The 57,671-nt window shown below is 52.7% G+C and carries 51 protein-coding genes and 2 pseudogenes (1 of these 53 running past the window's edge); 19 read left to right on the plus strand and 34 right to left on the minus strand.

The window, feature by feature from the left end:
- Positions 1-108: 108 nt before the first annotated feature.
- Positions 109-1,179: an IS30 family transposase gene (locus tag BQ7382_RS00625; RefSeq protein ID WP_077389887.1), complete on the plus strand. Its 1,071-nt coding sequence runs from the start codon at positions 109-111 to the stop codon at positions 1,177-1,179.
- A 153-nt stretch (positions 1,180-1,332) separates the two neighbouring features.
- Positions 1,333-2,190, plus strand: a complete 858-nt coding sequence (locus tag BQ7382_RS00630; RefSeq protein WP_159437174.1) for a CPBP family intramembrane glutamic endopeptidase — start codon at positions 1,333-1,335, stop codon at positions 2,188-2,190.
- Between the two features lie 34 nt (positions 2,191-2,224).
- On the opposite strand, the gene BQ7382_RS00635 is transcribed toward BQ7382_RS00630, so the two are convergent.
- The 3 genes from BQ7382_RS00635 to BQ7382_RS00645 form a co-directional block, all read right to left on the minus strand.
- The gene (locus tag BQ7382_RS00635) at positions 2,225-2,470 is read right to left on the minus strand and encodes a hypothetical protein (RefSeq protein ID WP_077389893.1); all 246 of its coding nucleotides are present in this window, start codon (positions 2,468-2,470) and stop codon (positions 2,225-2,227) included.
- Positions 2,471-2,840: 370 nt separating this feature from the next.
- Positions 2,841-3,032, minus strand: a complete 192-nt coding sequence (locus BQ7382_RS00640; protein ID WP_077389896.1) for a helix-turn-helix transcriptional regulator — start codon at positions 3,030-3,032, stop codon at positions 2,841-2,843.
- A 70-nt stretch (positions 3,033-3,102) separates the two neighbouring features.
- Complete coding sequence (locus BQ7382_RS00645) at positions 3,103-4,035, minus strand: alpha/beta fold hydrolase (RefSeq protein WP_077389899.1); 933 nt, start codon at positions 4,033-4,035, stop codon at positions 3,103-3,105.
- Positions 4,036-4,229: 194 nt separating this feature from the next.
- On the opposite strand from BQ7382_RS00645, the gene BQ7382_RS00650 reads away from it, so the two are divergent.
- The gene (locus tag BQ7382_RS00650; protein WP_077389902.1) at positions 4,230-5,246 is read left to right on the plus strand and encodes an SPFH domain-containing protein; all 1,017 of its coding nucleotides are present in this window, start codon (positions 4,230-4,232) and stop codon (positions 5,244-5,246) included.
- A 45-nt stretch (positions 5,247-5,291) separates the two neighbouring features.
- Positions 5,292-5,489 carry a TA system antitoxin ParD family protein gene (locus tag BQ7382_RS00655; RefSeq protein WP_077389905.1) on the plus strand — a complete coding sequence of 66 codons (198 nt, stop codon included), beginning with the start codon at positions 5,292-5,294 and terminating at the stop codon, positions 5,487-5,489.
- A gap of 230 nt (positions 5,490-5,719) precedes the next feature.
- On the opposite strand, the pseudogene BQ7382_RS09850 reads toward BQ7382_RS00655, so the two are convergent.
- A pseudogene (locus BQ7382_RS09850) lies at positions 5,720-5,878 on the minus strand (NAD(P)-binding protein); the annotation flags it as partial.
- A 337-nt stretch (positions 5,879-6,215) separates the two neighbouring features.
- Between BQ7382_RS09850 and BQ7382_RS00665 the strand changes: the two are divergent.
- Positions 6,216-6,707: pseudogene (locus BQ7382_RS00665) on the plus strand (TetR/AcrR family transcriptional regulator); the annotation flags it as partial.
- A 61-nt stretch (positions 6,708-6,768) separates the two neighbouring features.
- Here the strand turns inward: BQ7382_RS00665 and BQ7382_RS00670 are convergent.
- Positions 6,769-7,194, minus strand: coding sequence for a potassium channel family protein (locus BQ7382_RS00670; RefSeq protein WP_077389911.1), 426 nt, complete (start codon positions 7,192-7,194; stop codon positions 6,769-6,771).
- A 632-nt stretch (positions 7,195-7,826) separates the two neighbouring features.
- On the opposite strand from BQ7382_RS00670, the gene BQ7382_RS00675 reads away from it, so the two are divergent.
- Complete coding sequence (locus tag BQ7382_RS00675) at positions 7,827-8,294, plus strand: hypothetical protein (RefSeq protein ID WP_077389914.1); 468 nt, start codon at positions 7,827-7,829, stop codon at positions 8,292-8,294.
- Between the two features lie 176 nt (positions 8,295-8,470).
- Here BQ7382_RS00675 and BQ7382_RS00680 read toward each other — a convergent pair whose 3' ends face one another.
- The 3 genes from BQ7382_RS00680 to BQ7382_RS00690 all read right to left on the minus strand — a co-directional run bounded on the left by BQ7382_RS00680 (position 8,471) and on the right by BQ7382_RS00690 (position 12,089).
- The gene (locus tag BQ7382_RS00680; RefSeq protein WP_077389917.1) at positions 8,471-9,781 is read right to left on the minus strand and encodes a sodium-dependent transporter; all 1,311 of its coding nucleotides are present in this window, start codon (positions 9,779-9,781) and stop codon (positions 8,471-8,473) included.
- Between the two features lie 122 nt (positions 9,782-9,903).
- The gene (locus tag BQ7382_RS00685) at positions 9,904-11,262 is read right to left on the minus strand and encodes a Glu/Leu/Phe/Val dehydrogenase family protein (protein WP_077389920.1); all 1,359 of its coding nucleotides are present in this window, start codon (positions 11,260-11,262) and stop codon (positions 9,904-9,906) included.
- 167 nt (positions 11,263-11,429) lie between these two features.
- The gene (locus BQ7382_RS00690) at positions 11,430-12,089 is read right to left on the minus strand and encodes a GntR family transcriptional regulator (protein WP_077389923.1); all 660 of its coding nucleotides are present in this window, start codon (positions 12,087-12,089) and stop codon (positions 11,430-11,432) included.
- A gap of 192 nt (positions 12,090-12,281) precedes the next feature.
- On the opposite strand from BQ7382_RS00690, the gene BQ7382_RS00695 reads away from it, so the two are divergent.
- From BQ7382_RS00695 to BQ7382_RS00715, 5 genes are all read left to right on the plus strand, one after another.
- Complete coding sequence (locus BQ7382_RS00695) at positions 12,282-13,157, plus strand: DMT family transporter (RefSeq protein ID WP_077389926.1); 876 nt, start codon at positions 12,282-12,284, stop codon at positions 13,155-13,157.
- Between the two features lie 106 nt (positions 13,158-13,263).
- A complete protein-coding gene (locus BQ7382_RS00700) occupies positions 13,264-14,202 on the plus strand; it encodes a PrsW family intramembrane metalloprotease (RefSeq protein WP_077389929.1) in 939 nt (312 codons plus the stop codon).
- Positions 14,203-14,219: 17 nt separating this feature from the next.
- The gene (locus BQ7382_RS00705; protein WP_077389932.1) at positions 14,220-14,501 is read left to right on the plus strand and encodes a TIGR04076 family protein; all 282 of its coding nucleotides are present in this window, start codon (positions 14,220-14,222) and stop codon (positions 14,499-14,501) included.
- Between the two features lie 164 nt (positions 14,502-14,665).
- On the plus strand, positions 14,666-16,021 hold the full coding sequence (gene brnQ / locus BQ7382_RS00710; protein WP_077389935.1) for a branched-chain amino acid transport system II carrier protein: 1,356 nt from the start codon (positions 14,666-14,668) through the stop codon (positions 16,019-16,021).
- Positions 16,022-16,261: 240 nt separating this feature from the next.
- Positions 16,262-16,603 carry a hypothetical protein gene (locus tag BQ7382_RS00715; protein ID WP_077389938.1) on the plus strand — a complete coding sequence of 114 codons (342 nt, stop codon included), beginning with the start codon at positions 16,262-16,264 and terminating at the stop codon, positions 16,601-16,603.
- Positions 16,604-16,618: 15 nt separating this feature from the next.
- On the opposite strand, the gene BQ7382_RS00720 is transcribed toward BQ7382_RS00715, so the two are convergent.
- Positions 16,619-17,029: a peptide deformylase gene (locus BQ7382_RS00720; RefSeq protein WP_077389941.1), complete on the minus strand. Its 411-nt coding sequence runs from the start codon at positions 17,027-17,029 to the stop codon at positions 16,619-16,621.
- 95 nt (positions 17,030-17,124) lie between these two features.
- On the opposite strand from BQ7382_RS00720, the gene BQ7382_RS00725 reads away from it, so the two are divergent.
- The 3 genes from BQ7382_RS00725 to BQ7382_RS00735 are packed head-to-tail and all read left to right on the plus strand — an operon-like array spanning position 17,125 to position 18,706.
- Entirely contained in the window at positions 17,125-17,415 is a 291-nt protein-coding gene (locus BQ7382_RS00725) for a hypothetical protein (RefSeq protein ID WP_077389944.1), read from the plus strand.
- Positions 17,416-17,444: 29 nt separating this feature from the next.
- Positions 17,445-17,933: a gamma carbonic anhydrase family protein gene (locus tag BQ7382_RS00730; RefSeq protein WP_077390114.1), complete on the plus strand. Its 489-nt coding sequence runs from the start codon at positions 17,445-17,447 to the stop codon at positions 17,931-17,933.
- 5 nt (positions 17,934-17,938) lie between these two features.
- The gene (locus tag BQ7382_RS00735; protein ID WP_077389947.1) at positions 17,939-18,706 is read left to right on the plus strand and encodes a Fic family protein; all 768 of its coding nucleotides are present in this window, start codon (positions 17,939-17,941) and stop codon (positions 18,704-18,706) included.
- Between the two features lie 143 nt (positions 18,707-18,849).
- Here the strand turns inward: BQ7382_RS00735 and BQ7382_RS00740 are convergent, their stop codons facing one another.
- On the minus strand, positions 18,850-19,737 hold the full coding sequence (locus BQ7382_RS00740) for a LysR family transcriptional regulator (protein WP_159437176.1): 888 nt from the start codon (positions 19,735-19,737) through the stop codon (positions 18,850-18,852).
- Positions 19,738-19,935: 198 nt separating this feature from the next.
- Between BQ7382_RS00740 and BQ7382_RS00745 the strand changes: the two genes are divergently transcribed.
- Positions 19,936-20,274, plus strand: coding sequence for an ATPase (locus BQ7382_RS00745; RefSeq protein WP_144082048.1), 339 nt, complete (start codon positions 19,936-19,938; stop codon positions 20,272-20,274).
- Positions 20,275-20,339: 65 nt separating this feature from the next.
- The gene (locus tag BQ7382_RS00750; protein WP_077389953.1) at positions 20,340-22,295 is read left to right on the plus strand and encodes an oxidoreductase; all 1,956 of its coding nucleotides are present in this window, start codon (positions 20,340-20,342) and stop codon (positions 22,293-22,295) included.
- Positions 22,296-22,376: 81 nt separating this feature from the next.
- On the opposite strand, the gene BQ7382_RS00755 is transcribed toward BQ7382_RS00750, so the two are convergent.
- The gene (locus tag BQ7382_RS00755; RefSeq protein WP_077389956.1) at positions 22,377-23,249 is read right to left on the minus strand and encodes a LysR family transcriptional regulator; all 873 of its coding nucleotides are present in this window, start codon (positions 23,247-23,249) and stop codon (positions 22,377-22,379) included.
- Positions 23,250-23,424: 175 nt separating this feature from the next.
- Between BQ7382_RS00755 and brnQ (BQ7382_RS00760) the strand changes: the two genes are divergently transcribed.
- Positions 23,425-24,765, plus strand: coding sequence for a branched-chain amino acid transport system II carrier protein (gene brnQ / locus BQ7382_RS00760; protein ID WP_077389959.1), 1,341 nt, complete (start codon positions 23,425-23,427; stop codon positions 24,763-24,765).
- 734 nt (positions 24,766-25,499) lie between these two features.
- Here the strand turns inward: brnQ (BQ7382_RS00760) and BQ7382_RS00765 are convergent.
- From BQ7382_RS00765 to BQ7382_RS00865, 21 genes are all read right to left on the minus strand, one after another.
- Positions 25,500-26,792 carry a D-alanyl-D-alanine carboxypeptidase family protein gene (locus BQ7382_RS00765; RefSeq protein WP_077389962.1) on the minus strand — a complete coding sequence of 431 codons (1,293 nt, stop codon included), beginning with the start codon at positions 26,790-26,792 and terminating at the stop codon, positions 25,500-25,502.
- A 35-nt stretch (positions 26,793-26,827) separates the two neighbouring features.
- Positions 26,828-27,823: a diacylglycerol/lipid kinase family protein gene (locus BQ7382_RS00770; protein WP_159437177.1), complete on the minus strand. Its 996-nt coding sequence runs from the start codon at positions 27,821-27,823 to the stop codon at positions 26,828-26,830.
- Between the two features lie 8 nt (positions 27,824-27,831).
- Positions 27,832-29,136 (minus strand): thymidine phosphorylase, encoded by a 1,305-nt coding sequence (locus tag BQ7382_RS00775; RefSeq protein ID WP_077390119.1) that lies wholly within the window; start codon positions 29,134-29,136, stop codon positions 27,832-27,834.
- Positions 29,137-29,167: 31 nt separating this feature from the next.
- Positions 29,168-30,346 carry a phosphopentomutase gene (locus tag BQ7382_RS00780; RefSeq protein ID WP_077389968.1) on the minus strand — a complete coding sequence of 393 codons (1,179 nt, stop codon included), beginning with the start codon at positions 30,344-30,346 and terminating at the stop codon, positions 29,168-29,170.
- Positions 30,343-31,056 carry a metallophosphoesterase gene (locus BQ7382_RS00785; RefSeq protein ID WP_077389971.1) on the minus strand — a complete coding sequence of 238 codons (714 nt, stop codon included), beginning with the start codon at positions 31,054-31,056 and terminating at the stop codon, positions 30,343-30,345. Before BQ7382_RS00785 ends, BQ7382_RS00780 begins: the two co-directional genes overlap by 4 nt.
- Before the next feature lie 18 nt (positions 31,057-31,074).
- Positions 31,075-32,142 carry a DNA recombination protein RmuC gene (locus BQ7382_RS00790; RefSeq protein ID WP_077389974.1) on the minus strand — a complete coding sequence of 356 codons (1,068 nt, stop codon included), beginning with the start codon at positions 32,140-32,142 and terminating at the stop codon, positions 31,075-31,077.
- Positions 32,139-32,657 (minus strand): regulatory protein RecX, encoded by a 519-nt coding sequence (locus tag BQ7382_RS00795; protein WP_077389977.1) that lies wholly within the window; start codon positions 32,655-32,657, stop codon positions 32,139-32,141. The genes BQ7382_RS00790 and BQ7382_RS00795 overlap by 4 nt, the downstream gene beginning before the upstream one ends.
- 33 nt (positions 32,658-32,690) lie before the next feature.
- Complete coding sequence (locus BQ7382_RS00800) at positions 32,691-33,275, minus strand: 4'-phosphopantetheinyl transferase family protein (RefSeq protein WP_077389980.1); 585 nt, start codon at positions 33,273-33,275, stop codon at positions 32,691-32,693.
- Positions 33,276-33,379: 104 nt separating this feature from the next.
- The gene (locus tag BQ7382_RS00805) at positions 33,380-34,882 is read right to left on the minus strand and encodes a S41 family peptidase (RefSeq protein WP_077389982.1); all 1,503 of its coding nucleotides are present in this window, start codon (positions 34,880-34,882) and stop codon (positions 33,380-33,382) included.
- Positions 34,866-36,554, minus strand: coding sequence for a single-stranded-DNA-specific exonuclease RecJ (recJ, locus tag BQ7382_RS00810; protein ID WP_268874707.1), 1,689 nt, complete (start codon positions 36,552-36,554; stop codon positions 34,866-34,868). The genes BQ7382_RS00805 and recJ overlap by 17 nt, the downstream gene beginning before the upstream one ends.
- Before the next feature lie 108 nt (positions 36,555-36,662).
- Positions 36,663-37,814: a murein hydrolase activator EnvC family protein gene (locus BQ7382_RS00815; protein ID WP_077389988.1), complete on the minus strand. Its 1,152-nt coding sequence runs from the start codon at positions 37,812-37,814 to the stop codon at positions 36,663-36,665.
- A 56-nt stretch (positions 37,815-37,870) separates the two neighbouring features.
- On the minus strand, positions 37,871-38,764 hold the full coding sequence (gene ftsX, locus BQ7382_RS00820; protein WP_077389991.1) for a permease-like cell division protein FtsX: 894 nt from the start codon (positions 38,762-38,764) through the stop codon (positions 37,871-37,873).
- Positions 38,754-39,485: a cell division ATP-binding protein FtsE gene (ftsE, locus tag BQ7382_RS00825; protein WP_077389995.1), complete on the minus strand. Its 732-nt coding sequence runs from the start codon at positions 39,483-39,485 to the stop codon at positions 38,754-38,756. The genes ftsX and ftsE overlap by 11 nt, the downstream gene beginning before the upstream one ends.
- Positions 39,486-39,619: 134 nt before the next feature.
- The gene (locus tag BQ7382_RS00830; RefSeq protein WP_159437178.1) at positions 39,620-40,411 is read right to left on the minus strand and encodes a M48 family metallopeptidase; all 792 of its coding nucleotides are present in this window, start codon (positions 40,409-40,411) and stop codon (positions 39,620-39,622) included.
- 216 nt (positions 40,412-40,627) lie between these two features.
- On the minus strand, positions 40,628-41,350 hold the full coding sequence (locus BQ7382_RS00835; protein WP_077390003.1) for an amino acid ABC transporter ATP-binding protein: 723 nt from the start codon (positions 41,348-41,350) through the stop codon (positions 40,628-40,630).
- 1 nt (position 41,351) lies between these two features.
- Positions 41,352-42,023 carry an amino acid ABC transporter permease gene (locus BQ7382_RS00840; protein WP_077390006.1) on the minus strand — a complete coding sequence of 224 codons (672 nt, stop codon included), beginning with the start codon at positions 42,021-42,023 and terminating at the stop codon, positions 41,352-41,354.
- A 259-nt stretch (positions 42,024-42,282) separates the two neighbouring features.
- Positions 42,283-43,224, minus strand: a complete 942-nt coding sequence (locus tag BQ7382_RS00845) for a transketolase family protein (protein WP_077390010.1) — start codon at positions 43,222-43,224, stop codon at positions 42,283-42,285.
- Positions 43,224-44,051: a transketolase gene (locus BQ7382_RS00850; protein WP_235847905.1), complete on the minus strand. Its 828-nt coding sequence runs from the start codon at positions 44,049-44,051 to the stop codon at positions 43,224-43,226. The genes BQ7382_RS00845 and BQ7382_RS00850 overlap by 1 nt, the downstream gene beginning before the upstream one ends.
- A 144-nt stretch (positions 44,052-44,195) precedes the next feature.
- Positions 44,196-45,596 (minus strand): magnesium transporter, encoded by a 1,401-nt coding sequence (gene mgtE, locus BQ7382_RS00855; protein ID WP_077390016.1) that lies wholly within the window; start codon positions 45,594-45,596, stop codon positions 44,196-44,198.
- 40 nt (positions 45,597-45,636) lie between these two features.
- Positions 45,637-47,613: an NAD-dependent DNA ligase LigA gene (gene ligA / locus BQ7382_RS00860; RefSeq protein WP_077390019.1), complete on the minus strand. Its 1,977-nt coding sequence runs from the start codon at positions 47,611-47,613 to the stop codon at positions 45,637-45,639.
- Entirely contained in the window at positions 47,613-49,949 is a 2,337-nt protein-coding gene (locus tag BQ7382_RS00865) for an ATP-dependent helicase (RefSeq protein WP_077390022.1), read from the minus strand. The genes ligA and BQ7382_RS00865 overlap by 1 nt, the downstream gene beginning before the upstream one ends.
- A gap of 399 nt (positions 49,950-50,348) precedes the next feature.
- Here BQ7382_RS00865 and gdhA point away from each other — a divergent pair, with 399 nt between their 5' ends.
- Positions 50,349-51,692, plus strand: coding sequence for an NADP-specific glutamate dehydrogenase (gdhA, locus tag BQ7382_RS00870; protein ID WP_077390025.1), 1,344 nt, complete (start codon positions 50,349-50,351; stop codon positions 51,690-51,692).
- Positions 51,693-51,831: 139 nt separating this feature from the next.
- On the opposite strand, the gene BQ7382_RS00875 is transcribed toward gdhA, so the two are convergent.
- On the minus strand, positions 51,832-55,524 hold the full coding sequence (locus tag BQ7382_RS00875; RefSeq protein WP_077390028.1) for a UvrD-helicase domain-containing protein: 3,693 nt from the start codon (positions 55,522-55,524) through the stop codon (positions 51,832-51,834).
- Between the two features lie 180 nt (positions 55,525-55,704).
- Here BQ7382_RS00875 and gpmI point away from each other — a divergent pair, with 180 nt between their 5' ends.
- Positions 55,705-57,222 carry a 2,3-bisphosphoglycerate-independent phosphoglycerate mutase gene (gene gpmI, locus BQ7382_RS00880; protein ID WP_077390047.1) on the plus strand — a complete coding sequence of 506 codons (1,518 nt, stop codon included), beginning with the start codon at positions 55,705-55,707 and terminating at the stop codon, positions 57,220-57,222.
- Between the two features lie 39 nt (positions 57,223-57,261).
- Here the strand turns inward: gpmI and BQ7382_RS00885 are convergent, their stop codons facing one another.
- On the minus strand, positions 57,262-57,671 hold the 3' portion of the coding sequence (locus BQ7382_RS00885) for a type II 3-dehydroquinate dehydratase (RefSeq protein ID WP_077390049.1). 25 nt of this gene lie beyond the right edge of the window; only the last 410 of its 435 coding nucleotides appear in the window; its start codon lies off the right edge, out of view; the stop codon is at positions 57,262-57,264.

Consider the following 57,671-nt stretch of genomic DNA (forward strand, 5'->3'; position numbering starts at 1 on the left):
GGTTAATTGTAATATGAAGTTGAACACTAAAACTAAATAAAAGAAGATCCACAGGACCTATCTTTGGTAGAATTAAGTCACCACACAAAATCACCAAAGGAGATCACCATGGATCGTGACAATTCTACCACACCTGAAAGAGAAAGAGGACAGCATCTCGGATTCGAAGACAGATGCAGCATCAAGACCTGCAAGAAGTTGGGGATGTCTCTACGCAAAACTGCCGAAGTTGTAAACTGTTCTGCATCCACTGTACTCAATGAGTTGCGCCGCGGTACAGGAAAGCGCAAAGGCAATCGTGGGAGGTTCCCTGAGTATTCAGCTAAAAGGGGGCAGGCAAATTATGAAACTAACCGGACCCGCTGTCACAAGCCGCACAAACTAGAAGAAGAAAATCCTTTTATCGATTGGATGGTCAAGCAGGTGCGAGAAAAGCACTGGTCATTGGATTGCTGTGTAGGGTACGCCAGACGTAAGAAGCTGTTTCCAAGCGAGTATATCGTCTGCACAAAGACGCTATACCGTGAGCTGTGGGCCGGTAATCTGCCTCTCTCACCATTCGACTTGCCTGAAGTTCTCTCCCGCAAGTCGAAGAAGGCCCATACTCGCAAGAACAAGAAGGTCCTCGGCAAGAGCATAGATGATCGTCCAGAGGAAGCATCCATGCGCATCGTGTGCGGTCATTGGGAAATAGACACAGTAGTGGGCAAACGAGCTGGCAAGGAATCAGTGGTTCTCACTCTGGTTGAAAAAGTCACTGATTTCTATCTGGCTATAAAGATTCCCGGCAAAGACTCTGACTCGGTAATGGCTGCAATGGAGACCCTTAGAGAAGAATATGGTGACACACATTTTTCAGAGATCTTCAAGACCATCACCGCAGATAACGGACCTGAATTTGAAAGGCTCTCTGAACTAAAGTATTGGGGTGTAGGCGTCTACTTTGCTCATCCGTACTCATCCTGGGAAAGAGGTCAGAACGAGCGACACAACCGTCTCTTTCGCAGATACATTCCGAAAGGAGTGTCCATCGACAAATATTCTGCAGATCAAATACTGAGTTTTGCCGATGAGATGAACGCTTTGCCGCGAAAACGTCTTGGATACTTTACACCAGAAGAGCTCTTCGACGAATTTCTCGATCAAGTGTATTCAGTTGTCAAAGTTCAAAGTGCTTAATTTTACGCTAGTGTTCAAGTTGGAATTGCAATTTATAGTTTTCTTTTGAGTTCCATCGTGGGGCGAAAATGGCGTATAGTATAATTGAATCTGGTCGCACGTATAATAAAAAATTCCCTAGTATTTTACACGCTTTGCGTGATGGAGATCATAATGTTCCGGGATGAAGAAAGGATATTCAAAGATAAGGCCTATCGATATTTTTTGTTCGGGCTGCTCGCCATTGCGGTATCGTTTTTCATTAGTGACTTTATTGTTTCGGAAATTGCAAAATATGCGGACATTTCGGGAGACCTGCGGGAAGCGATTGGTGAAACTTTTCGTCTCGCCATGCTCATTGTCGTGATTTTTGCAGCGCATATGCAGGGCAGGATTTTTGCATCTAATTGGAAAAGTTTTGTTCACGGCTTGTTGACCGGCTTTCCGATTCTTGCCATTGCGATACTCCAGCTGGTCCTCAGTTTGATCCAGGCGGATCCCGGATATTTTTCTAATACCGAACTTGTCTGCTCCACAATTGTCACTTATTCTCTGACCGGCATTTTTGAGGAGCTGCTGTTTCGAGGCGTGGTGCTGAACGCTTTTCAAGACGCCTTTGCGACAAAGTGTGCCAAGACCATCTGGGCATCGCTCATTCTATCGGCACTTGCATTCGGGCTGATGCATCTTACGAATCTGGCCTCAGGACAAAATGTGGTGGGAACGCTGATGCAAGTCATCGAGGCGACCGCCGTGGGACTGTGCTTTGGTGCCGTTTATCTCAGATGTCGGAATATCTGGACGGTTGTGATTTTGCACGCACTGACCGATTTGTCCGGAGCCATCGGCACCAATGCGCGATCCACCACCGACGTACAAAATACCAACGTGAATGCCGCGGCGTCCATACTCAGTATTCTGCCGTCCATCATCATATTGCTGGGGCTTACCTTTTTCTTCTTAAGGCGATCCAAGATGGAGGAGATGATCGAGGAAAATCATGAAGGTGGCATTGAAGCGAGTCAGGCGTAATCTGAAAGCACCTTGCGTATGCTGGGTGCTTTCATTATTTGTATCTATATTCCCTTGGTATTTCTATTTGCTTAGAATCTTCATCCATGTGATCTGGCGGAAAGAACAAGAATACCTCTCCATTTTTCTTATCTACAAATGTGCCACAACTAACATCTAGCGCTTCCCCATTGTAGCTTGTTGCTATTTCATATCCATTTTGCATTTCATTAATGCCTATAACATATGGACGGCTATCATAGTCTGTGGCGATCCGACATGCTTCAAGCACTGTAATCATTTATTTTTCACCACCTTGTTTATCAAATCACTTATTATCATCCGTCCTAAGTAGCTATGTCCCCGTTATTTTACCATTATCAAAATAATGCGTCACAAATTCTATCACGGTGCGAAAATGGCGAATAGTACAATTGAACTGCATCTGCAAGTATAGTTAATACAGCAACGCCGATACAGAGGGATTTGAGGCAGTGCCCATTTCCCGCTGTAAAATCTACAAAAAATACAGCGGAATATGGAGAAAGTGAGAATCCCTCTGTATGGACACGCCTGCGTCCCGTCATGTGACGAAAACAGCCTATCTCATAGCTCGCGGATATCCGTTCCATCATGGGGAAAGAGGATCTCATGCGGTTCCGATGGACATATCACTTCTTTGGCTCTCCTTTACACAGTTCATCTAGCGTTATGCCAAAAAATTCTGCCAGCTTTATGGCGGTGGAAACCCGACAATCACCACGTCGCTCGATGTCCTGGATGGTTCGGCGAGGTATTCCGGACAGATCCGCCAGAGCTTGCTGCGACAGTTCGCGATCCTCTCGTAATGCTTTAAGATCCATACTTATCCTTTCTTACCGCTTTCCTAAGCCGTGAGCAGCTATTTCTTGTGTTTCCTACTCCTTATCTCGCCTATCTGTCCCCGTGGCTGTCCATGAAGCGGATGATGCCCTCTTCCACCTCTTCTTTCAGGTCGCGGTAGTTGTGGATCTCATGGCGGTATCCTGGATAGAGCAGGGTCTCTACATTATGGCCTGACTCTATTAGCCAGTTTGCCACCTGCATCACACCAGTTCCGAACTGCCCCACAGGATCCTGGTCTCCTGCGATGTTGTAGATCGGCAGTGAGGCCGGGACCTTCGCCGCCCATTCCGGTCCTGTTATGAAGTCCATCATCTGGCAAAAATAGAGGAATGCTCTGTTCGAAGTAGGACGGGTGAATGCGTCGAAAGGATCTGCCGCGTGATCTTTCTGCACTGCAGGATCGGAACAGATCCACTCATTGCCGAGCTCTACGCCTTCTGTGCATCTGGAGAACATCCATCCCATGAGCTTTCCAGGAAGCTCTGGATCGGCGTCATCACCTTCTCCCTCGTCAACAAGTTTCTGGCACGCAGCGATCCCCTCGTCCAGGTCCGGCCACTCGCCCGTCGTCCCGCAGATAGTTGCCCCTGCCAGCTCGTCGCCGTATTTTGAAATATAATCGCGCACTATGAATGATCCCATGCTGTGACCGAACAGGAAGTACGGAAGATCAGGGTACATTTCCACTGTGAGGTCGTGCAGCTTGTGCTCGTCTTCCATCATGGTGTGAGGTCCCTTTGTTCCCCAGTCGCCCCAGGTATCGTTTTCGATGGCTGTCTTCCCGTGGCCGACATGGTCATCGGCAGAAACGATGTATCCCGCATCGACAAAACTGGAGATCATGTGCAGATATCTTCTGGAGTGCTCACCAAATCCGTGTATCAGCTGAACGATCCCCCGAGGCTCTTCTGCCGGCACGTAGATCCAACCGTATACCGTATCACGCTCATTGAACGATGGGAAAGTAATTTCATGCAGCATTTTTTTGCTCCTTTCTCTGAAAACAGCAAGTCGTTACTGGCCCAATTATACTCCATTGCCATAGTTGATAAAGGCACATCCTTTACTAATATTTTACTTAACTCACCGATTGACAATATGATATCTTATTGATATCATTCAGATACATTCAGTGTGCTGATAACTGAAGGAATCTATTTGAGGAGGAAATTTTTATGGAGGAGAAGATCTATAAGAGCCGCAAGCTCGGCATGCCGGTGCTCGTCCTTGTGCTCGCTTTGTATGGTGTGGCGATCGCATACCTGATATCCGTTGCCGCTTCGGGCGGAGACAGCAGCACACCGCTGTTTCTCCTGAGCATAATATGGATATCTCTTGGATGGCTTCTGCTGCTCGGACTGAGGGTGATCAGGCCGCAGGAGGCTGCCGTTCTGACGCTTTTCGGAAAATACGTGGGAACGTTGAAGGAACCCGGATTCTATTTTGTAAATCCATTCTGCACTACCTTCAACCCCGCCGCGGAAACGAAGCTGAACCAGAGCGGAGACGTGGACGACGAGAAGAAAAGCCTTTTCAAGATAAAAGGCGGCAACAACGATGTCGGTCAGGCTGGCGTTAGCAAGAAGATCTCTCTGAAGATAATGACGCTCAGCAACAACCGCCAGAAGATAAACGACTGCCTCGGCAATCCCGTAGAGATCGGCATCGCAGTGATGTGGAAGGTGAACGACACGGCCAAGGCCGTTTTCAACGTGGACAACTACAAGGAATACCTCTCGCTCCAGTGCGATGCGGCGCTGAGGAACATCGTGAAGATCTACCCTTACGATGTCGCCCCGGGTGTGGACACGACCGGAGACGGGCTGGCAGATGAAGGAAGCCTTAGAGGATCCAGCGAGGAAGTGGCCCTGAGAATCCGTAACGAGATCCAGTCGAGAGTGGAGTTTGCAGGGCTTGAGGTTGTGGAAGCGAGGATAACATATCTCGCATACGCGCCTGAGATCGCGGCCGTGATGCTCCAGAGGCAGCAGGCCTCCGCCATAGTTGACGCCAGGAAGATGATCGTCGACGGTGCGGTCGGCATGGTCGAAATGGCTCTCGACAGGCTCAACGAAAAAGGAGTCGTCGAGCTCGACGAGGAGCGAAAGGCCGCCATGGTCTCGAATCTCCTGGTGGTGCTCTGCGGAAATCACGACGCACAGCCAGTGGTAAATTCAGGTTCGCTGTATTAAAATCAGATTCGTTTGACAGCAGAAGATCGGAGCAGGAAGGTACAGATGAGTCCAAAGAAACAGATCCCATTGAGAATAAGCGAGAAGCTGTATGACTCGATCGCCGCGTGGGCGGAGGATGACTTCAGATCGGTGAACGGCCAGATCGAGTACCTGCTCACGGAGTGTGTCAGGCAGCGGAAGAAAAACGGGAAATACGTTTCGGAGCATCTGGACGAGCCTCCGGAGCTGGACATAAAGTGAGTCGCAAACAAAAATGCCGTTGACCTCGAGGTGTATTGCCAGAGATCAGCGGTATTTTTTCTCGGAATGAGGAAACAGCGATATAAAAAAACAAGGCCGTCACACACGTGACAGCCTTGCCCAGATGATATCTTTTTACTCTGGCAGAGATATCTGCCATTTTCACTGTATCCGTCTATGCCTCGACCTCGTCTTCCTTTTTCTCGACCAGTGACGTTGCGGTCCTTATACTCAGGAGACCAGCACTTTCCGCCGACACGGTTACTCTTCTCCATTACCATGTAGTTCTCGTATCCCTTCTTTTCAAGATACATAGCTGCGCTGAGACCGGCAGGACCGCCGCCAATGATACAGATTCTAGCGTTCTTATCCGTTACAAGACCTCCAATAGATAAAAAATGTCCGCGATGAACAGGACCGGCCGGGTTTTAAATTGCCGTTCACGCCGAACAGATCGTTAATTTATTTACATTGTACCAATGGAATTTTTTGTTTCAATGGGCGTACAAGGGAATTTGAAAAGTCGAAAAAAAATGGTTCAAATGTTGCTACAAAAGGGATGCGGGAGTTTGATATTTTAGTCACAATATAGTGTTCTGTACATGAAACTGGACACATGGTCCAGAAAGGGATGAAAATGCGATGAAAGACTATCAGACGGCGAACAAACTGAAAAAGGTCGCAATAGATCTGTTCAAGGCTCACGGCTAAAGCAACGTATCTGTCCGGCAGATATGCAATGCTGCCGGCGTGGCGCGCTCTACTTTTTACAGCATGTACCGCAGCAAGGACGACCTGGTGATCAGCATATACACGGTCGAGATGGACTCACCGGAAAAGTCCCTTGAAGAGCTGGTACATATGAAAAACGACCTCGAACGGCTCTGGGCCATCTATTCAAAATATGTTGAACTGGCCATTACAGTCGGACCCGAGGTCAGTGCTGCGCTGATGAGCATCGAGCTGAACAACAACGTGGGGATATGCGACGCCATGAAAAAAGTGCGCCGGTATACGGTGGCGCTGTGTCAGAACTGCCATGAACAGGGTCTGGTAATGAATCAGTGGGTGGCGGAGCATCTGATCCCGATGGTCTCAGCAGCGATAACATATGAGACCTACGAGTGGTGCAGGTGCAAGGGGGACTACCCGCTCCGGGAAAACGCCCGCATGACATTTGCGGCACTGCTGAACGTCCCGGAAAAATACAGACCTTAATGACGTCGCCAACGGGAGTTCGGGAGTTCTGAAGTCCGAGAAACGGCTCTGGCCGGCTGTTTTATCTTCTGTTCCTGTTGAACTTCCTTGCCTTTTCAGACATCGCTGCCAGACGCTCCGGGGAGAGCTCGTTCAGGTGCATCAGATCGTCCAGGAATTCCTCCATGGAGTCTCTGTAGCGCATCTTCGCCGCATCCATGAAAAAACTGGTTATCACTCCTGTGAGGATCGCGAATACCAGCATGGAGTATATCGCCAGAAGTATCGTCATGAGGCGGCCGATAAACGTCACCGCAACGTAGTCACCAAAGCCTATGGTCATGACGCTCACGAAGGAATACCACACCCCTTCACCAAAGGTCTTTATCCCCGGCTCACTTACGGTGATGATCAGTGCGGACAGGAAGAAAAAAACCAGGTAGACCCTGAGCACTCTGTCTGCGTGGGTCCGGCTGTAGATGTTCCGTATCATTCTGAGCTGTTTCATTCTTTTTTCTCCTGTTTGTATATGGCAGGCCGTAAATTCCGTGGTCTGTGCTTATCTATTCTGGCAAAAAAGCGATTTCCCATAAGCACAGACGGGCGGCCGCCACGTGTTTAGAGTTTGTGTCACCACTAAGTATACATGTTATCGGTTCCGAGCAGTACTTTTCCGGGAATCGTGATTCTGTACTGCTCGCGGAAACCGCCTCGAGCAGTACTTTTCCGGGATTCGCGATTTGTACTGCTCACGGATCACGCCTCGGGCAGTACTTTTACAGAAACGCACACTTTGTACTGCTCGCGAATCACGCCTCGGGCAGTACTTTTACAGAAACGCACACTTTGTACTGCTCGCGAATCACGCCTCGGGCAGTACTTTTACAGAAACGCACACTTTGTACTGCTCGCGGATCACGCCTCGGGCAGTACTTTTACAGAAACGCACACTTTGTACTGCTCGCAGATCACGCCTCGAGCAGTACTTTTCTGGGAATCGTGATTCTGTACTGCCCGTTGCCAGATTTACATAGTATTAAGTCCAGTAGTAAAATACCATTGAATTTCTGTTGATGCCACTATAAAGAAAGCTGGATCTGCAAGAAAACACCCATCGTTCAGTTATCGGGGAGACTGCTCATGAGCTACGGAGAAAACATCTCAAAAAAACATGCGAACGATCAGATCAGTCAGTCCGTGAAAGACTCCGGTCTGTCTCAAGGAGTTTTCTGGATCACAGACCTGGATGACATCCGTAACAACACTTGCTATTGTTTTCCGATCCCCTGCACCCCGGATGGCGTCAACACCGGCGACACTTCTCACCTGGACGCAAAGTCCGGGGCCACATACAACCACGAGAAGCTGTGGTCGAGGCTTCCGTCAGAGCTCACCCACAACAGGCCCTTTGATCACTACCCGAGAGGTCGCGTGCAGATCAGGAACGGAAAAGCAGTCATTTTCCTCAACCCGAACATCGCCACAGAGGAAGTGAAGGATTTTATTATCGGAGAATTCCATCTTACTTCAGAAAACGGAATCCATTCAGTCTCTGTCAAGGCAGATGGCAGCAGCCACTACATGTGCCATCTGGACCAGTCCAAGTGACAGGCATCAGTCATATTTATTCTACAAAATTACATTCATCTTTCAGAGTCAAAAAAGCAACGGAACGCAACCCTATTCTAATCGCAAAGTGTTGCGCTTCGTTGGTTTTCCAATGGCTTATTTTCACAGAAAGCGAGTCAAATGTCTCAGTTCGAATTTAAAATGCTGGATCTTGATCAAGAGACAAAATTGCCGATGAAGATAACAGCGATCGCAACTGGGCACACATATTTTACGCATATCTTCAGCCATGTGCGCTGTAACGGACTGCTGACATTTGCAGCATCCAGCATATTCTCTATTCCCCAGACCCATCCTGAGAATATCGCTATGATGAACGCACCTATTATAACGAGATAGTTGCAGGTGAAAACATCCATTTTGTCGAACAGATCCAGGCTGAATATCGAAATGCTCCCGACCACAATGTCTCCGGCGACCGTCACTGCAAGCGCTTTTTTCCTGCTCCATCCATACATATCCATCAACGTGTTTACTATGGCTTCTGCCAGGCTTATCGATGATGAAAAAGCGGCAAAAAAGAAACCCACATAGAAAAGTGTTCCGATGATCCTCCCACCTGCTACTGCGTTAAATGCATTTGGTAATGTTATCAATGAAAGACTCACACCAGCTGCTGGCTCGAGATCAAACGCAAAGCAGATCGGGAATATCATCAATCCGGCAAATATTCCAGCGATTATTATGGACACACTTATTATCGAACAGTCCTTTAATAAATGCTCTTTTTCGTTATTTACACAGCTCCCAAATACCATTGACGCCAGCATGCCTATCCCAATTGCGAAAAAAGCCTGCCCCAGAGCTGCAGTAAATGATGAAAAATGGAATTTGGATATATCGGGATCAAAAAGAAATTGCAGACCTGCGAACGATCCCGGGAGCCTGAGCCCAATTATTATACATACTACCATTATCACGCCGAGGGAAGGTATCATTACTTTGCATATTTTCTCCACTCCACCCTGCAATCCACGGCTTACAACGATCGCAAGAAGCCCCCAGGCAATGGCAGCTCCAAGAAACATTACAGGCCTGTTTACATTAAGAGCATCAAATGAACTTCCCACTTCTGATGCATCCATTCCACTGAAGAACCCTGTAGCGGTCCTCCATATGTAGATTATTACCCATGCGTAGATCGGTGTTGTGTACGCATTTATCATCCAACCGGCAGCGAGGTGAACATATCCTGCAAGATGCCATCTGCTCCCTGCAGGTTCCAGTGCCTTATAAGCCACCACAGCAGTATGCCGCGATTTGAATCCTATGGACATCTCCGCTGTCAATAGAGGTATTCCTACGAGCAGGATCACAGCAATATACGTCAGAATAAACAGTGCGCCACCATTTGTGCCGCACACATATGGGAATCTCCAAAGACTGCCCACCCCTACAGCAAAACCGATCATCGTCATAAGGAATCCGAAAATACTCCCGAACCCCTTGTTTTTTTCTTTTTCCATATCGATCACCTGACAAACTGTCTGTCTTGTCCTGAATTATCAGGAAGCAATCACTCGATAGTATTAATGCGGACATTAAAGCCAGGCAATAATGTCCGCATCCTTAAAGGCTTCGTGTTTTTTTACCAGTTGATATCATCAAGAGTCTTGTCGCCGTAGATAATGTCATTGGCAAGTCTATAGGCGTTTTCTACAGGTGTGATTCCAAGTTCATCTGCCATCTGAAGGTTTTCGTATGTGGATTTTGGCATGATGTTGTCAATATCTTCATACAGTCTCTCCTGAGTTGCATCCTTTCCATATACGTATTCGTGATAGCCGCAGATAACACCTGCCGTGTTATGCCACCACTCTACCTGGAACACTATATCCCTGGCTTTCAGCTTCTCGGCGAGCCTGATCTCCTCTTCGGTGCTGGAAGCCTTTAATCCGTTGTTTGATGAGCCCCAGATGTATTTACAGTTGAGTTTTGGAATGGTCTCATCTGAGAACTGTCCACCGATAGCGCAAGGACAGAGGATATCACACGGAGTGAAATATGCCCCTTCGAGAGGGATGGCCGTGATATCATCAGAATGCTCTTCAACAAACTGATCCGCTCTCTTCGGATCAAGATCGGTCACGTACAGTTTTACGTTTTCCTGAAGCAGGTATTCACCCATATACCAGCCTACGGCACCGAGCCCTATGACCGTGATGCTCTTTCCATCCAGACTCTCTGTTCCTTCTTTGTATTTTACGGCCTGTTTCATGGTCTTGTAGACACCATAAGCTGTTGGCTTTCCCGTTTCCCCTAATACAGAAGTCTTAGGGCCATTGGTAAATTGTGCAGAGAAGTATTCGTTTTCTACATCAGCAAGCTCCGTCGGGAAGTTCATGTCAGGTCCTGTCATTGTCCTGCAGCTGTCGATGCAGAATCCCAGGAACCCTACCTTCTTCAGATCATTCAAATCTATTGGATCCATCATTACCGTCTGCTTGCAGCCACCCATGTTGATATGTCCTGCAACGTTCTTGAAACTCATTCCACGTCCCAGGTTAAGTCCGTCAATGATCACATCGATCTCATTTTCGTTTCTGTCGTGACGACGGATACCGCCTGCCAGAGTAGCGTGCAGCTTATTATTTAATCCAAGCTTTCTGGAATGTTGGTTAGACAAATAAAGAATGTTATATCCATCGTGATAATAGGCCTCTATTCCGAAATGCTTACCTTTTCTGATCAGTTCCTGGATCTCATCCAGGTAATCTTCAAGATCATAATTGGCAAACATCTGCCTTACCTGTTTTGTGTTGTAATACTGCACATCATCGGTGAGGATACTCTCAACGAAAAAATCCTTGTTATACCTGGAAAAATCCAGATCCGGCTCCCACTGCTTCATCGCTTCCATCGTGAATCGATCTGTTTTGTAGTCATAACGAATTTTCAGAGTTGTGAGGCCTTCAGCCTTCATCGGCACGGTAATGCTGCGTTTCATAACATTTCCTCCTTGCAGAAAAGTACGCTCAACAATACTTTATATGTATTGTGTTTCATGTTGTGTGCACACTTACTTTCCCATATTTCTCTCCATAAGTCAATACCGCCTTGAAAGAAAACACAAAAAAACATCCCATCATTATGGTGAGATGTCACGGTCGAATATCATCTGTCGATCGTCTGCGGCTCGGTGTTTTCGTAATGTTCATTGTAGTGTTCCCGTAACAGCTTTTCGACTGATGCAGAATCATTATTTTTTACTGCCTCTATCATTCTGGCATGTTCCTGCAGTTTCTTCTCCAGATTATCCTCATTTTTCCAGTATGTATGCCTGACATAAAGATACAACAGGTAATTGTTATTATCGAAGATTTTCAACAGCTTTTCATTACCTGTGATCTCGACAAATGAACGGTCGAATTTGATCGTACTGAAAATATATTCATCCTGGTCTTCCTTGTTCCTTGCAGCCAGCTGTGCTTTGTACCTGTCATCCAGCATTTCATAAAGCCCATGATCTCTGCCATCTTTGTGAGCAACATGGTATCCTCCAATGAGAATAATACTGATAGCTTCATTCAGATCTGCCATTTCTCTTTCGTTCTGTTCGATCACCCTGAATTTGTTGTTGAGACTGGTCGTTAGCAGCCCTTCTGCGACCAGCATCGTCAATGCCTCTCTTATTGGAGTGTTGCTGATCCCAAGCTCTTTTGACAGAGCAAGTATTTTTATCTCTTCCCCAGATTTATAATATTGTGAAAAAATCCTGCTTTTCACCAGAGAATATACCTGATCTTTCATGCTGGACCTTTGAATTTCTGCCATAACGGTTTTCCTTTCAAAACGTTAACTATGCATACTACACAATTACCATACAACAGATTTTTTTGATTTTCAATTGCCTGCCTTATCATTTGATCACTATCGCGTATAATTATGTTGTTATTTGGGTGGACTTGTTCATCAGTATCAAACGTAGTATCTTCGGAGAAACCATTTCAACATTAAAGGATCATCATGAAGAACTCTAAGATCATGCACCTCTATGCTATCGGTACCATTTTGTTGTGGGCCACCGCATTTCCGATCACCAGGATCGTTGGAAAGGCAATGGATCCCATACCGCTTGGCACGATCCGCTGCACCGCAGCAGCGGTCTTCCTGATAATAGTCGGCATCATAAACAGGATCAGACTCCCGAAAAACTTCCGCGACGGATGCCTCCTGGCTCTAGCCGGGGCGTGCGGCTTCGGGTTCTACATGATCTTTTTCAACACGGGAATAATGACGCTCACATCCGCCACCTCCAGCATAGTCATCGCCACGACTCCTGTGATGACCGCCCTCGCGGCCAGCCGGATCTACGGCGAAAAGCTCACCGGGATCGGATACGCAGCTATCGCCTGCGCCTTCCTGGGAGTGGGCGTGCTTTTACTCTGGGACGGCACACTCTCCATAAACGTGGGAGTGCTCTGGACACTCGGGGCGGCTGTCCTCTTCTGCTGCTACAACCTGCTGAACAGGAAGCTGCAGGCCGATGGATACTCTTCCGTGGAGATCATGACTTACGCGATGATCAGCGCTGCCATCATTCTCATCATCGCGGCTCCGCATGCCTTTTCCGATTTCGCCGGGATAGGCAATGTGGACAAGGCGCTGGCGCTCTACATGGGGATCGTTGTCAGCGCCGTCGCATATTTCCTGTGGGCCAAGGCATTTGAACACGCGCGCCACACCAGCGACGTGACCAACTACATGTTCCTTACGCCACTTGTTACCACGGTTCTGGGCTTTGTCATGCTCAGGGAGATCCCGGACTGGGGCACGGTGGTCGGCGGAGCGATGATCATCTCCAGCGTGGTGGTGTTCAACCTCAAGGGGAAAGCCAACTGATGCTCTTTTAACGAAACAACCGCCCCCGTCGTTCAATGTGTATCTATTCGGTGCTACTATAGATGAGCACTTTTGATATACCATCAGACGAGGGGGCGATTTTTTTATGGAAAAAGAGACTGTCACTAATGCCGAGGTGGACGAACACAGCAACCTGATAGTGGATCCGAAGGCGAAGACAATGAGCAGGCACAAGACGGAAGGGCTTGCCGCGCTCATCTTTCTTCTCGCCATTGGAATGCTGACCGTATCGGGAGACTTCCTGGGTCCGGCTCATTCATCCATATTCAAATACATCGAAGTCTACAGCTCATTCCTGCTGCTTCTGACATACATCGTGCCGTTCATCATTTTCATGAGATGGCTATGCAAAAAATATTCGATCGGCGGACTTGAGCTCCTGCTGGCCGCGTTCTGCGGCGCTATAATTCCCACACCTTTTGCAGGTACCCTGAACGACGACTTCACCCACAGCATGTCTCACCTCATGGGGCACTACTACCACGATGCGTGGATGGGCTCCGTGGAGGTCGGGATCGTGGAGGAGCTCCTGAAGCTCGGCACCACCGCGCTCATACTGTACGTTCTCGGGCGAAGATCGCTGAAGAACTATGTGAGCATCGGAATGTGCGTCGGCATGGGCTTCCAGATAGAGGAAGACATTTCCTACATCACCCAGAGCGGCTTTAAGCACGTGAACGAAGCGTTCCCTATCGCGATCGGCAGGATCCAGGGGTCGCTCGCATCACACTGGTCCTACGCCGCAATCACGGCCGCCGGCCTGTACCTCATCGTCACCGCCCGGGGCGACAGGAAGAGGCGGAACCGGGGGATCGGCCTGATCGTTCTGGTCATGGCGGATCACTTCCTGTACGACACGCCGATAGGCGAGATAAACCTTTTCAGCGCGCTCTTGTCCGTTGCGATTCTTGTGCCGCTGGTGCTGATCTTTAAAAGTCCTGAGATGTCATCGGCGGATGCCGGTACCAACAGCGACGACGGGTGCAGCGACCGCCACGGCGATGCCGCAAACGCATCTCTATAGAGAAAGGATTTTTTACCATGGCAAAACGAAGAAGGCCTAAAATAAGGCTCACGATCACAGACCGCCGCGGAAGGATGGGATGTCACCGAGGCCACCACGTTGGCGAGGTGTTCGACTACGACGAAGACCGTGGGAAAATATGCCCTATGGCCATGCACTGTGCCTTCCCTTACATAGATATTCTGAGATACGGAGGGACAATACCGGGACAGCCGGAGGGGACGGCTGAGTTCTGCTGTTCTGACGCGGACACCATAATGGTTTTCAAGGCCGAGATCGTGGATCCGGACGATCAATAGATCAAGCCCGACATCAATGTCTTTCAGTAAGGGCTTTCATATAGATTGTTAATGTGTTAACATAGCACCATGTTGTTTTCAATTCATTTGATGGCATCCATGAGATTTCCTTATGAGGAGGAGGAACTGACATGAGAGGCATTTTATGAAAGGTATGATTCGTTATGGAGAACAATGGTAAGACACGGAGTAAGCGTTCCGCTATTATCATCATGGGCCTCGCCCTATTTGCTACACAGTTTGGAGCCGGAAACCTGATCTTCCCTCCGTTCCTGGGAAGAGATACAGGCTCCCACTGGTTCATCGGATTTATTGGATTCTTCCTGATGGACGTAGGACTCGCAGTTGCCGCCATTATTTCTGTAGTGGCCAACAAAAAAGGCACGATGGACGGCGTCACCGACAGGATAGGAAAGATCCCAGGTAAGATAATGGTCAGTGCAATCATCATCTGCCTCGGACCGCTGATCGCCATCCCGCGTACAGCCGCCACGACCTACGAGATGGGTATAAAAGCACTTTTACCATCCATCCCGCTCTGGCTCTTCGGACTGATCTTCTACGGGATCACGCTCCTGCTGGTGATCAGGCCTACCAAAGTAGTCGACATCATCGGCAACTACCTCACACCTATTCTTCTCGCAGTTATGGTGCTGCTGATCGTTGCAGGCATCATTCACCCTATCGACACTGCCACTCTGGTACACGGCGCTAAGCCTCTGAATGCCGGTATCGTCAACGGATACCAGACACTGGACGGCATCGGCGGAGTTCCTCAGGCTCTGATGATGATCACCGCTGCCACCGCATACGGCTATACGAAGAAAGAGGACATCCGTGATACCGTCGCCGGTTCGGCTCTGATCTCTGGTACCCTCCTGGCGCTCGTATACGGCGGACTAACATATCTGGGCTCCACAGTTTCCGGCGTTGCCGCAGCACAGGGCCTGGATCAGGCACCTCTTCTCATGTTCATCACAGGAAAGCTCCTGGGCAACTTCGGTGCCATCGCCCTCACTATCATCGTACTGATGGCATGCCTGACGACATCCATCGGACTCTCATCAGTAGTGGGCGACTATTTCGAGACACTTTCCAACGGAAAGCTGCAGTATAAGAAGACAGTTGTCACTGTCATCATCATCAGCTACGCGCTTTCCAACTTCGGACTGACTAACATCATCAAGCTTGCAGGACCTATCCTGGGCATCCTGTACCCGCCGATGATCGTGCTGGTCATCTTCGCCCTCCTGGACGGAGTCGTAAAGAACGACCACATTGCAGGACTGGGAGCATATTTCGCCCTGGCGGCGAGCCTTATGGCCAACCTGCCTATGGGACCTCTTTCCGACTTTATCGCAAAGATGCCATTCGCATCTGACGGCCTGGGATGGATCGTTCCGGCCCTGATCGGATGCATCATCGGAGCGTTCATCAAGATGCCGGCAGACCATGAGAAGATCTCGGATAAGATCAGAAAGGACATGGAAGACGGTATGGATCTCGACCTGAACAACTGATCCGGAAAAAAATTGAATACTATCGTCAGGGTCACTGCGCTTCTCATTTTTCCGCAGTTTCCCTGAATGAAAAGGCTGCAGAGCAGGGCAATGCCGTTCCGCAGTCTTTTTTATTTACCAGATCCAATACAAGGTGATACTTACACAGATTTTTGTGCATGAGCTTCATATTCCCGCGATTGACGGCGGGAGAAACGGGTCCTAAAATGATACCCGAAAAAAGGACTGGAGGTATTTTGTATGTTTGGGCTTGGAAAAGCATATCCGTATATCGGCGGCGCGGAGACCGGCGACCCGCGGTCCGACCGGAAAAACGCCGTTAAGATCGGCGACTCGCAGTTTGGCGACGAGGCGTTCTATTTTTACAAGGACGGCACGCTCTTTTATATTCCATACTCTGCCGTCACATCAGTCGCCTCTCTTATGATGCCGGAACACCATTCCTGCTGCTCCGGCGGCAGCACCATCGACGTTCCAACAGTCATGGTCCACTGCGGCAGCGAGAGCGTTAAGCTCTCATATACCAGCACAGAATCAGGCGACAGAGCGGAAAAGATCATACAGGAAAAGATGTCCCGCTGAGCTCAGGTCCGTGCGTCAGATCAGTATGCCCTCCAGGTGGTCCATCTCGTGCTGGCAGATCTGGGCGGGCCACCCGCTGAGCTTCAGCTGCTGCTTCTTCCACTTCATGTCGTAGAATTCCACCCGGATGTTTTCATACCGGGTGGTTTTTCTGGTTCCAGCAAGCGACAGGCACCCCTCCTCTGCCTCATAAGGAGTGTCCTTGCTCACGATGACCGGATCGAACATCACCACGTCTGCCATCCCGATATTCACGATTATCACCCGCTTCTTTATCCCTATCATGTTCGCGGCCATGCCCACGCACCGGTCGCGGTTCGCCGCCAGGGTATCCCGCAGGTCGGTCCCGACCTGGAGATCCTCCCGCGTGGCCGGCTCCGACTTCTGGCTGAGGAACAGCACGTCTTTCATTATTGGTCTGATCACGTTCTTCTCCCTTCACGTTCGCATTTGGTGTATATTATTATCATCCATTTATATCTGTTGCGCAAACTCACAGTAAGATCCAGGAGGCATTTCTCATGATAAAGATATATGGCATGGAGACCTGTCCTGACTGCACTTTTGTCGAAGAGCAGATCGAGGGCAAATCTGAATTCCAGGTGATCGACATCGGCGAGCACGTTAAGAACATGAAGGAATTCATAAGTATCCGCGACGTGGATCCGGCATTCGACGAGATAAGGGGCACAGGATCGCTGGGGATCCCATGCTTCGTGCGGGAAGACGGAAGCGTGACTCTCGCGCCGGAGGACGTGGGTCTGAAGAGCAGAGAGAAGAGCGCGTGCCGCATAGACGGCAGGGGATGCTAAACTTTTTTCAGGAGGAACACACGGCAAAGATGAATATCGACGAATCAGCATACATCGCCCCGGGAGTGAAGCTCTCCGGGGATGACATAACCATCGGCAAAAACAGCAGCGTGTGGCACAACGCCGTGCTCCGCTGCAGCGGCGACAAACACATCCGCATCGGCGACGACACAAACATACAGGATCTGTCCATGGTGCACGTGTCCACGACCTGCTCCACGGATGTCGGCGACGGTGTGACCGTCGGGCACATGTGTATCATCCACGGCTGCACCATCGGCGACAACACCCTGATCGGCATGGGGTCCACCATAATGGACGGCGCGAAGATCGGCAGGAACTGCATCATCGGCGCCGGTTCTCTGGTGACTAAGGGAAAAGATATACCCGAGGGGTCCATGGCTTTCGGCCGTCCCGCGAAAGTGATCCGCCAGCTCACAGACGAGGAGATCCGGGGCATCAGGTCGTCTGCCGAGGAGTACATCGAGGAATCCAGGCTCCAGATGGAGCATCTTTAACAGCCATGACGAACACTGCATACGAAAAGATCGTGAATGAATGGCGAAGCAGGCCCCTGAACTCGCCTTCGGACGTGGATACCGTGCTGGACAATTTCAGGGTGCTTTTCGCGTACAATTCGAACAAGATCGAGAACCCGGATACCACCTGGCACGACACCCGTGAGATCTTCCTTAACGGGCGCGTCACCGGGTACACCGGAGAACTCCGGACGCTTTTTGAAATACAGAACCAGAAGAACTGCTACGGCTTCCTAAGGAACAAGATAGTCGGCCGCGGAGCCGTCACTCCGGATCTGATAAAGGAGACGCACCGGATCCTTATGGCAGGGTGCTATGATGAGGCGAGGTGGGATCAGGGTGAGCGGCCGGGAAAATACAAGATCCATGACTATGTGACCGGAGATGGTGTCGGTGCCGCTCCCGAGGATGTTCAAGTCGAGATCGAGAGTTTGTGTCATGAAATAGAAGTAGTTCCGAATGATAGGATACTCACCGCAGCAGCATACTTTCACCTGAGATTCGAGTCCATCCACCCCTTCGCTGATGGGAACGGCAGGACCGGAAGGACTCTGATGAACTATTACCTGATGACGCACGGATATCCTCCGACTATCATTTACGAAGAAGACAAAGTGACCTATTACATGGCTCTGGCTGTCTACGACAAGACTGAAGAGATCAGTGGATTCGAGGATCTTCTCCGGGAGCAGACTGTAAAAACATGGTCGCGGGCTCCAAGGCCGGGGAAAAAGCTTATGACTTTCCTGTAAAAATCTTAGTGATCACGCCAGATCGCGATATGGCGCACACTCAAAAAGAAGGCGAATCGCTCTCTTTTTTTCATGAAAAACATATCTTTCTAGTGATGGTTCCGCCTGTTTCTCGATAGCCTTGAAAGAGGCGGCCTGTGCCGTTATGCCTCTCTCCCGTGACATATGCCCCGATAATATTCCAGGAGTTCCTGCACTCGTGGGTCATCTTTTTTGTCCTCCGGACAGACTGCATAGACGGTCCACGGTATTGAGTCTTCTATTTCCACGCAGCGGAGGTCTTTTGACCAGGCCGTGGATCTGTGGAAATCCACATCCACTCCTGTGCCCTGCCTTTCTGCGGTGAACTTGTATATCAGCTCACCTTCCATCGTCTTGATGTGTATATCCGGGGTGAAGCCTACCTCGCTGCATCGTTTCAGGATAGCGTGATAGCTGTAGAACCTCTCGTTGAGGGTTATCAGCTTTTCGCCATCCAGGTCACGCATCTCAACGGAGCTCTTGTCATACATCGGGTGCCCGGGGTAGAACACTGCGCTGAAAGGGCGGCTGAATATCTTTTCCATGTGCAGCTTATCGCTGTCTATCTTTCCTATCACAAAAGCAACGTCCAGGTCCTTCCGCAGGATTCTTTCCCTGATCTCATCGTTGAGGTCCTCCGTCCACTGAGTGTAGTCCAGCAGGTGTTTTTCCTTGAACCTCTCCATCCTGTCAATATCGAAGATGTTGAGCACGCCGCAGGAATATCCTATGCGAAGCTTATTTTCTCCTCTGCTGATCCTCTGCATCTCCATCTTGATGTCCTGGAGCTCGTTGATCAGCCCTGAGCACCTGCTGTAGAAAAGCCGGCCGCTCTCTGTTGGCATCAGCCCCTGCTTCGTACGGTAAAACACCGGAGCACCGAGTTCCTCCTCCAGACGATCAAGAACTTTTCCAAGCCCCTGAGGGCTCATATACAGCGCTCCCGCCGCCTTGTTCAGGCTCCCCATCTCGTAGCAGGCAATAAAATATCCGATCGTCCTGGTGTCCATAAGCATCCTCCTTTCCGAAGATTATAATCTACGGACCGCTGCGCGGGTATAGTGTATAAACAAAAAGTTTATACGTTTCTACCGACTTCTGATAGTCTCCGGGGCGAGATATTGATAAATTATAGACGATCCGGATGAACGATTATTTCACAAGATCACCAGGCTTTCAACATCTCCAATGTTTTCAAGATCTGGGCCATGGTGACATTCGTGGTTCTGACCGTAAGCATCTTCGTTCCGTATGTTAAGTGGGGCAACGCATCAGCGGCGGCTCTCCACCTCAAGGAGGGCACCATCGGATTCAAGCTGGTAGCCGGGATCATCCCGTCCCTCATCCTCAACACATTTAACACTGTCATCGTATCCGGTGCCAGCATCATGTACAGCGAGACGATACCGGCCGCTGCACAGACCGGGATCTGGATAGAAGCGATCATCCACGACTGGCCGATATGCCTCGTCGTATCCTACATTGCAGCCTTCGCTGCAGAGGCCATCGGCAAAAAAGTAGCAGAGAGAAACATGCTCTCCGCCTGACGCATCCTATCGACCGGCGCCTCCAAAGCTTTTTACAGAAAGAAACATCACAGAAAGGAATCATCATGAACACTAAGTACCCTCACCTTCTCCAGCCTATCACCCTGGCCGGGACCACATTCAGGAACCGCATCTTCTCCGCACCGATGGGCGGCACGGACATCACCCCGGACTGCTCCATCGGGCCGAAGACCACGAAATTCTATGAGCTTCGGGCAAAAGGCGGTGCCGCTGCAGTGACAGTTTCCGAGTGCGTAGTTCACGAGACGGATGGAAGTCACATGTTCCGCCTGAGGCTCTCCGTTCCGGGCAGCCTGCCGAGTTTCACCTACACTGCCGACGCCATCAGAAGGCACGGAGCCATCCCTTCGGTGGAACTTTCCCACTCCGGCCAGTTCGGCGGCACGTATCTCGCGGACAAGAACAAGCAGCACTCCCTCGTGCAGTACGGACCTTCCGCCAGGATCAGGGAAGACGGAGTAGAGGTGAAGGAACTGACGAAGGAGCTGATTGACGAGATTGTTGCCGCATATGGCGAGACCGCCGCACTGGCAAAAAGAGCTGGGTTCGAGATGGTCATGATCCACGGCGGACACGGCTGGCTGATCAACCAGTTCCTCTCACCACTCTTCAACCACCGCACTGACGAGTACGGAGGGAGCTTCGAAAACAGGGTTCGTTTCGCCAGAGAAGTCGCTGCATCTGTGAGAGCGGCCGTGGGTCCTGCCTTCCCTATCGAGTTCCGCATGAGCGGGGATGAGTTCGTGGAAGGCGGCTACCACCTGGATGAGGGAGTCGGGATCGCCCAGGCCATAGAGGAATACGTGGACCTCATCCACGTCAGCGCAGGAACGTACCAGAAAACTTTTGGAATAACCCATCCTTCGTGGTTCGAGCCTCACGGCAGGAACGTGTATCTGGCTGCGGAGATAAAAAAGCACGTTTCCAAACCTGTTGCCACCATCGGCGGTCTTAACGATCCGGCCATGCTGGAGGAGATCATCGCATCCGGCAAGGCAGACGTCGTGGAGATGGCAAGGGCTCTCCTCGCCGATCCCGAGCTGCCTCACAAGGTCGCCGAAGGAAGAGAGGACGAGATCGTACGCTGCCTCCGCTGCTTCACATGCATGGCGGAACGCGCCAATACATTTACACGCCGCTGCACCGTTAATCCTTTGATTGGAAGAGAAGACGAGGGTCTCGGTGAGGTCCAGCCGGCCCCTGTAAAAAGAAAGGTCCTCGTGGTCGGCGGAGGTCCCGGCGGCCTCTACGCGGCATATACCGCTGCCCGCCGAGGCCATGAGGTCATACTCTGTGAGGCAGGTGACCAGTGTGGAGGACTGCTAATCGGTGAATCCGCCCTGCCGCCTAAATATGAGATGTACCAGCTGGGCGGCACGTATGAACTCCTGGCAAGAAGAGCCGGAGTTGAGATCCGCCTGAACACGAGAGTAGACGCCGATTACGTGAAGAATGAGTCCCCTGATGCGCTGATCGTTGCCGCCGGAAGCTCCCCTGCAGTACCTCCGATCCCTGGTCTCAGAGAGAGCAGCAAGATGGTGGTTGCCGAGGATTACCATCTCAAGCAAAATGAAATTGGCCAGAAGGTCATCATTCTGGGAGGCGGTCTGGTTGGCTGTGAGCTGGCCGCAGTTCTGGGAGACCTGGAAAAAGAGGTGCACGTGGTCGAGATGAGGGACACCCTCTGCCCTGATGCCAACGTGCGCTACAGACCTCTGCTCATGAAGAAGCTGGAAGAGACAGGTGTCCACATCCACACCTCTTCGCCATGCCAGTCAGTGAACGACGACGGAATCGTGTGCAAAGACGCAAACGGCGACGAGTTCCAGATAGATGGAGATTCCATCATCTGCGCACTGGGACTCAAGGCTAAGACAAACGCGGTGGAGGAGCTGCGCGGACTGACTCCGCAGTTCGCATCGATTGGCAACTGCGTAAAACCTAACACCATAACCTACGCCGTGTACCAGGGATATCACGCTGCCTTGGACATACACTAAAATACGAGTGGATTTTAAAAAGTGGACAGGTACGGCCTGCTCCGCTTTTTTGTTTTCGTCACCGGATACACGATTGCAGTCTTATTTTGCAGAAAAGATCTTCCTTATGAATGACGTCAGCTTCTTCGCTTCTTTCGACAGGTGGTGCGGGTCGTACACCAGCTTCAGCGCCGTCATAAACACCTCGTCCATCGGCACGATGTAAAACGTGGAATCCTCCGGGATCTCGAATCTCGGAACTATGGCGAAGCCCTTCGACAGATTCACCACCAGCTGCTGGTTGGCGATGGAGTCGATGGTCCTGATGTCCCCGATATCGACACCGAATCTGCTTTTCAGGCCCGCCTTCGCGTATCTGTGATATGCCGGATCGTCGGTCTTAGTGATCATCGGAAGGGACTTGATCACGCCCTCCACCGAACCGAACCGCATCATCGCCGTCTCCGAGCAGATGAGACACTCTTTTTCCCCGGGAAGATCGATGGTCCTGAATGGTTTCATCTGAGCGTCATCTCCCTCCGGCCTTATGTTCAGCAGCAGAAGAACGTCCAGCTTGCCATCGCCCAGGTCCTCCACAAGGGCGTCGCGCTCGCCGAATGAGATGTCGAATACGATCTCGGGGTTGTTTGCCTGGAAAAGCTGGAATTCCGGAATGGAATGATGCTCTCCCTCGATGCCCGTGCGAATGCGGGGGCCGCTGGTGACGCGAAGGTCGCTTTTCACGTCCTCGTACATCGCGGACAACGTCTGCATCTTGTCGTAGAAGGCCTTACCCTTTTCCGTGAGGGTGCACCCCTTGTTGTTGCGGTAGAAAAGCTTGCATTCCAGCTCTGTTTCCAGGGAATTGATATATTTGCTCATGGCCGCCTGTGTGATCTGGCACTTCTGTGCAGCCTTCGTAAAGTTGCATAGCTCGGCAGCCGTAAAAAAATAGTTGATTTTGTCGATATCCATATGAAGTCCCCCCTCTTTACTGGTCCTGAAAACATTTTAGTCACCTGTGGCGCGCAATTCAACCAGAAATAACTTTTGGTTGTCGCACGATTTCTATTATTCATTTTTCATAGGACGACAAGCATGATAATCTCTTGGAGTATGTGATAGAAATGTTTAGTCTTGGAGAAAAATAATGGAAAACAAAAAATCAGGTAATCGCCTCAGAGCCACTACCATATCCATGGGTCTGGCACTGTTCGCAGCTCAGTTCGGAGCAGGGAACCTCATCTTCCCTCCGTTCCTCGGAAGAAACACAGGATCAGGATGGCTCATCGGATTCCTCGGATTCTTCATCATGGACGTAGGACTTGCTGCTGCCGCGGTACTGTCAGTAGTTGCCAACCGCAAGGGATCCATCGACGGTGTTGTAGGAAAGATGGGGAACAAGGCCGGAAAGATCATGATGATCGTGATCATCCTCTGCCTGGGACCTGGCGTGTGCATCCCGAGGACGGCTGCGACCACCTATGAGATGGGTATCCACCTCCTGATGCCTTGGATGCCTCAGTGGGTATTCAGTGCCATCTTCTTCGGCGCTACGCTCGCACTGGTCATCCGCCCTACAAAGGTAGTTGACATCATCGGAAACGTCCTCACGCCTATACTGCTGGCCGTGATGGTATTCCTCATTATCCTGGGTATCGTTCATCCGATCAGCTCCCCTGTGGCGATCCCTGATTCCGTGCCGATCCACGACGGTATCCTGAACGGTTACCAGACTCTCGACGGACTGGGCGGCGTGCTCATGACGCTGATGCTCATCACAGCTGCCGCAGGTCACGGATTTACAGACAAGAAGGATGTCACAAAGCTCATCGCCGGTGCGGACACCATCTCCGCAGTTCTTCTGGCGCTGGTATACGGAGGCCTCACATATCTGGGAGCTACCGTTTCCGGCATCAAGGCGTTCGCAGGCCTCGAGCAGGCACCTCTTCTCATCGCCATCACGAACAAGCTCATGGGCGGATACGGAGTCATCGCTCTGACAGTGATCATCCTCATGGCATGTCTCACAACTGCTATCGGACTTTCCTCCGTAGCAGGAAACTACTTCGAGGAGGCATCCGAGGGCAAGCTGAAATATAAGCCTGTTGTCATCACGGTGATCGCAGTGAGCTTCGCCATGTCCAACTTCGGACTTTCCACCATCATCAGCGTGGCAGCGCCTATCCTGGGCATCCTGTATCCACCGCTGATCGTGCTGGTGGTCATGGCTTTCTTCGACAGGAAGATCACCAACGACCGCATCGCCGGATGTGCAGCGTACTTCGCTCTCTTTGCCAGCATCATCGAGACCGTTGGCCTTCCAGGGACTCTTGGCAGCATCGTGGCCGCAATGCCTCTCGCAGAGTACGGTCTCGGATGGATCCTCCCGGCAGTTGTCGGAGGAGTCGTGGGAGCGTTCATACCTGCAAAGAAGCCTGAGTTCAACGTCGCAGAAGGCGCCGTTTTCACAGAGGCTGAGGCTGAGTAACCTAACCCGCACGGGTCAACGCAGAAAACTGAATACCGAATAAAAAAAATGGGGTGTCGCACTAGAACGTGAGGCACCTCTTTTTCAGTTCTCACATTTCGGAAAGGACGTCAGATATGGGGCTTATAGGACAAAAACGTGTTTATTTATTCCTTTGGAGAGAGGGGCCTCCCTCTTTTTATGGAGATCACCTTGAATAGTCACATTAGACAGTGGCACCACCCCATGGTGGGACAGTTGATATCAGAAGCGTCGGATATTACCCCGGGATCCGTGATAACTAACATGGCTTACCACTAGATTTCAAATATCAAAAAATTCGTTGAGACGTACAGGATTTTTCCGCATGCTGTTACGGCGAAAAATGGGGTTTCCGAATTCCAGTGGTGATCATGGTACTGATGCTTGCAAAGCACATGAAACTGTCCACCATAAATGCAATAAAAATCATCAAAATGAGATGTACAGAAGCAGCAATCGTAAGAATCATGCTTGTGATCTACCACTGGATTTAATAAAAAACGTTATCCCGCCGTAAAAAGCTCATGTTTTTTTGATCGACTACGGCGGGATATCAATGTTTTCCGATCCCGGGGTAACCAAAAAAAGGAGGGGCAAATAACACTTTTCATTCGGTATCCTCCTGATAATTCATTCTCAGAAAGATATAACGCCCATTCATGTTGAAATTTCAACCGTTAACATACATTCTAAACACGTTTTTTGTCCATCCTCTATCTTCTCGAACGTCTCCTCTTCCGGCGCTTTCTCCGCGCCACGGTCCTGAAATAGTACCTGAGGACCAGGAAAAGCAGTATCAATATCACTATGATCGCGGCCACAGCGTTGGAGATGTACAGATTGGATGTGAACCAGCCCTTCTCCACTTTCTGTGTGGTTACCACCGGCGTGGACGTTGCCAGCTTGCCATCTGCGTACACCTTGAGGGTGCCCACCGTCTCGCCCTTTTTCAGCGGACTCGTCACACCCGCCTTCTTCACGTACTTCGTCTTTACGCTGGACTCTTTTCCATCAGACGGATAGCTGTAGACGCTCTTCGCCGCCTTGACTGGTACCCTGGTGATCTTTCCGCCCCTGATCCACTTCTTGCCGAGGCTGTCTCCCTTAGCCGCCACGCGGAATCCCTTCACGGTCTGCCGCCCGTACTTGCAGAGGATGGCCATGTCGTCCGGCCTGTCTTCCTCGGTGTCGCCAAGGAGGACCATTATCATCTCGAGGCCGTTCTTGTCGTAAAGAACGGAGACGGTAGCCTGTCCGGTCTCCCAGAAACCGGTCTTTCCGGCCACGACACCGGAGTTCTTCTCCGTGAGAAGAGGCAGGTGGGTCTTGAACAACTCACTCTCCCTCTTGTTCGTGGCGGGCATTTTGTATTTCTTCGCACCGGCGATCTTCCTCACCGTGGGATTCTTCATGCATTCCTCGGTGATCTTCACGAAATCATCAGCCGTCGTGTAATGCCTGGTTATGTCGTCGGTAAGTCCGTTCGGGTTGATGAAGTGAGTGTCTGTACACCCGATCTCCCGCGCCCTGTCGTTCATCATGGCGACGAACTTCTTCTCAATTCCGGCGCAGGTCTCCGCCAGAGCGTAAGCCGCATCGTTCCCCGAGAGCATGAGGGTACCGTACAGGAGTTCCTCAACAGTGACCACCTCTCCCTCCTGAAGGGACATGGTGGAGCCCTCCTGCTCCGCCGCCTCCCTCGATACCGTCACCTTCTGGTCCATCGGAAGGTTTTCCACGGCGATGAGGGCCGTAAGGAGCTTCGTGATGCTGAAAGGAAGGTAGCGGGTATTCGCATCCTTCGAGTAAATGGTCTCGTCCGTATTGACGCAGTAGAGCGCCGCGGCGCCGGCGGTTATGTCGGGCTTAGAGACCTTTTTTCCTCCCACCTGCACCGTATCTCCATACGCCTGTGCGGCAGAAACCGTAAAAACCAGGCAGCAGATCATGCCGCAGACGAGTATCGCTCTGAATTTCGAGATCGCGATTTTTATTCTGTCTGTCATCGAACCGTCTTTCTAAAATCTTTCAAGTACTCTGTTTACAGCGCCGGAGGCTCAGTTCCCTCCGGGACTATCACCGGGAGGATCCCCGGTACCACGTCGACCTGGAGCCTTCCCGTGGAGAAGAACTCGCCGTCCACAACGAACTCCATTTTACCCTTGAGCGGCTCAATGGTCACGCTTTTTACCTGGGCATACGCGCCCAGCTCCGGAAAATCCTCCCTGTCGTTGAGTTTTCCCATCTTGTAGTCAGGGAAAAATCTGAAGAGCTTCCCGCGCCGGGTCTTCTTTATCAGAAGGAGCCCTTCGAGTCCGTCGTTTATCCTGCCGTGGGGGCAGCTCTCCACACCGCCGCCGCAGAACCTCCCGTTGGACACGGTGCACAGCAGCATGTCGCCGGTGAAAAAATCTTTTCCGTCTGCCTGGATCCTGAGGGAAGCTCCGTTGAGCTTCGCCGTGTTTATCCCCAGGGCGAGGAGATAGGAAAAGGAGCCTTTTACAAGCGGAAGCTCCTTCATGCGGTGCGCAAGGATGGCGGTGTTGCCATCGAGGCCGATGTTCAGGCCGTTGATGCAGAACCGTGATCTCTCCACGCCGCCCTCATGCCACGTGAGCCTCAGCAGGTCTGCCATCATCGGCGTTCCGTCGAGCTGCTTTTCTATGTCCAGAAAATCCTTCACGTCTCCGAAGTACCTGACGAAATCGTTTCCGCTCCCCACCGGGACCACGCCCAGGGCCGGCCGTGGCCCTTCACTTCCGTTCTCCAGGAGCTCTTCTGCTATCCCGTTGGCAGCCTCGTTTATGGTGCCGTCACCGCCGCAGGCGTATATCATGGCGCTGACGCCGGAATCCCTGGCGTCCCTGGCGATCCGGGCCGCCGTGTCCGCGGCGTCCATGGCACCGTTGGTGATGTGTATTCGAATGTCTCTCTTATCCTTTTTTATAAACTCCTCCAGGCGCTCCTTAAGTGCCTGGGGCTCTCTTCCTTTCCCTGATACCGGGTTTATGATGAAATCGTATCTCTTTTTTTCCATATTATTTTTTATCTCAAAACTCTGTAGATCAACGGATGTCCTGCCGGCGGCCGGCTGCCTGTGACGAACGCCTTCCGGCATTTCTCAGCCGCCAGTTCTGTCTTTTCCACGATGCTTCCGAAGACCTCCGCCAGCAGCTGACCCTTTTCCACATGATCCCCAACCTTCGCGTGAAGGATCACACCTGCGGTCTTCTCTATATCGTCTTCCTTGCGGAGCCGCCCCGCGCCTGCGAGCCTGGCGGCCTCGCCGATCTCCTGACCGCGGATGGCCGTGATGAAGCCATTTTCTCCTGCACGTATCCCGGTCCTGCAAGTTCCCTCCGGGAGCAGCGACGCGTCCCTGATCACACCGGGGTCCCCGCCCTGGGCTCGGATCATCTCTCCGAATTTTTCAAGAGCCCGTCCGGAGTCCAGCACCTCACGTGCCATCGCCATGGCGCTCTGATGACCGCCGGCCTTTCCTCCCAGCCGGATCATCTCAGACGCCAGCTCAAGACACAGCTCCCTGACGTCGTCCGGGCCGGCCCCCTGAAGGACCTCGATCGCCTCTCTGATCTCGACGGAATTCCCCACGGCCCTGCCGAGCGGCTGATCCATGTCGCTGATCACAGCCGACATCTTTTTCCCAGCAGACCTGCCGATAGAGATCATGGTCTCCGCCAGCTTCACGGCGTCCTCCGGAGTCTTCATGAAGGCTCCGTCTCCGCACTTCACGTCCAGAACTATGCCGTCGCTTCCCGCAGCCAGCTTCTTGCTCATGATGCTGGAGGATATGAGGCTCAGGTTCTCCACGGTGCCGGTGACGTCCCTGAGGGCGTAAAGCTTCTTATCGGCGGGCGTCAGGTTTCCGGACTGGGCTATGACCGCGGCTCCCACGGTCCTCACCTGATCCATGAAGCGTTCCTCGTCCAGCACCACCTGGAAACCGGGTATGGACTGGAGCTTGTCCACCGTGCCGCCTGTGAATCCAAGGCCCCTGCCACTCATCTTCGCCACTGGAACTCCTGCGGCCGCAGCAATGGAGACCACCACCGGAGTAGTCTTGTCTCCCACACCGCCTGTTGAATGCTTGTCTATTTTTATCCCCGGGATATTCGAGAGGTCAAGAACGTCTCCGCTCTGCGCCATGGCGTGGGTGAGGAAAAAGGTTTCTTCCTCGTCCATCCCCCTCAGGAAGACGGCCATGAGCAGGGCTGCGGACTGGTAGTCAGGTATCGAACCGTCCACGCATCCTCTGATAAAGTAATTTATCTCTTCCCTGGACAACTTGCCACCGTCTCTTTTTTTCACGATTATATCGATGATGTTCATGCTTTCACCTGCCTGTCTGAGACCCTGCACATCAGTCAGGATACACCTGTATGTATCCGCTCATGCTCCTGCCGTGCTTTGGTCTCCTCACGTCCAGGAGATCCGCGATGGTCGCACCTATGTCGGCAAAAGTGGTCCTGGTGCCCAGGTCCTCTCCGTGGGCGTTCCCGTGGGTGTACACCAGAAGAGGGATGTACTCTCTCGTGTGGTCAGTCCCCGTCCAGGTAGGGTCATTGCCGTGATCAGCCGTTATCATGAGCACATCCTGAGCATCCATTGCCCTGATGATCTCGGGTATGCGGCTGTCGAATTCCTCGATGGCCCTCCCGTAGCCCTCAGGATCCCTCCTGTGTCCGTATTTGGAATCGAAATCCACCAGATTCGTGAAGATCAGGCCCTGGAAGTCCTCCTTCATCGCCTCGATGGTCTTGTCAACACCGTCCATGTTTGACACCGTATGAACTGCATCGGTGATCCCGTGGCCATTGAATATGTCCCGGATCTTTCCGATGGCACAGACCCTCTGACCCGACTCCTTGATGATGTCCAGCACCGTCTCGTCCGGCGGATCCACAGAATAGTCCCTGCGATCCGAGGTCCTGACTCTCTTCCCATCGATGACCTTGTACGGCCTGGCGATCACTCTGCAGCAGGCGAATTTGCCTGTGAGCATTTTCCTTGCCGTCTCGCAGATCTCGTACAAGCGCTCGAGAGGTATCACGTCCACATTTGCAGCCACCTGGAAAACGCTGTCCGCAGAGGTGTAGACTATCGGCTTTCCGGTAGCCTCGTGCTCGTCGCCGAGGACGTTGATTATCTCAGTCCCGGAAGCCGGGTAATTCCCCAGCGTCCCGATCCCGATGGCCTCCTCGAATGCGCCCATGAATTCCTTTGGGAATCCATCCGGGTAAGTCTTGAACGGAACGTCTGTCTCGAGACCCGCTATCTCCCAGTGGCCCGTGGTGGTGTCTTTTCCCTTTGAAGCCTCTGCCAGCCTTCCGAAGCATCCGGCGGGCTGCACGACGGAATATGCCCCATCGGAATTTCCAGGTATGTTTCCGTATCCCAGGCTCTCCAGGTTAGGAATATGGAGCTTTCCGCAGCGTTCGGTTATATGGCTTATGGTGTTAGCGCCCTTGTCTCCATACGCTTCGGCGTCCGGAAGATATCCGATGCCCAGGCTGTCCATCACTATCAGAACGACTCTCATTGTTCATCCACCTCCATTATCAGCTTAGGGATCCCCCCGAGATAATCCAGGGAGATCAGGTTGTACGTGATGCCGTTTTCTCTTCCTTTGATCCCCTTTCCAAAGGCCGCAGCCCCGTGGAGATGGCCGTAAACGCATGTCTTTACGCCGTACTTTTCCAGAAGCTCCGTGAACTGTGAATGCCTGTTGTTCTCCTCCGCAGGCGGGTAGTGCATGGCGGCGATGAGCTGACCGGCCTGCTGGCTCCCCTCCTTCAGGCTCGCCTCCAGCCTTATGAGCTCCCTCCTGAATATTTTCTCGTCGTGCTCTCCGAAATCCTCGTTCCACGGCAGTTTCCATCCTCTGGTGCCGCAGATGGCTATGTCGGTGCCCTCCACGGGATAGCAGTGGTTCTGAAGGAAAAACATGTCGTCATACAACGTGTTCAGCATTCCTATTTTGCTCCACCACAGGTCATGATTCCCTTTCAGGAGCACCTTCCGCCCCGGCAGCTGATGGATCCACTCCAGATCCGGCACGGCCTCGTCGAATTTAAGTCCCCAGGAGATGTCCCCCGGGATGATCACGACATCGTCCTGTCCTATCCTCTCTCTCCAGGCCTCTTCGAGCCGGGATTCATAATTTTCCCAGCCGTCCCCGAAGATGCTCATCGGTTTGTCGACCTTCGGAGAGAAGGACAGATGTGTATCTGCGATAGCGAATATTTTCATAAAAGAATCCTTATGTCACTACCGACCACTGGGCGACCACTGGTCGTCCATTATTCTGTCGGCCTCTGTCTTGTCCATAGCGGCTACGTTCTGCAGCTTTCTCCTTATCTGTCTCGTCCTGACGCCCACCAGCTTGTCCAGCTCGTCATTCGCCTGATTTATCCTGTTCTGTGCACTCTCGAACACAGACTGGAACGAGTCGAACTCCGTGCGCACGGCACCGAGCAGCTTCCACACCTGGTCCGACCTCTCCTCGATGGCCAGCGTGTTGAACCCCATCTGCAGGCTGTTGAGAAGCGCCGCCATGGTAGTCGGGCCGGCGATGGTCACGTGGTATTTTCTCTGAAGCGTCTCGATGAGACCTGCCCTCACCACCTCGGCGTAAAGTCCTTCAAAAGGCAGGAACATTATTGCAAAATCCGTGGTCGCCGGAGGCGCCAGGTATTTAGTCTGTATGTCCTTAGCCTCCCTCATGATGGTGGACGCCAGCTCTCTCGTACACCTCTGGACCTCGCCCTTGTCGCCGTAGTCGTATGCGTTGAGCAGCGCTTCGTATGTGTCTCCCGGAAACTTGGCGTCTATCGGAAGATATACCACATCGCCGCCGTCACCAGGAAGCCTGATGGCGAACTCCACCCTCTCCCGGCTCCCCGGCCTCGTGGCAACGTTGGTGTCGTATTGCTCCCTGGTGAGGATCTCGGAAAGGATGGTCTCCAGCTGCACCTCCCCCAGTATCCCCCTGGTCTTGACGTTGGTGAGGATCCGCTTGAGGTCTCCCACGCTGGAAGCCACCTGCTGCATCTCCCCCAGGCCCTTGTACACCTGCTCCAGCCTCTCATTCACCATGCCGAAGGACTGGGTCAGCTTTGTATCCAGGGATCTCTGCATGCGCTCATCAACGGTCTGCCGCATGTTCTCCAGCTGGGCGCTGTTCTCGTTCCTCATCCTGCTGAAGCCCTCGTCCAGAGCCCTGAGCCTTGCATCCTGCTGCTTCGCCATGGAGTTCATCAGCACAATAGAAAACACGAGAGCGGTCACGCTGACTCCCAGTACCATCACCAGCAGTATTACCGTTCCCGTGGTCATCTACCGTTCCTCCTGAGTATGTCCATCACCTGAAAAACATCTGAATTGGAGTATCCCATGCGGGCCAGCTTTCTCCCTATCTTGAGGACAGCCTTCTCATCCACCTGGTTATCCCCTTCTTCGTCTCCTTCTTCCGCGGGCTGCAGTCCATATCCGGACCGGATCTTCGCAAGCTCTCTCCGCCCCATCTCGAGGGCCGACCGGAACTCATCCAGCCCCTTTTCCTCTGCAATGTCCTCATATGCCCACTGGATCTCATCTGCCGGGACGCCGCGTTCCTCCAGCTCCCTGGCGATCCTCCGGGACGCGTGGCCCTTTTCCAGGCCTCTTTCCGTATATGCCCGAGCGTATTCGTAGTCGTCGAGATAGCGCAGCTTTTTCAGTTCACTGATACATCCATCTGTTTCTTCCTGGCTGTATCCCTTTTCCCGGAGATGATCTCTCATCTCGCTGACGGTCCTCATCCTGTACCGCAGGAATGCTCCCGCCTCTTTCATCGCAGTCCTCTGCGCCATTGTCACCTCCGTTTTTTCCGGAAAAAACAGTATCTATTTCACGAAGTGGTCGGCGAATTCGATAGCGTACGGTTTTACCTGCTCGAAACCTCTGGTGCACACAGACGCGAAGATCTTCATCGGCATCTCGATATCCCTGATCTGCCACTTGATCCCATCGTGCTCCACCTCTATATTGCAGTCGTACTCCCCGTAAAGAAGCTCCGGAGTGGCGCTGAACACGGTGGCACCGATGGCTTTTACAAAAGCCTCTCTCCTTGTCCAGATCTGGAAGAACTCATTGTAACCGAACAGCTTCACTCTTTCCAGCTCCCGTTCGGAGTAATATCTCTCGGCCATTGCCATGTAATCAATGTCTTTCCCCAGCTGGATATCGAGGCCGCACGGCTGGTCGTCAAAGAGCACTGCCCAGTACTGACCGCTGTGAGAAACGCTGAAGGATGCAAAATCGGGGATATAGGGCTTTCCGTGTTCGCCGGTCTCGATGCTCTCCACCAGCTTCCCCGCGTCCATGCCCTGTATGTCTGAAAGGGCCAGATAGTCCTGTATGGCCCTCTTCAGCAGCACCCTGCTGTTATCTCTGCCTCCCTCAAAATGGCTCGAATGAAATAGATACATAACATTCCCCCGTTTCTCTTCGCCTGTGACATCACACTTTTACCATCACTCAAATATTATAAACTCCACAGGCCCTCATGTCATTACGAAGACGCCATATCCGGTCAGGAAGCGGAAAGCACGTCCGCCCCCTGGGCGATCTCGTCTCCCTCTCCCTGGATGTCGGGCTCAACGCCCTTCCCGTCTATCTTCTCTCCCGACGGAGAAACGTATTCCTCCACCGTGAGCTTTATCACCGAACCGTCGTCGAGCGGGAAGATGCCCTGGATCAAGCCTTTTCCGTAGGTCCTGCTCCCGATGATCTTTCCGCCGCCATTATCCTTGACGGCGCAGGCGAATATCTCCGCGGCGCTTGCCGTGTCGCCGTCCACCAGCAGAACGTAGGAAACGTCCTTGCTGCTGCTGTCGGAGTTGTAGATCTTCTCCTTTCCTGAAGCGTTTTTCACCGTAACGATCCTGCAGGCCGGGAGCAGAAGGTCGGCGCACTTGATGCCCTCATCGGCCACTCCCCCCGGATTTCCGCGCAGGTCGATGATCACCTTCGTGCATCCCTGGTTCTTCAGATCCGTGATCGCATCGCTCAGTTCCTCCGAAGCACCTTTCCTGAAGGTGTTGAGGTCTATGTAGCCTATACCCTTGCTCTTGTCGTAGACGCTGTACTCCAGCGCCCTGTCCTCCACCTGGGCCCTTGCCACCCTGAAAGTCTTTTCCTTTGCTCCGCGGCTCACCACCACTGTCACCGACGTTCCGGCCTTGCCCCGCATGAGCTCCGCCGCCTTGTCCACGCTCTCCGGCTTGCTGCCGCCGATGGACACGATAACGTCACCTTTCTGGAGGCCCGCTTCTTCAGCAGTGCTTCCCTTGATGACCTTTCCCACGATCACCTGTCCGTCGTCTGCCGCCTGTACGGAGATGCCGATGCCTGTGTATGAGTCCAGGTATTTTCTGGAAAAGTTGTCATACTCCGACTTCGTCATGTATTGTGCGTAGGGATCCGGGAGTGCGGAGAGCATTCCGCTTATCACGGCTTTCTCCATCTTATTGCTGTCGGTGTCGTAAAGATCCGAATCGTTGATGGTCTTCTGGATCTCGTAGTATTTTCCCCACTGTTTGTCCAGAGCCTTGTAGTAATCGAGCTTGTCTCCGCTGACCAGGTGGATGCCACCCTTTCCTGACATGAAAAGGCCTATGCATCCCGTGGCCAGGAGTGCACCCAGGCAGACCATCAGGATGCAGATGAACACCAGACGTCTCCTGCTGAGATGTCCGCCCTTGTTTTCATTATCCTCAGATCCTTCAGATCCGCCATGGCCCTCTGGCTTCTCAGCCCGTAATGGTTCCTTAGCCTGATCGGCCGCAGGGCGCCTGACCTCCTCCGGATGCCTGAAGGGGATCTCAGGGTCGTTCAGCTTTTCCGGCTCCAGGCCCATTTCTTCACCCGAGCCATCCATCTCGTGGCGGATCTCTTCAAGCAGCGATCCCGAGGGATCCAGGCCGTAACTCCCCTTGTACTCAGAGGGACTGCCCGGATTAAGGCCCATGCTTACTCCACCAGACGTCTCCTTGTTTTTTTCTGCTTTTATCTTGTTATCATTGTCTGCTTCCATCTGATCTCAGTCCCCCGGACGGCAAAACTCCGTCCACTACCATCTGCACCGTACACCGGTCATTCCACCTGTTGATCTCCAGCTTTCCGTACACATCCAGAAGATCTCCGGACTCTGCCATCTGCCAGATCCTCTCCGCGTCATGAAAAAGCACCGCATTCAAATACCCCTGACCGTCGAAGATCGTAAATCTGGCGTATTTCCTGCCGTTTTTCAGAAATCTCCAGTCTCTTATCTCGACACCTGAAAGTCCCATCACCGGCATCTCATTCCCCTGTCCACATGGCTCGAAGAGCTTCAGGCTCTCGGCCAGCTCCATGTCCGCATCTCTGACTCTGAGCACCTCGTCCACCGGGACCGGCTCATCGAACACATCGGGATCCTCTTTGAAAATAGCCGCCATGTCCTTCTGCAGCCCTTCCCTGAGCTCCGGTATGTATCTTCCATCTATGGTGAAACCGCAGGCGGCATTGTGTCCTCCGAAGTGTATGAACAGGTCTCTGTATTTGTTGAGCATCTCGTAGAGGTTGACCCCGGACACGGACCGCCCCGTGCCCTTCCAAAGGCCCTCGTCTCCGCTCGGGGTTACGATCACCACCGGACGGCGCACTTCCTCCTTTATTTTTCCGGCCACTATCCCGAGAATGCCCTCGTGGACCCCCTCGGCCTCGAGAAGGAGAAAATCCCAGTCCTTCATCTGGTCCTCTGCCTCCGGCATGCAGATCTCATAGGCCTCTTCCTGAAGGCTCCGACGCCTGTCGTTCATCTCCATCAGCCTTCTGCAGTACTTCTCTCCCTGAGCCCTGTCAGGTGCCAGGAGCATTTTCACGCTCACGGTGGCATCTCCAAGCCTTCCTGCGGAATTGATCCTCGGTACCACCCCGAAGGCAAGACCAGAAGCCGTGATGGTTTTTGCGTCGAGGCCCGCCATCTCTATGAGCCGCGATATGCCCGGGCATCCCATCCCGCGGTTTATGAGCTGAAGGCCATACTTCACGATCGTCCTGTTCTCGTCTGTCAGGGGCATTATGTCTCCTATCGTCCCGATCGCCACCAGCTCCAGAAGCCTGTATTTCATACCTGGCGGCAGCGGTCTTTCAGTGCTGAGGGCCAGAGCCAGCTTGTAGGCGACCCCGACTCCCGCAAGGTTCTCAAAGGGGTATCCGGAGCTCTCATCTTTTGGATCGATGAGTATGCCTGGCGCCCTCTTCTCTCCCACGTTGTGGTGGTCCGTGATCACAGTATCCAGTGAGATCTCGTGGGCGAATTCCACTTCCTCTCTTGCCGTGGCGCCGCAGTCCACGGAGACCAGCAGATCTGCACCTCCGTCCTTTATCCTGCGGATGGAATCGCTGTGGAGTCCATACCCCTCATCCATCCTGGAAGGTATGTAGTACGAAAGATTCGAGGTATACGATCCGAGTGCCCTCATCAGGAGCGCCGTGGACGTCACTCCATCCGTGTCGTAGTCGCCGTAGATCACTATCTTCTCATTATTGTCCACGGCCCGGAAGATCCTGTCCACACCTTCCTTCATTCCCCTCATCAGAAAAGGATCATAGGCTTTCTGAGGCTTCGGGGAAAGGTATTCCTCCATATCCTCGTCTCTTATACCCCTTTTCTTCATTATGTCCAAAACTATTTCCGGTATCTTTATCTGCCCTTTTTCCACGCCTGTCTGTCCTGTTTTTTAACTCTCTATAACCGCCAAAATCCGAGATCAAAGATCTCGGATTCTGACTTATAACATTGCTGATTTTACCTTAACACCTCATCCATCCTAGAAAATGGAATACGGGTTCACGGTCGTTCCGTAATGGAACAGGGTAAAGTGGAGATGCGGTCCCGTGGAGTTTCCCGTGGATCCCACGTAGCCCACCACCTGGCCCTTCCTTACGTACTGGCCTCTGCTCACGGCGTATCTGCTCAGATGTCCGTAGAGCGTGGTATATCCGTTTCCGATGGAGATCTGGATGCAGTTTCCGTAGCCTTGATACCATGAAGCCATGGTCACCATGCCGTCTGACACGGCATAGACCGGGGTCCCCGTAGGCAGGCCGATATCAACTCCTCCGTGGAATATCCTCGTACCGAAGATAGGGTGGATACGGTATCCATACGGAGACGTGATGACACCGCCGTTCACAGGCCACCTGTATCCCGACGAGCTGGACGAAGAGCTACCGCCGGAGCTGCTGGAGCCTCCAGAGCTGCTAGAGCTGCTGGAACCGCCAGAAGAGGAATTGTTCCTCTTAGCTTCCTCCTCCGCCAGTTTCTGCTCCCATGCAGCCCTCTCGGCTTCCGCCTGCGCGGCAAGCTGGTTTGCCTCCTGGGTCTTCTGATCTTCCAGCGCCTTGTATTCATCCGCCTGGCTCGCCAGGCTGTCCTTGGTCTCCTGTACCTTAGCCTTGTCCTCTTCCAGCTGTTTCTGCTGCTGCTGCTGAGTCTTCTCCAGATCCTGGATCTCGGCATAGTCGTCCTTCAGTGACGTCAGGAGCTCCTGATCCTGCTGATATACCTTGTGCACCATGGCCACGTTGGTGATCAGATCCGTCACGTTGTCGGAGCTGAGGATGACATCGATCATCCCCACCGAACCCGTCTTGTACATGGCACTCAGCCTGCTGTTTAGAGAGTCAGTCTGAGCGCTGACCTGGGCCTTCTTCGTCTCGAGGTCCTTCTGAGTCTGCGCCAGATTTGCCGTGGTCTGATCGATCTGGCTCTGTAGGCTGTCGATCTTATCCTCGGCCTCCTCCACCTGAGCGTAAAGACTGCTCGCCTTGCTCCCCGCCTCTGAAGCTTCTTTTTTTGCCTGCGCAGCCTGGGCAGCCTTCTGTGATGTCGCCGCCATAGAGCCGGTCACGGCCGCTCCTACCATGGAAACAGTGAGCACCGCTGTTGCCAGGAGCTTCGCACCTCTGTGTCTGTCCATACTTCACTTCCTTTCGATATATTCTCTCTGTTAATGTTATCTCTTTTGTATTGGTCCTATTTCTGGAGAAATCTCCTGATGGAGATGATACTTCCGAAGGTTCCGATGCCGATACCCAGCGCCGCGAAGATCACGACCAGGTTAGGTATCAGATAAGAACTCGGGACCACCGGCACCGAGAATATCCTCATTATGTCCTTTCCGATAACCGAGATAACCTGTCCATATACTACATACATGAGGAGCGACGCCGCTGCCGCAGATACGAATCCTAGTATGATGCCCTCCAGCAGGAACGGGCCCCTGACGAACCAGTCCGTGGCTCCCAGATATTTCATGATCCCGATCTCCTTCGACCGGTTGAACACCGTCAGCTTTATTGTATTCGCCACTATTATCACGGAGACCACGATGAGGAACACCATCACCACGGCGGAGGCGTTCCTGATGAATCTGGTGGCCTTTGCAAGCTTGGCGATCGTATCCTGATAGTAGTTTACGTCGTCGACACCGGTGATATTCTTCGCCGCTGCAGCCACGCTGTCCGCAGCAGATTTGTCTTTCACATACACCAGATACGAGTCCGGAAGCGGATTGGAATCCAGGTTGTCAAGCAGATAACCGTTGTCTCCCCACCTCTGCTTCATTATCTTGAGGGCGTCTTCCTTGCTCCTGTACTCCACCTTCTCAACGCCATTCATGTCCTTGATCTGTTCCTCTATGGCGGAATTAGTCGCGTCGTCGTTGTCCTCTCCCAGGTAGACGTTCACGACGTTGTAGTCCTGGCTGATGACGTTGGCGAACAGATTAACATTCACGAAGGCCACGAAAAAGATGCCCAGTATAAGCATCATGGCCGTGATGGCAAGTACGGCTGCGAAGTTCACGCCCTTGTTCCTGTTAGTCTGAGCAAGTGCCTGCTTGAGAGCATAACCGATCTTAGAAAACATACTGGTCCACCTCCTCATTGCTGAAGTAGAGGTTGACCTCATCATCGGTAAAGCCATAAGACCCCTGCTCATCTCTGACGATCTTGCCGTGGTCGATGGCTACAACTCTCTTATTCATTTTGTCTACTATATCTTTCGCATGTGTGACCATGAGCACAGTCGTTCCCCTGAGGTTGATCTTGTCCAGTATCTCCATGATCTCCATGGCGGTCACCGGATCCAGATTTCCTGTAGGCTCGTCAGCGATCAGCACACGTGGATTGTTGACTATCGCCCTCGCGATGCCCACCCTCTGCTGTTCACCGGCACTGAGCTCGCTCGGATACCTGTTCGCCTTGTCAGCGATCCCCACGAGGTCGAGCACGTGAGGCACCTGCCTTCTGATATCTTTTTTTCTCTTGTGGACCACTTCCATAGCGAAGGCCACATTCTCGAATACAGTTTTTTTCTCTATCAGCCTGAAGTCCTGGAATACCATTCCTATCTTCTGTCTGAGCCCCGGGATCTGACGTCTTGAAAAATTGGTGATATCGTTTCCCGCAACGTAAATATGACCGCTGTCCTCGGTGATCTCCCTGAGGATCAGTCTGATAAAAGTGGTCTTTCCCGCTCCGCTCGGTCCCACGAGGAACACGAAATCTCCCTTGTGTATATGGACTGAAGCGTGAGACAGACCCACGTTTGAACCGTAATTTTTACATACATCGTCAAATATGATCATCAGAACCTCCGGCTGGTACTATAAACACAAGTCATTATAACCTAAATAAACAAAATAATAAAATATTGTCTACCAAATTTTACGTAAAAATTATTGTTTACCGGTCTGCGAGGCCCTTGATGATGGCACTGCAACTACATGTTGTGTTCAGCATCACTCTGTGGTGGCAAATAATCTATTTTGTTCCTCAATCGTCCTCGTATGTATTCCGCCTCGGGCATGTATGAAAAGATGAAGTCCCAGAAGCCCTTTCCGTGATTCGGATGCTTCAGATGTGCCAGCTCGTGCAGCACCACATATTCGATCTCCTCCACCGGCAGCTGTGAAAGGCAGATGCTGAACCGCAGTTTTCCCGTGGACGGCGCGCACACTCCCCACCTGGATCTCATCCTTGATATGGACCATCCGCTGCACTGAAGTCCGGTCAACTCCTCCCACCTTGGCACCAGCTCCTCCAGCAGCCGTCTCAGATGCCTGGCACTCATATTTATCATGTATTTCTCCGTATCCACAGCGGTCTTTCCAGGCGGTACAGTCAGGACTATCACGTCTTCATCCGACCTTAACCTTGATGAATACCGTCCACCGGAGATCACCTCAAGGCGATAGACCTTTCCGAGCAGGCGATACGTCTCCCCTGTCTTGTACTCACGCACCGGCCTGTCCGCGGTAAAACCCGTCTTCTCTTGATGTATGCGTATCCAGGCTTCCCTCGATTTAAAGAACTTGAGCGCCTGAGATCTGGAAACGTCGAGAGGACAGGAAAGGTCCACCGTCCCGTCTTCCCTCAGTCTGATCACCAGGTTCCTTATATTCTTCCTCCTGTAATTGACGACGAATTCGTCGATCAGCAGGGTCTCCGTAGGCCCCAGCTGACGTCCCTGACCCACACGGGTCCTCGCTGATCTCCTGGAACTGTTTTTCAATTCTGCCTCCTGCCAGGGTGCCAACAGACGTTTCTCTCCACTCGCCCGGCGCACTCTCCTCTGGTCGTACCTGGGATTCTACAGCATCCCCCGGGATCTCTCAAACAGAGAAATACCTTTTTCCTGCAAAAAAAGACCGATATCGATCTTTCCATAAAAAACAGCAGCCAGACCAAATGTCCGGCCGCCATTGAATGTCTATGTTCTGTCGCAATACTATACAGAAAGGACTTTTGAAAGGAAATCCTTCGTCCTCGGCTGCTGCGGGTCATCGATCACCTGTTCAGGCGTCCCCTCCTCCACGATCACTCCGTCGTCCATGAAGATGACCTTATCAGCCACCTCTTTTGCAAAGCCCATCTCGTGGGTCACAACTATCATTGCCAGGCCTTCCTTTGCCAGGTCCTTCATAACGCTGAGCACCTCACCTACCATCTCCGGATCGAGCGCCGATGTAGGCTCGTCGAAGAGCATCACCTCAGGATCCATAGCCAGTGCCCTTGCTATTGCAACACGCTGCTGCTGACCGCCGGACAGCGACTTCGGATACTCGGAAGCCTTGTCCTCAAGGCCAACTCTGGCCAACAGTTCCATGGCCTTCTTTTCCGCCTCCTCCTGGGAGACGCCCTTTACATTCATGGGTGCGATGGTGATGTTTTCCAGCACCGTTTTGTGCGGGAAAAGATTGAAGCTCTGGAACACCATGCCCATCCTCTTCCTCACTTCGTTGATGTTCTTATCTGTGATCAGCTCACCGTCGATGTAGATCTCACCGGAGGTAGGCTCCTCCAGGTGATTGATGCATCTCAGCATGGTGGATTTGCCCGATCCCGACGGCCCTATTATGCACAGCACCTCGGATTCGTCCACTGTCTCGTTTATTCCCTTCAGCACCTTGTGACTGCCGAAACTCTTGTGCAGATCTTTTATCTCTATCATTTTATGCCGCCTCCTCGTGTCTCATCTTGCCCTCAACGTGTCCGATGATCTTGGAGAGCGGAATGGTGAGGAGCATATATACCAGCGCCACGCCAATGTAGGCCGGGAAAGTCTCAAACGTTGCCGCATTCCACAGGGCGCCTCTCCTCATGACCTCTACAACTCCGACGAAGCTGAGTACCGAGGTCTCCTTTATCAGAGTAACGAACTCGTTGCCCACAGCAGGGAGTATCACCTTAACCGCCTGCGGGATGATTATCAGCCTCATGGCCATTGACTTGCTCATGCCCAGCGATCTGGCCGCCTCCATCTGGCCTTTGTCCACGGCCTGGATACCACTCCTGACGATCTCAGCCATGTATGCGGCACTGTTGAGGCCGCAGACTATCACTGCCGGTATCACCAGGTTATCCCACCGGAACTCCACGTTGTTGGCCTGGAGGAGCTGCGGTATGCCGTACGCGAATATAAACGCCTGGACCACCATCGGTGTCCCCCTTACCACATCTATGTATATCTTTGCTATAGTTCTCAGCACCGTGTTGTTCGCCAGCCTGAGAAGGGCCAGGAAGAGTCCGATTATAGCTCCTATGATAACAGCGATCAGGCTGACGGCCACTGTTGCCGGAATACCCTGACACGCTATCAGAAAACCTTTCCAATACATTGCCATTTACTGCACCGTTCCTTTGTCTTGATCTGTTGGCATCTCAATAAACTCCGTAATAATACCACGAGTGAATGGCATCTCGCAATAAATAATTCAAATAAATGCATAAACATTCATGTTTTGCCAGGTGTTGTCACTACCGCCGGCCGGACCCGGAAGATATCACGCCGTGTCGAGCGTGGGACGCCGAGACGCAAAAAAGCCGCCACATTTTGTTAAATGCGGCAGCTCCTCTTTTTAATCTTACTTTTTCATCTTACCTTCAGTTCTTCGCCAGCTTTCTCACGGCTTCCACGATATCTTCTGCAGTCATGCCGTATTTCTTCAGGAGCTCATCCGGTTTTCCGGACTCTCCGAACACATCCTTCTGTCCTACCATCTCCACAGGGACCGGACAGTTCTTCACCACTACCTCAGCCACCGCGCTGCCAAGGCCTCCGATAACCGAATGCTCCTCGGCGGTCACGATCTTTCCCGTCTCTCTGGCGGCGCTGATAACGGCGTCCTCATCCAGCGGCTTGATCGTGTGCATGTCCAGGACTCTGGCCTGAATGCCCTCTCCAGCCAGTGTCTCTGCTGCCTCAAGGGCCGCTGCAGTCATGATGCCGGTGGCGATGATGGTGACATCGTCTCCCTCTCTCAGTGTCTCGGCCTTTCCGAGCTTGAACTCGTGATCCTCATCGTAAAGAACCGGAACTGCGGACCGTCCCAGCCTCACATATGCCGGTCCTTCCATGTCCACGGCCTGTTTAAGGAGCTTCTTTGCGCTTACCGCATCCGACGGGTTTATTACCACCATGCCCGGGATCTCCCTCATGAGGGCTATGTCCTCAAAAGTCTGATGGCTTGCTCCATCCTCTCCCACTGTGATACCCGCATGGGTGGCGCAGATCTTTACGTTTGCGCCGGTGTATCCGATGGAATTCCTGATGATCTCATAGGCCCTCCCGGCGGCGAACATGGCAAAGGTGCTTGCGCACACTACATGACCAGAGAGCGCTATGCCGGCGGCCTCAGCCATGAGATCCTGCTCGGCTATTCCAGACTGTACGAAACGCTCCGGAAAAACTCTGGCAAATTCTTTTGTCTTGGTGGATCCGGAGAGATCGGCGTCCATGACGATCAGCTTATCGTTGTTCGCACCTTCCTGCACCAGGAATTCTCCATATGCAGCCCTGGTCGCTATCTTCTTGCTCTCTGCCATTAGTTGTCACCTCCCAGCTCCTGGATCGCCTGCGCCAGCTGCTCCTGATCCGGAGCCTTTCCGTGCCATCCTGCCTGATCCTCCATAAAGGAAACGCCTTTGCCCTTGACGGTGTTTGCGATTATCGCCGTCGGAACTCCCTTCGTGTGCCTTGCGCTCTCAAAAGCGTCGATGAGGTCAGGGAAGGAGTGCCCGTCCACCTCCAGTGTGTTCCAGCCGAATCGTCTGAACTTTCCTTCTACAGGGCGCACTCTCATTACATCGTCCACCCTGCCGTCTATCTGCAATCCGTTCAGATCCACGATCGCTACCAGGTTGTCCAGCTTTCTGTGAGCCGCTGACATCGCTGCCTCCCAGATAATGCCCTCCTGGAGTTCACCGTCACCGGTGAGAACATAGATCCTGCCGGACTTTCCGTCTATCTTGTTCGCCGTGGCCATCCCAACCGCGGCCGAAAAGCCCTGTCCGAGAGATCCTGTGGACATCTCGATCCCAGGCACTTTCCTCATGTTAGGATGCCCCTGGAAAGGACTATCTATCTTCCTCAGAGTCATCATATCCTCTACGTCAAAATATCCTCTCTCTCCCAGGGCGGCGTAAAGTGCAGGAACCGCATGTCCCTTCGACAGAACGAACTTGTCCCTGTCCTCCATTTCCGGATCTCTGGGGTCGATGTTCATCACGTTGAAATAAAGTGCTGTAATGATGTCTGCCGCCGAAAGTGAACCGCCGGGATGTCCCGAGCCGGCAGCCGCAATGGCCTTGAGAGCATTGATCCTCACCCTGCGGGCGGTCTCTGTCAACTCTGCGTAATTAGTCTTGCTCACGATTACCTCCTGATCATCCATAAACTATACAACACACGGGGAACTCCGTCCTCCCTTGTATGGATGATAACACAAGAGGGCTCCGGATTCTTGTTCCGCCGGTGTAAAATTGTTTTTTCTCTGTTCTGTCCCGTTGTCGCAGCGTCACACGTGCATTATCAGGACGGCCATCCTGAAGTACGTCACAAGGGAGACCATGTCCGTAAGCGACGCCATAAGAGGGCCCGCCATGAGTGCAGGGTCCAGACCGATCCTCTTGGCCAGCATAGGAAGGAGCCCGCCTATACACTTGGCGATCACAACGATCACCACCATGGATGCACACACCGTCAGGGCCACCAGCGGTGGATTGTGATCCAGGAAGACGATCCTGGCGAAATTGAGAGAGCTTATGCACAGTCCCACTATGAGGCTGACGCGGAGCTCTTTCCACAGGACCTTCGGCTCGTCACCCAGCTCTATTTCATCGGTGCCCATTCCGCGGATAATAAGCGTGGATGACTGGGTCCCGGAGTTTCCTCCCGTTCCCATCAGCATAGGCATGTAGACTACAAGCGATATCACCTTGGACAGCGCGTCCTGATAGCTCTGAATGATGCCTCCTGTTATGACGTAAGAGCACATGAGAAGGAAAAGCCACGGAAGCCTCGCCTTCACGTGATCCCACACGGACATATCGAAATAGTCCTTGTCCTTGGAGTCGATAACTCCTCCCATTCGCTCGATGTCCTCGGTGGTCTCCTCCTCGATGACGTCCATGATGTCGTCCACGGTGATGATGCCGACAAGGCGGCTCTCGTTGTCAACAACAGGAATGGCGATAAATCCGTATTTCTTGAAAAGGTCGGATATCTCCTCCTGGTCGTCGTCCACGTGGGCGTACACAACGTCCTCCCGCATGATGTCAGACACCTTGGCATTATCCGGGGCGATCACCAGCGAACGCAGAGACACGACTCCGATGAGCTTCCTGCCGCTGTCAAGGACATAGCAGGTGTATATGGTCTCTGAGTCCATTCCCACGTCCTTGATGTGCTCAAGAGCCTCCTTGGCAGTCATCCCCTTCGTGAGGTTGATGTAGTCAGGCGTCATCAGGGAACCCGCCGAGTCCTCTTTGTACTTCAAAAAGGTGTTTATCTGGCGGCGTTCCTGTCTCGGGGTCTTCTCCAGGATCTTGTCCACTATGTTGGCCGGCAGCTCCTCGATGACGTCGATCATGTCGTCGAAGTCCAGCTCTTTTATGATGTACTCGATCTCGGGATCGGTGATGATGTTGATGATCTCCACCTGATCGTCGATATCGAAATTGGCGAAGACATCTACGCTTATGTCCTTGGGAAGCGTCCGGAAAAGTATGACCGCCTTCTGCATGTCATACTCTCTCATCACGTCTCCCAGTATCTCCGCAATATCTACCGCGTTGTTCTTCAGCAGCTCATCACGGCACCTGAAGTACTTCTTTTCCTCGAGAAGCTCGAATACCTTCTCCTCGGTCTCGTCAAATGCCTGATCTCTCTGTGTGATCGCGCTCTCAGGATTTTCCACAGCTGTTCCTCCTTCCGGGCCCGGCCCGGAGCCTCAGGCATCAAGGTCTTCCCATCAGCTCCATCGCTTCCTCTTCTGTTATTATCTTCACTCCCAGCTCCTGAGCCTTCCTGTTCTTGGAAGACCCGGACCCCGGGTCATTGGTTATCAGATAGTCCGTCTTGCCGGACACCGACCCCGACACACGGCCCCCCTGGGCCTGTATGGCTGCCTTCATGGCGTCCCTGTTCTCGAAGTGCTCCAGCGACCCGGTTATTACGAACACCTTGTCCTGAAGCAGGCTTCCCCTGTCCTCAACGCTCTCGTCGATCCTGAGCAGTGAGGAAAGCTCCTTCACCATGGCCATGTTGCCTTCATCAGCGAAGAATGCCTCATATTCATTTGCCAGGACCGGCCCTATTCCATTGATGGAAGACAGCTCCTCTCCGGAAAGCTTTATTATCCTGTCCCAGCTCCCATGGCAGTGCCGTGCGATGACTCCGGCCGTTGCGACGCCGATCCCGGGGATCCCAAGCCCGGCCAGGATCCTCTCGGGTCTCGTGTTTCTGGCCTTTTCGATCGCATTGATGAGATTGTCGGCCGACTTCTCACCGAAGCCTTCCATGGATGCAATCTCCTCCCTGTGCTGCTCCAGGCGGAAAATATCCGGGAACCCGTGGATCAGCCCAAGCCCCATGAGTTTCAGGAGCGTGGACTCCGAAAGGCCCTCGATGTTCATGGCATCCCGGGACACGAAAAGGGAAAACCGCTTTACTTTTTTCGCCACGCAGTCGGGATTCGTGCACACGAGAGTCTTGGTGCCGCCGTCGGCGCGCACCTCGGTGCGGCCTCCGCATACCGGACATTTATCCGGTATTTGCGCCTTTCCGCTGCGAGTGATGTTATCTGCGATCTGCGGGATTATCATGTTGGCCTTGTAGACCTTTATCCTGTCTCCAATGCCCAGCTCCAGGTCTTCCATGATGTTGAGGTTGTGCACAGAGGCCCTGGACACAGTGGTCCCCTCCAGCTCCACCGGCTGAAACACAGCTATCGGATTCAGAAGCCCCGTTCTCGACGGGCTCCACTCGATCTCCATGAGGGTGGTCTCGGCCTCCTGGTCTCTCCACTTGAAGGCCATGGAGTCCCTCGGGAACTTCGCCGTGGTACCCAGTGTCGCGGCGTATTCAAGATCTTCCAAAGTAAGTACCAGTCCGTCGGATGGCACATCGAAGCCGGCGATCGCCGCCTCGTATTTATCTATGGTCTCCAGCAGATCTCCTCCGTCCACCATCTCGTAGTGGACCACGTCGAAGCCCTGCTCCTTCATCCATTCCATCTGCCTGCGCCTGCTGCCGCCAAAGTCAACATCTTCTGCGCTGCTAAGGGTGAAGGCAAAAAAGTTCACGTTTCTTTCCGCGGTTATCCGGCTGTCCAGCTGACGGACAGAGCCGCTGCACAGGTTCCTCGGGTTTTTGTATTTCGCGTCTGCGTCGTCTATCTGGCTGTTGATCTTCTCGAAGTCGGAGTACTTGATAACGGCCTCCCCCCTGACAACGGTAGTACCCTTGTGAGGGATAGACTCCGGAACGTTGGTGAAAACCCTTGCGTTATCCGTGATCACCTCTCCGATCTCTCCATTGCCGCGGGTGACCGCCTTTGACAGCTCTCCGTTTTCGTATGTAAGGACCACCGTGAGCCCGTCCAGCTTCCACGACAGGAGCCCCTCGTGGTCTCCCAGCCAGGACTTCAGATGCTCCCTGTCCTTGGTCTTGTCCAGAGAGAGCATCCTGGAAGCGTGGCGTTCCTTTGGCAGAGCGGTCGAGACCTGATACCCCACGTTGATGGAAGGGCTGTCCTCAGGCCTGTATCCAGTCTCCTCCTCAAGAGCCCCCAGTTCGTCGTAAAGCGCGTCGTACTCGAAATTCGTCATGATCTCCTGAGCCTCATCGTAATAGGCTCTGGAGGCCTCGTTCAGCTTAGCTATGAGTTCCCTTATCCTGACCTTCTTCGCTTCTGTTTCCCTGTTATCTGCCATCAGTCTTCTCCCGGATCGACCTTGGTGATCTTTACGAATCCTTTTCCTATCTTCTTCATCCCAACCGAATCGAACATGATCGACATGGTCTTCGCATCCTGCTCTATGAGCATACCCCGGCCGAACTTCGGATGTTCGAGGGTGTCTCCGATCTGGAAGTCCTCCACCGGACCTGCCTTGATCTCCCTCTTAACGTACTTCAGAGGATCAAAAAGCTTGCCAGCAGGTCTTCCCCCGTATCCGTCTGCGGTACCGTGGGATCTGCCGTTCACCGTCCTTGTGCCGTAAAGGCCTCCTTCTCCCCGGAAGCCTCCCTCCGAGGCCCTTCTCTTTTCCGGAGTCCTGTCCCCTTCGATCAGCGAACCGTCCATCTCCTTGAGAAAGTACGACTCCATGGTGTAATCCGTCCGGCCGTAGAGGGTCCTGGTCTCCGCGCTGGTGAGATAGAGCTTTTTCTTTGCTCTCGTGATACCCACGTAGCAAAGTCTCCTCTCTTCCTCAAGCTTATCCTTGCTCTCGAGGGATGCTGCTCCGGGGAAGATGCCGTTCTCCATGCCAGGCATGAAAACTACCGGAAATTCCAAGCCCTTGGCGCTGTGCATGGTCATGAGTACCACCGCGTCTTCGTCCTCATCACGGTTGTCGATGTCCGACATGAGGGTGATACGCTCGAGGAAAGCGCTGAGCTCCGTAGGCTCATCCACATCGAACCCGCTCTCCCGCAGATCCTTGCGCTCCTCCTCCATCTCCTTTTCAAAGTCCTCAAAAGCACCGCCTGCCAGATTCTTCTGATATTCTGCCGCAACGGAGCGGAATTCCAGAATGTTCTCTATCCTGGCGTCGGCCTCCACCGTGTTGGCGTCCTCCAGAGCCTGGAGATAGCCGGACATCTTCAGGACGTTGTCGTAGAGGTCTTCTATGGTCAGGTTCTCCTGCTCCGCCCTGCAGCTGTCGATCATGGCGATGAACTTGTCGATCTCGTGGCCGGCCTTCTTGCCGAGAGCGCCCCGCACGTCGGGCTCCTTGAGCGCCCTGTATATGCTGATGCCATAGGCGTTGGCATAGGCGGTCACCGCCCCGAGAGTCTTCGGACCCATGCCGCGCTTCGGCTCGTTTATGACCCTCGTAATGGCAACGTCATCGTCCGGGTTATCGATGAGATGGAGGTAGGACATCACGTCCTTGATCTCCTTGCGGTCGTAGAAGCGAAGCCCCGCCAGCACGCGGTAGGGAATGCCCCGGAAAGAAAATTTTTCCTCGAAGGCGCGGGACTGTGCGTTCTTCCGGTAGAGGACCGCCATGTCGCTGTACTTGTAGCCTTCTTTATGGAGCCTGTCGATCTCGCTGCCTATAAACCAGGCCTCCTGCTTCTCGTCGTCCAGGCGGCGGTATTCGATCTTCTCACCTGCGGGCCTGCTGGTCCAGAGCTTCTTGTTCTTGCGGCCCTTGTTGTTTTTGATCACGGAGTTGGCGAGGGCCAGGATGTTGGCGTCAGAGCGGTAGTTCTGCTCAAGCTTGATGGTCTTTGCCTCTGGAAAATCCTTCTCGAAGTCAAGGATGTTGCGTATGTCTGCGCCTCTCCACTGGTAGATGCACTGGTCGTCGTCTCCAACCACACAGAGATTTCTGCTGGCGGAGGCGAGCAGCTCTATGAATTTGTACTGGAGATAGTTGGTATCCTGGTACTCGTCCACCATTATGTATTTGAACCTGTTCTGGTAGTGCTTCAGGATATCCGGATTCTCCTGGAGGAGCCTGACTCCGTTCCACAGGAGGTCGTCAAAATCCATGGCGTTGTTCTTCATCAGCTCGGACTGATACTCCCTGTAGATTTTGCCGACAGTCTGGGCGATGTGATCTCCCGCGTTGTCTTCCATATATGACTCGGGTGTGATCTCCTTTTCCTTGCAGCTGCTGATGGTGCTCTGGATCATGTTGACCGGGAACTCCTTCTCACTGATCTGGGCCTTCTTGAGGATCTGCTTTATGAGGGCCTTCCTGTCGGACTCGTCGTATACGGTGAATCCGTTCTTGTATCCAAGCCTTTCACTCTGGTACCTGAGGATCCTGAGACATGTGGCATGGAATGTCATGATCCAGATGCCATAGGTATCGTCTGTCAGGCTTTCCACCCTGTCCCTCATCTCCCCGGCGGCCTTGTTCGTGAATGTCACCGCCAGAATGTTATAAGGGGATATCCCCTGTTCTATCATGTAAGCGATACGGTGTGTCATGGTGGTCGTCTTGCCGCTCCCCGCTCCGGCGAGGATCAGCAGAGGCCCCTGGATGCACTGCACCGCACGCTGCTGTTCTCTGTTCAAACTGCTCAGATCCATTATGTAAAAAGATCTCCTTCCATTTCTGTTGTGCCGTATGACGATAAAAGCACAAGATATTCTACCACACAATCAGCGACCGATAAATTTGATGAAAAGCATTTTCTGAGTTTGGTAAAAATTAATCAATATTACATGAATATACATTCATTAGTGTTTATCACTCTCCGCGCCCGTCTGCCAGGAATCACCGTGGATGATGCACGATTCATTGTATCCTGCATTCTCGAAGACTGTTGAAAAATACAACAAATCTGGCATTTTTTATTTTCTCGCAATAGAGACATTTTTGAATTGTATACATGTTGACAGTCTATTTTCAGGGTGTTAAAATTCAGTCGATGGCACGAAAGGCGCCACTAATCCATTTATAAAGTATTTTTATAAGGAGATACACCAATGGCTAATTTAACACAGAAGTACATCGACATCGTAAAGGATCGTTATCCAAACGAGCCTGAGTTCATTCAGACTGTTGAGGAAGTTCTGACATCCATCGAGCCAGTTGTTGAGGCTCATCCGGAGTACGTTGAATCCGGACTGATGGACAGGATCATCGAGCCTGAGAGAATGATCCAGTTCAGAGTTCCTTGGATGGACGATGAGGGCAAAGCTCATGTAAACAGAGGCTGGAGAGTTCAGTTCAACTCCGCGCTCGGACCTTACAAGGGCGGAATCAGATTTGCTTCTAACGTATATCCTGGAATCCTGAAGTTCCTGGCATTTGAGCAGATCTTCAAGAACTCCCTGACAGGTCTTCCTATCGGCGGCGGCAAGGGCGGCTCCGACTTCGATCCTAACGGAAAGTCCAACAACGAGATCATGCGTTTCTGCCAGAGCTTCACAACAGAGCTCTACAAGTACGTTGGTCCTAACGAGGATGACCCTGCAGGAGACATGGGTGTAGGCGGAAGAGAGATCGGCTACATCATGGGTCAGTACAAGAGACTGACAAACCAGTACGACGGAACATTCTCCGGAAAGGGAACTGAGAACGGCGGACTGTACGGAAGAACAGAGGCTACTGGATACGGAATCGTATTCTTCGCAAGAGAGGTCCTGAAGCACTTCGGCGAGAGCATTGAGGGCAAGAAGGTTGTTATCTCCGGATTCGGAAACGTTGCATGGGGAACAGCACAGAAGCTGGAGCAGCTGGGAGCTAAGGTTATCGCATTCTCCGGTCCAGACGGATACATCCTGGACGAGGACGGTGTTCTGGGCGAGAAGATCGACTACCTGCTGGAGCTGAGAGCTTCCGGAAAGAACATCTGCGCTCCTTACGCAGAGAAGTTCAAGGGTGCAAAGTTCATCCCTGGCGAGAAGCCATGGGGCGTAAAGGCAGACCTGTACATCCCTTGCGCAATGCAGAACGATATTCAGCTTGAGCACGCTAAGCAGATGGTTGAGAACGGTGCAAGATACCTCATCGAGGGAGCTAACATGCCTACCACAAACGAGGCTATTCAGTACCTGCAGGCTCACAACGTAGTTGTTGGACCTTCCAAGGCTGCAAACGCCGGCGGAGTTGCATGCTCCTGCCTGGAGATGAGCCAGAACGCTCAGCACATCGTATTCTCCGCTGATGATGTTTACGCTAAGCTGGAAGGCATCATGGTCAACATCTTCAAGCAGATCGAGGATGCTTGTGCACAGTATGACCTGGGCGAGAATTTCGTAGCCGGCGCTAACATCGCTGGATTCGAGAGAGTCGCTAAGGCTATGATGTGGCAGGGACTTGTTTAATCGATACCATCGGTTAACGGTTCTGAAGAACGCAACTAAAAGAGGAGCTGTCCGAAAGGACGGCTCCTTTTTCAGTTACATCAATCACAGGCTTACATAAGAGTAAGGTCATCACGTAGCGAAGGCTATGATATCTCGATCACAATGCCAGGCATTCTCCAGTATGGAACAGATAGATATACATCTCCTCCACCCTGTACGGGCGGGCGTATTCCAGTGCCTCCTTGTACAGACGGAGCTGAGGGCGGTATTCATCCTTTATCCTTTCAAGCTCCTCCTCATGGCTGAAGCCAGACCGGAGGCTGCTGCTCTTGTAGTCGATGAGAACCAGCGAATCCCCCTCCTGGAAGCAGCAGTCAATGATGCCCTGTACCAGGATGTTTCTTCCATTTCTCTCGGTTCTTAGTGTAAACGGCTTTTCCTTCCTTAAAAGTCCCGCGGCTGCCGCCTTTCCGGCCCTCTGTCCCAGTTCTGACCGGAAGAACCCAAGTATCATCTCCATATCCAGAACATTGAAGACGTCCTCCCTGATGGCTCTCTTGTCCACCAGTTCTCTCGCTCTTTCCATGACGTAGTCGCTTCTTCCGGCGGCCGCATCCTCGCAGGCCATGGAGAAATCCACATACTCCATTATCCTGTGATAGGCCGTACCCTTTTCCGCGGCGGTTATGGTGTGCGCGCTCCCGTAAGGGCTGAGGTGTACGTGCCTCACCGGCTCATGTTCCACTCTGTTCTCCGTTCCGTTCTCCGACCCGTGTCCTGAGCCTTCCACACCTTCGTCTTCGTCGTCCCAATCAGGCACCAGAGGCTCCGCCTGAGTAGCTTCGTTCCCCTCCAGTTCCTCGAGTCTCAACCTGCTGACGGAATATTTTGCAGGCAGTTCCAGGTCGTCCCGGTACGGATAGCTGAACTCCAGGCGTGACGCCACCTGGCTGTAGCCATCGCTGCTCCTGAGATCCCCGATCTTGCTGTGGCGGGTCATGAACTCCGTGAAAAATGCCGGCCGCACCTGAGACGTGCCGACGTCGGCCGGCCTGATATTGAACTCGTTGTCCGGTGTCTTGAGGACGTTGTGGAGTATGTCCAGGTAGGTGTTCCTTCCGGCCACCTCTCCGTCGAGTTTTTCCTCGCTGTTTACGGTGCCCACCAGCATGAGCTTTTCTTTGGCCCTGGTGAGCGCCACGTACAGGACCCGGAGATCCTCCTGGTACTCGTCCTCCTTGTCCTTCTCGTATATCAGCTGCTGGATCACCGTTGGCCTGTGGAACCCCTTTTCTCTGTCCACGAAGGTGATACCCATCCCCTCATCCGCGTTGATCTGGACTCCCTTCATGAGTTTTGGCCTCATCCTCTGCGCTCCCAGTCCGGCTACGATCACAAAAGGAAACTCCAGCCCCTTGCTCTTGTGGATGGTCATGATCCGCACCAGATCGTCCTCTTCACCGACAGTCATAGTCTGTCCGGTCTTGATCTCCCTCTTTTTCAGAAGCTCAAGATAGCTGATGAACCCGCCCAGTGAAGCGACACCGCCCTGCCGGTACTCGAGGGCCTTGTCCGCCAGGCTCCTCAGATTCGCCTGCTTCTGGGCGCCTCCGTACATTGCTCCTGCCAGCATGTAGAGTCCTGAGTCCACGAGAACATACCACAGAAAGTCCTCAAGCTCCATGGACACTGATTTTTCCTGCCAACGGCGTATACTCTCGAGCGCAGTGCAGCACTTCTCTCTCAGAGCTGCCTCTCCACCGCTGGCGCAGTACCAGAAAAACGCCTGATAATAAGGTTTTTGCCTGCTCACCGCCTTCTGCTCCGAGGCCTCTGCCCGGATGACGGCAAGCTCTCCTGCCGAGAACCCGAAGATACCCGAATGGAGCACGGATATGAGCGGGATGTCCCGCCTGGTGTTCTCCACCAGCTGGATCAGCCTCAGCGCAAGTCCGATCTCCACCGTGTCGAAATACCCGGAGTCGTCGTTCACATATGCCGGGATGCCCGCCTCCTGCATGGCCTTGTAGTAGCTGTCCGCCTTTCCCTTCGTGCTCCTCATGAGCACCACGATATCTCTCGGGGTAGCCCGGCGGACCTTTCCTATGCTCCCGTCGAAAAACTCCGTTCCAATTATCTCGCCCGCTCTCTTCGCCACGAACCGGGCCTCTGCATCGATATTTCCCGGGCTCTCTTTTTCACCGCTCCCGGCGCCCGCAGATCCAACTGCACTCTCCTCGTCGTCCGTATCGACCGCCGCGAGAGCTTCCATGTCAGGCTCTTCATCGTCTCCCTGATCTTTCACGAGGACGTCCACCTCAGGCGTCAGGTAATAAGTCGGGTCGTCCTTCCTGCCGTGCTTCAGGGCTGCGCTGTCGTCGTAACCCGGCATTATCTCCGCAAAAACATCGTTGATATAGGCCACGGTCGAGCCGCTGCTGCGGAAGTTGCTGTTGAGGTCGATCGCCACGGCGTCCCGGTTGTCCTCACTGGCGTATCTCCTCCTTGTCTCCATGAAGATCTCCGGCTCCGCCTGGCGGAACCTGTAGATGCTCTGCTTCACATCTCCCACCCGGAACACGTTGTCCGGCCTGGAGATGCGGTTAATCAGGGCCTCCTGTATGTAGTTGGTGTCCTGGTACTCGTCTATGAAAAAGAATCTGTATCTCTCCCGAAGGTCTGCGGCTATGCCGTCGTCGCGCAGTATGTCGAGGGCCATGTGCTCGATGTCACCGAAGTCCACGGCGTTCAGCTCCTTCTTGCCCCTGGCGAATCTCTTCTCGAACTCCTTCATGATACCGATGTAGTACCTGAGGTATTTTTCGGTCTCGTACATCTCGGAAAAGGATGTTTCCAGGCCTTCCGGCGCGAATGCATCCGCCATGCCGCTGAGGATCCCCTTATACCCGAGTTTGCCGTCCCTCAGCGCCTTCACCTGATCCTTGATCTCGTTCCAGGCATCCTTTTCGGCCTTGGTTGCCGCCATCCTCTCGAAGGACGGCTTCCTTATTGCATCAAAAAAGGTCTCATCCACTTCTCCCGAAATGGCCTGATCCTTCCATTCTGTTATCTTCTCCATGTCCTTCATGAGCTTTTCCGCCATTTTAGGACAGCCTGCATCCTCTGCCAGGTCGTGGGTCCGGCGGCACAACCCTGCCGCCTCATCCATGCGCGACCGGATATAGGAGCACATCTTGTCGTAGACAGGGGAATCCTGAATGGAACCCTTGTCCGCCAGCTGGTCTGCGCATTTTTCCGCCCACTGGAAATAATCCGGCATGGCCCGGAGCTTTTCATAACTCTGTATGAGCTGGTCCCTGATGGCGTTCTCGTTCCTGTCCCCGCTGTAGTGTTCCATGAAGTCCCTGAAGGATCCGCCAGGAATGAGATCATCGTCCTCAAAGCAATCCTGGAACAGCTGCTCCATCGTATCTATCTTGAGGAGGCTGTTCCTTGTATCGTCTATGACCCGGAACCCAGGCTCCATGTCGGTCTTGTAAAAGAATTCCTTTATCAGCTTCATGGCGAAGCCGTGGAAAGTCGAGATATTCGCCCGGTGCATGATGTCCAGCTGCCTTGACAGCTCCCTTCTCCTGTCCCTGTCAGAGGTGGTCGACATCTCTTTCCTTATCGCCTTCATGAGCTTCAGCTTCATCTCGGAGGCCGCTGCATTGGTGAAGGTCACGATGACCATCTGGTCCACATCCGCCTTTCCCGACGTTATGATGCCGATTATCCTCTGGATCAGGACCGCCGTCTTGCCGGATCCCGCCGCCGCCGACACCAGGACGCTCTTGTCCGTCGTATCTATGGCTTCCTGCTGTTCTCTCGTAAAATGTATACCTGCCATCTTTCCTCCCCGGAACTCTTCGACATTACACTGGTTATGATTTTACTACACCTCACCACCCATTGCACGGCCAGCGGGGTCTGCCCGTCATATCGCAACGCACCTGCCGGCCTTCAATTGATCACATCTCTTTGCTATAATTGCAGGGAAAAAAGTTTTTCGTTAAACCGGAGGTTTTAAATGAAACACAGACCATCGATGCTGATGATCCTCGACGGCTTCGGAATTAGGGAAGAAGCCCACGGCAACGCCATTGCGGCCGCTGAGACCCCGAATCTGGACAGGATATTCAGCAATTATCCACATATCACCCTGGAGGCCAGCGGTCCGGCCGTGGGCCTTCCCGAGGGACAGATGGGCAACTCAGAGGTGGGGCACCTGAACATCGGAGGAGGTCAGGTGGTCCTCCAGGATCTGCCTAAGATAACACAGGCCATAAAGGACGGAGATTTCTTCGAGAACCCGGCCCTCCTTAAAGCCATGAAAAAAGCCGCGGAGGACGGTACCACCCTGCACATCATGGGGCTGCTGTCAGACGGCGGCGTGCACAGCCACATCGACCACCTGCTGGCCCTTCTGGACATGGCTAAGCAGAACAACGTGGCAGACGTGATCATCCACTGCTGGCTGGACGGAAGAGACGTCCCTCCGAGGAGCGCAGGAACATATTTCAGGATCCTCCAGGATCACATGGACGAGATACAGCTCGGACGCATCGGGGTGATCTCCGGAAGATTCTACGCCATGGACAGAGATAAGAGATGGGACAGGCTGGAGCTCGCATACGATGCGCTCACCCTCTCCCAAGGAGACTTTGCAGAGAACTGGGAAGAAGCCCTGGAGAACAGCTATGGCAATGACGTATCCGACGAGTTCCTGGTTCCTGCAGTCGTTACTCCTGAGCCTATAAGAGATGGTGACTCCGTCATCTTCTTTAACTACAGACCTGACAGGGCCAGAGAGCTGACCCGGGCACTGGTGGATCCGGATTTCGAAGGTTTCCGGAGAAAGGAATTCCCGACGGGCCTGACATTCGTATGCATGGCTCAGTACGATGAGACCATATCAAATGTGGATATCGCCTATCCACCTGAGGTGGTCGAGCCTACTCTGGCAGAGACCATATCGAAGCTCGGGCTGAAGCAGCTCCATATAGCGGAGACCGAGAAATACGCCCACGTGACCTTTTTCCTGAACGGAGGCCTCGAAGAGCCATATCCGGGAGAAGACCGGATACTCGTGCCTTCGCCTAAGGTGGCGACCTATGATCTCCAGCCGGAGATGAGCGCACCGGAGGTAACAGAGAAGGTTCTTGAGGCCATAAGATCCGACAAGTACGACCTCATCATCCTGAACTTCGCCAACGCCGACATGGTGGGCCACACAGGCGTTTTCCAGGCGGCCGTACAGGCCATCGAGGCCTTGGACGGGCTGGTGCCGCAGATAACGGATGAGATTCTTGCAAGAGACGGCCAGGTCCTCCTCACCGCCGACCACGGTAATGCGGACTACATGCTTGACGATGACGGCAACGTGGTCACCAAGCACTCCCTGTCCCCTGTTCCGCTGTGCCATATATGCAAAGAGCCGGTCCCTTTCAGGAAGGAGACCGGCAAGCTCGCTGATATCGCACCTACGCTCCTGACTCTCATGGGACTTGATGTCCCTGACGGGATGACGGGAGACGTGCTGATCTGATCAGACACCGTATGAAATAATATGGGATATTCGTTCCGATCACCTGGAAGCTATCTCTTCCAGCATGTCTATCGCATCGATGTAACCCTGAAAGCCTCTGCCGGTCACAGTGCCGGCGGCGGCTTTTCTTATATAAGACACCTTTCTGAACTCCTCGCGGCTGTCCGGATCAGAAATATGGACCTCGATGGTCGGGATGCCCACGGCCTTCACTGCGTCCGCTATCGCAACGCTGGTGTGGGTATAGGCGGCCGGGTTGAACACGATCCCCTGCACTCCAGTGAAATACGCCTGCTGTATGGCGTCCACCAGGTCCCCCTCGTGGTTCGACTGGGAAAAAGCGATCTCGTGCGAGCCCCCCTTTTTCCTCAGGATCATGTCGACCAGATCCTGGTAGGTCTCACGGCCGTATATCTCCGGCTCACGTATTCCAAGCATGTTCATGTTCG

The organism is Mobilibacterium timonense, from assembly GCF_900155555.1.
GTDB classification, from domain to species: Bacteria; Bacillota; Clostridia; order Peptostreptococcales; family Anaerovoracaceae; genus Allobaileyella; species Allobaileyella timonense.

Excerpts from the sequence above, each read along its gene's own strand:
- BQ7382_RS00635 (WP_077389893.1), bottom strand. The coding sequence starts at position 2,470 with ATGATTACAGTGCTTGAAGCATGTCGGATCGCCACAGACTATGATAGC.
- BQ7382_RS00750 (WP_077389953.1), top strand. The coding sequence starts at position 20,340 with ATGAACACTAAGTACCCTCACCTTCTCCAGCCTATCACCCTGGCCGGG.
- ligA (WP_077390019.1), bottom strand. The coding sequence starts at position 47,613 with ATGGCAGATAACAGGGAAACAGAAGCGAAGAAGGTCAGGATAAGGGAA.
- BQ7382_RS00840 (WP_077390006.1), bottom strand. The coding sequence starts at position 42,023 with ATGGCAATGTATTGGAAAGGTTTTCTGATAGCGTGTCAGGGTATTCCG.
- BQ7382_RS00755 (WP_077389956.1), bottom strand. The coding sequence starts at position 23,249 with ATGGATATCGACAAAATCAACTATTTTTTTACGGCTGCCGAGCTATGC.
- BQ7382_RS00705 (WP_077389932.1), top strand. The coding sequence starts at position 14,220 with ATGGCAAAACGAAGAAGGCCTAAAATAAGGCTCACGATCACAGACCGC.
- gpmI (WP_077390047.1), top strand. The coding sequence starts at position 55,705 with ATGAAACACAGACCATCGATGCTGATGATCCTCGACGGCTTCGGAATT.
- BQ7382_RS00675 (WP_077389914.1), top strand. The coding sequence starts at position 7,827 with ATGAGCTACGGAGAAAACATCTCAAAAAAACATGCGAACGATCAGATC.
- BQ7382_RS00735 (WP_077389947.1), top strand. The coding sequence starts at position 17,939 with ATGACGAACACTGCATACGAAAAGATCGTGAATGAATGGCGAAGCAGG.
- ftsX (WP_077389991.1), bottom strand. The coding sequence starts at position 38,764 with ATGTTTTCTAAGATCGGTTATGCTCTCAAGCAGGCACTTGCTCAGACT.
- BQ7382_RS00805 (WP_077389982.1), bottom strand. The coding sequence starts at position 34,882 with ATGGAAGCAGACAATGATAACAAGATAAAAGCAGAAAAAAACAAGGAG.
- BQ7382_RS00745 (WP_144082048.1), top strand. The coding sequence starts at position 19,936 with ATGGTGACATTCGTGGTTCTGACCGTAAGCATCTTCGTTCCGTATGTT.
- BQ7382_RS00790 (WP_077389974.1), bottom strand. The coding sequence starts at position 32,142 with ATGACCACGGGAACGGTAATACTGCTGGTGATGGTACTGGGAGTCAGC.
- BQ7382_RS00725 (WP_077389944.1), top strand. The coding sequence starts at position 17,125 with ATGATAAAGATATATGGCATGGAGACCTGTCCTGACTGCACTTTTGTC.
- BQ7382_RS00780 (WP_077389968.1), bottom strand. The coding sequence starts at position 30,346 with ATGAGAGTCGTTCTGATAGTGATGGACAGCCTGGGCATCGGATATCTT.
- BQ7382_RS00690 (WP_077389923.1), bottom strand. The coding sequence starts at position 12,089 with ATGGCAGAAATTCAAAGGTCCAGCATGAAAGATCAGGTATATTCTCTG.
- BQ7382_RS00740 (WP_159437176.1), bottom strand. The coding sequence starts at position 19,737 with ATGGACACCAGGACGATCGGATATTTTATTGCCTGCTACGAGATGGGG.
- BQ7382_RS00650 (WP_077389902.1), top strand. The coding sequence starts at position 4,230 with ATGGAGGAGAAGATCTATAAGAGCCGCAAGCTCGGCATGCCGGTGCTC.
- BQ7382_RS00640 (WP_077389896.1), bottom strand. The coding sequence starts at position 3,032 with ATGGATCTTAAAGCATTACGAGAGGATCGCGAACTGTCGCAGCAAGCT.
- BQ7382_RS00875 (WP_077390028.1), bottom strand. The coding sequence starts at position 55,524 with ATGGCAGGTATACATTTTACGAGAGAACAGCAGGAAGCCATAGATACG.
- BQ7382_RS00645 (WP_077389899.1), bottom strand. The coding sequence starts at position 4,035 with ATGCTGCATGAAATTACTTTCCCATCGTTCAATGAGCGTGATACGGTA.
- BQ7382_RS00630 (WP_159437174.1), top strand. The coding sequence starts at position 1,333 with ATGTTCCGGGATGAAGAAAGGATATTCAAAGATAAGGCCTATCGATAT.
- BQ7382_RS00800 (WP_077389980.1), bottom strand. The coding sequence starts at position 33,275 with ATGTATCTATTTCATTCGAGCCATTTTGAGGGAGGCAGAGATAACAGC.
- brnQ (WP_077389935.1), top strand. The coding sequence starts at position 14,666 with ATGGAGAACAATGGTAAGACACGGAGTAAGCGTTCCGCTATTATCATC.
- BQ7382_RS00680 (WP_077389917.1), bottom strand. The coding sequence starts at position 9,781 with ATGGAAAAAGAAAAAAACAAGGGGTTCGGGAGTATTTTCGGATTCCTT.
- ftsE (WP_077389995.1), bottom strand. The coding sequence starts at position 39,485 with ATGATCATATTTGACGATGTATGTAAAAATTACGGTTCAAACGTGGGT.
- BQ7382_RS00770 (WP_159437177.1), bottom strand. The coding sequence starts at position 27,823 with ATGGAAAAAAAGAGATACGATTTCATCATAAACCCGGTATCAGGGAAA.
- BQ7382_RS00625 (WP_077389887.1), top strand. The coding sequence starts at position 109 with ATGGATCGTGACAATTCTACCACACCTGAAAGAGAAAGAGGACAGCAT.
- BQ7382_RS00775 (WP_077390119.1), bottom strand. The coding sequence starts at position 29,136 with ATGAACATCATCGATATAATCGTGAAAAAAAGAGACGGTGGCAAGTTG.
- BQ7382_RS00695 (WP_077389926.1), top strand. The coding sequence starts at position 12,282 with ATGAAGAACTCTAAGATCATGCACCTCTATGCTATCGGTACCATTTTG.
- BQ7382_RS00655 (WP_077389905.1), top strand. The coding sequence starts at position 5,292 with ATGAGTCCAAAGAAACAGATCCCATTGAGAATAAGCGAGAAGCTGTAT.
- BQ7382_RS00795 (WP_077389977.1), bottom strand. The coding sequence starts at position 32,657 with ATGGCGCAGAGGACTGCGATGAAAGAGGCGGGAGCATTCCTGCGGTAC.
- BQ7382_RS00815 (WP_077389988.1), bottom strand. The coding sequence starts at position 37,814 with ATGGACAGACACAGAGGTGCGAAGCTCCTGGCAACAGCGGTGCTCACT.
- BQ7382_RS00730 (WP_077390114.1), top strand. The coding sequence starts at position 17,445 with ATGAATATCGACGAATCAGCATACATCGCCCCGGGAGTGAAGCTCTCC.
- BQ7382_RS00785 (WP_077389971.1), bottom strand. The coding sequence starts at position 31,056 with ATGAAAATATTCGCTATCGCAGATACACATCTGTCCTTCTCTCCGAAG.
- BQ7382_RS00765 (WP_077389962.1), bottom strand. The coding sequence starts at position 26,792 with ATGACAGACAGAATAAAAATCGCGATCTCGAAATTCAGAGCGATACTC.
- BQ7382_RS00715 (WP_077389938.1), top strand. The coding sequence starts at position 16,262 with ATGTTTGGGCTTGGAAAAGCATATCCGTATATCGGCGGCGCGGAGACC.
- BQ7382_RS00670 (WP_077389911.1), bottom strand. The coding sequence starts at position 7,194 with ATGAAACAGCTCAGAATGATACGGAACATCTACAGCCGGACCCACGCA.
- BQ7382_RS00865 (WP_077390022.1), bottom strand. The coding sequence starts at position 49,949 with ATGGATCTGAGCAGTTTGAACAGAGAACAGCAGCGTGCGGTGCAGTGC.
- BQ7382_RS00700 (WP_077389929.1), top strand. The coding sequence starts at position 13,264 with ATGGAAAAAGAGACTGTCACTAATGCCGAGGTGGACGAACACAGCAAC.
- BQ7382_RS00845 (WP_077390010.1), bottom strand. The coding sequence starts at position 43,224 with ATGGCAGAGAGCAAGAAGATAGCGACCAGGGCTGCATATGGAGAATTC.
- BQ7382_RS00835 (WP_077390003.1), bottom strand. The coding sequence starts at position 41,350 with ATGATAGAGATAAAAGATCTGCACAAGAGTTTCGGCAGTCACAAGGTG.
- BQ7382_RS00685 (WP_077389920.1), bottom strand. The coding sequence starts at position 11,262 with ATGAAACGCAGCATTACCGTGCCGATGAAGGCTGAAGGCCTCACAACT.
- gdhA (WP_077390025.1), top strand. The coding sequence starts at position 50,349 with ATGGCTAATTTAACACAGAAGTACATCGACATCGTAAAGGATCGTTAT.
- brnQ (WP_077389959.1), top strand. The coding sequence starts at position 23,425 with ATGGAAAACAAAAAATCAGGTAATCGCCTCAGAGCCACTACCATATCC.